Annotated in this window: 56 protein-coding genes and 2 pseudogenes; 30 read left to right on the top strand and 28 right to left on the bottom strand. The window is 51.8% G+C overall.

Annotated features, from left to right (window positions below):
• Window positions 1-146 precede the first annotated feature (146 nt).
• From FBY13_RS14105 to FBY13_RS14095, 3 genes are read left to right on the top strand one after another with little or no spacing between them, the layout of a single operon-like run.
• Window positions 147-608, top strand: coding sequence for a PTS sugar transporter subunit IIA (locus tag FBY13_RS14105; RefSeq protein WP_145394475.1), 462 nt, complete (start codon window positions 147-149; stop codon window positions 606-608).
• A 25-nt stretch (window positions 609-633) separates the two neighbouring features.
• Complete coding sequence (locus tag FBY13_RS14100) at window positions 634-903, top strand: PTS sugar transporter subunit IIB (protein ID WP_063880843.1); 270 nt, start codon at window positions 634-636, stop codon at window positions 901-903.
• Window positions 904-947: 44 nt separating this feature from the next.
• Window positions 948-2,324, top strand: a complete 1,377-nt coding sequence (locus FBY13_RS14095; protein WP_096011795.1) for a PTS ascorbate transporter subunit IIC — start codon at window positions 948-950, stop codon at window positions 2,322-2,324.
• Between the two features lie 193 nt (window positions 2,325-2,517).
• Here FBY13_RS14095 and FBY13_RS14090 read toward each other — a convergent pair whose 3' ends face one another.
• From FBY13_RS14090 to melR, 4 genes are all read right to left on the bottom strand, one after another.
• On the bottom strand, window positions 2,518-3,234 hold the full coding sequence (locus FBY13_RS14090) for a DUF2884 domain-containing protein (RefSeq protein ID WP_063880845.1): 717 nt from the start codon (window positions 3,232-3,234) through the stop codon (window positions 2,518-2,520).
• 42 nt (window positions 3,235-3,276) lie between these two features.
• Complete coding sequence (locus tag FBY13_RS14085; RefSeq protein ID WP_063880846.1) at window positions 3,277-3,603, bottom strand: YggL family protein; 327 nt, start codon at window positions 3,601-3,603, stop codon at window positions 3,277-3,279.
• Window positions 3,603-4,322, bottom strand: a complete 720-nt coding sequence (trmB, locus tag FBY13_RS14080; RefSeq protein ID WP_063880847.1) for a tRNA (guanosine(46)-N7)-methyltransferase TrmB — start codon at window positions 4,320-4,322, stop codon at window positions 3,603-3,605. Before trmB ends, FBY13_RS14085 begins: the two co-directional genes overlap by 1 nt.
• A 197-nt stretch (window positions 4,323-4,519) precedes the next feature.
• Window positions 4,520-5,452, bottom strand: a complete 933-nt coding sequence (gene melR, locus FBY13_RS14075) for a transcriptional regulator MelR (RefSeq protein WP_063881250.1) — start codon at window positions 5,450-5,452, stop codon at window positions 4,520-4,522.
• 265 nt (window positions 5,453-5,717) lie between these two features.
• On the opposite strand from melR, the gene FBY13_RS14070 reads away from it, so the two are divergent.
• The 5 genes from FBY13_RS14070 (at window position 5,718) to mltC (ending at window position 11,319) form a co-directional block, all read left to right on the top strand.
• Window positions 5,718-7,073 (top strand): alpha-glucosidase/alpha-galactosidase, encoded by a 1,356-nt coding sequence (locus FBY13_RS14070; RefSeq protein WP_145394527.1) that lies wholly within the window; start codon window positions 5,718-5,720, stop codon window positions 7,071-7,073.
• 84 nt (window positions 7,074-7,157) lie between these two features.
• Window positions 7,158-8,576 carry a melibiose:sodium transporter MelB gene (gene melB / locus FBY13_RS14065; RefSeq protein ID WP_145394474.1) on the top strand — a complete coding sequence of 473 codons (1,419 nt, stop codon included), beginning with the start codon at window positions 7,158-7,160 and terminating at the stop codon, window positions 8,574-8,576.
• A gap of 253 nt (window positions 8,577-8,829) precedes the next feature.
• Window positions 8,830-9,915, top strand: coding sequence for an A/G-specific adenine glycosylase (gene mutY, locus FBY13_RS14060; protein WP_063881251.1), 1,086 nt, complete (start codon window positions 8,830-8,832; stop codon window positions 9,913-9,915).
• Entirely contained in the window at window positions 9,915-10,187 is a 273-nt protein-coding gene (locus FBY13_RS14055; protein WP_013027107.1) for an oxidative damage protection protein, read from the top strand. The genes mutY and FBY13_RS14055 overlap by 1 nt, the downstream gene beginning before the upstream one ends.
• Window positions 10,188-10,239: 52 nt before the next feature.
• Window positions 10,240-11,319, top strand: a complete 1,080-nt coding sequence (mltC, locus tag FBY13_RS14050) for a membrane-bound lytic murein transglycosylase MltC (protein WP_063880850.1) — start codon at window positions 10,240-10,242, stop codon at window positions 11,317-11,319.
• 1,294 nt (window positions 11,320-12,613) lie between these two features.
• Here the strand turns inward: mltC and FBY13_RS14040 are convergent.
• Entirely contained in the window at window positions 12,614-14,764 is a 2,151-nt protein-coding gene (locus tag FBY13_RS14040) for an ornithine decarboxylase (protein WP_145394473.1), read from the bottom strand.
• A 602-nt stretch (window positions 14,765-15,366) separates the two neighbouring features.
• Here FBY13_RS14040 and FBY13_RS14035 point away from each other — a divergent pair.
• Window positions 15,367-16,350, top strand: a complete 984-nt coding sequence (locus tag FBY13_RS14035) for an MDR family oxidoreductase (RefSeq protein ID WP_096011800.1) — start codon at window positions 15,367-15,369, stop codon at window positions 16,348-16,350.
• Here FBY13_RS14035 and FBY13_RS14030 read toward each other — a convergent pair.
• Window positions 16,347-16,865 (bottom strand): CinA family protein, encoded by a 519-nt coding sequence (locus tag FBY13_RS14030; protein ID WP_145394472.1) that lies wholly within the window; start codon window positions 16,863-16,865, stop codon window positions 16,347-16,349. The two genes, FBY13_RS14035 and FBY13_RS14030, sit on opposite strands and share 4 nt — an antisense overlap.
• Before the next feature lie 282 nt (window positions 16,866-17,147).
• On the opposite strand from FBY13_RS14030, the gene FBY13_RS14025 reads away from it, so the two are divergent.
• Window positions 17,148-17,441 carry a SelT/SelW/SelH family protein gene (locus FBY13_RS14025; protein WP_145394471.1) on the top strand — a complete coding sequence of 98 codons (294 nt, stop codon included), beginning with the start codon at window positions 17,148-17,150 and terminating at the stop codon, window positions 17,439-17,441.
• A gap of 16 nt (window positions 17,442-17,457) precedes the next feature.
• On the opposite strand, the gene FBY13_RS14020 is transcribed toward FBY13_RS14025, so the two are convergent.
• The 8 genes from FBY13_RS14020 to FBY13_RS13985 all read right to left on the bottom strand — a co-directional run bounded on the left by FBY13_RS14020 (window position 17,458) and on the right by FBY13_RS13985 (window position 24,326).
• Complete coding sequence (locus FBY13_RS14020; protein WP_063880855.1) at window positions 17,458-17,997, bottom strand: PadR family transcriptional regulator; 540 nt, start codon at window positions 17,995-17,997, stop codon at window positions 17,458-17,460.
• Between the two features lie 98 nt (window positions 17,998-18,095).
• Complete coding sequence (locus FBY13_RS14015) at window positions 18,096-18,878, bottom strand: siderophore-interacting protein (protein ID WP_145394470.1); 783 nt, start codon at window positions 18,876-18,878, stop codon at window positions 18,096-18,098.
• A 232-nt stretch (window positions 18,879-19,110) separates the two neighbouring features.
• Window positions 19,111-19,305, bottom strand: a complete 195-nt coding sequence (locus FBY13_RS14010; RefSeq protein ID WP_096011804.1) for a hypothetical protein — start codon at window positions 19,303-19,305, stop codon at window positions 19,111-19,113.
• Window positions 19,306-19,473: 168 nt separating this feature from the next.
• Window positions 19,474-20,340, bottom strand: coding sequence for a helix-turn-helix domain-containing protein (locus FBY13_RS14005; protein ID WP_145394469.1), 867 nt, complete (start codon window positions 20,338-20,340; stop codon window positions 19,474-19,476).
• A 226-nt stretch (window positions 20,341-20,566) separates the two neighbouring features.
• On the bottom strand, window positions 20,567-20,734 hold the full coding sequence (locus FBY13_RS14000) for a DUF2474 domain-containing protein (RefSeq protein WP_074181036.1): 168 nt from the start codon (window positions 20,732-20,734) through the stop codon (window positions 20,567-20,569).
• A gap of 1 nt (window position 20,735) precedes the next feature.
• On the bottom strand, window positions 20,736-21,740 hold the full coding sequence (gene cydB / locus FBY13_RS13995) for a cytochrome d ubiquinol oxidase subunit II (RefSeq protein WP_063880859.1): 1,005 nt from the start codon (window positions 21,738-21,740) through the stop codon (window positions 20,736-20,738).
• Between the two features lies 1 nt (window position 21,741).
• Complete coding sequence (locus tag FBY13_RS13990) at window positions 21,742-23,154, bottom strand: cytochrome ubiquinol oxidase subunit I (RefSeq protein WP_063880860.1); 1,413 nt, start codon at window positions 23,152-23,154, stop codon at window positions 21,742-21,744.
• 788 nt (window positions 23,155-23,942) lie between these two features.
• Window positions 23,943-24,326: a helix-turn-helix domain-containing protein gene (locus FBY13_RS13985; RefSeq protein ID WP_145394468.1), complete on the bottom strand. Its 384-nt coding sequence runs from the start codon at window positions 24,324-24,326 to the stop codon at window positions 23,943-23,945.
• 103 nt (window positions 24,327-24,429) lie between these two features.
• On the opposite strand from FBY13_RS13985, the gene FBY13_RS13980 reads away from it, so the two are divergent.
• The 4 genes from FBY13_RS13980 to FBY13_RS13965 all read left to right on the top strand — a co-directional run bounded on the left by FBY13_RS13980 (window position 24,430) and on the right by FBY13_RS13965 (window position 26,918).
• The gene (locus FBY13_RS13980; protein WP_145394467.1) at window positions 24,430-25,287 is read left to right on the top strand and encodes an SDR family oxidoreductase; all 858 of its coding nucleotides are present in this window, start codon (window positions 24,430-24,432) and stop codon (window positions 25,285-25,287) included.
• A gap of 218 nt (window positions 25,288-25,505) precedes the next feature.
• Window positions 25,506-25,826 carry an antibiotic biosynthesis monooxygenase gene (locus tag FBY13_RS13975; protein ID WP_145394466.1) on the top strand — a complete coding sequence of 107 codons (321 nt, stop codon included), beginning with the start codon at window positions 25,506-25,508 and terminating at the stop codon, window positions 25,824-25,826.
• Window positions 25,819-26,211 carry an amino acid-binding protein gene (locus FBY13_RS13970; RefSeq protein ID WP_145394465.1) on the top strand — a complete coding sequence of 131 codons (393 nt, stop codon included), beginning with the start codon at window positions 25,819-25,821 and terminating at the stop codon, window positions 26,209-26,211. Before FBY13_RS13975 ends, FBY13_RS13970 begins: the two co-directional genes overlap by 8 nt.
• Window positions 26,190-26,918, top strand: coding sequence for a helix-turn-helix transcriptional regulator (locus tag FBY13_RS13965; protein ID WP_145394464.1), 729 nt, complete (start codon window positions 26,190-26,192; stop codon window positions 26,916-26,918). Before FBY13_RS13970 ends, FBY13_RS13965 begins: the two co-directional genes overlap by 22 nt.
• 43 nt (window positions 26,919-26,961) lie before the next feature.
• Here the strand turns inward: FBY13_RS13965 and FBY13_RS13960 are convergent, their stop codons facing one another.
• Window positions 26,962-27,468, bottom strand: a complete 507-nt coding sequence (locus tag FBY13_RS13960) for a GNAT family N-acetyltransferase (RefSeq protein WP_145394463.1) — start codon at window positions 27,466-27,468, stop codon at window positions 26,962-26,964.
• A 317-nt stretch (window positions 27,469-27,785) separates the two neighbouring features.
• Here FBY13_RS13960 and FBY13_RS13955 point away from each other — a divergent pair, with 317 nt between their 5' ends.
• Window positions 27,786-29,444, top strand: a complete 1,659-nt coding sequence (locus tag FBY13_RS13955; RefSeq protein ID WP_096011810.1) for an alpha,alpha-trehalase — start codon at window positions 27,786-27,788, stop codon at window positions 29,442-29,444.
• A 79-nt stretch (window positions 29,445-29,523) separates the two neighbouring features.
• Here the strand turns inward: FBY13_RS13955 and FBY13_RS13950 are convergent, their stop codons facing one another.
• The 8 genes from FBY13_RS13950 to FBY13_RS13915 form a co-directional block, all read right to left on the bottom strand.
• Window positions 29,524-30,033, bottom strand: a complete 510-nt coding sequence (locus FBY13_RS13950) for a ferritin-like domain-containing protein (RefSeq protein ID WP_063880867.1) — start codon at window positions 30,031-30,033, stop codon at window positions 29,524-29,526.
• Entirely contained in the window at window positions 30,030-30,527 is a 498-nt protein-coding gene (locus tag FBY13_RS13945) for a ferritin-like domain-containing protein (RefSeq protein WP_096011835.1), read from the bottom strand. Before FBY13_RS13945 ends, FBY13_RS13950 begins: the two co-directional genes overlap by 4 nt.
• A 505-nt stretch (window positions 30,528-31,032) precedes the next feature.
• On the bottom strand, window positions 31,033-31,197 hold the full coding sequence (locus tag FBY13_RS13940; RefSeq protein WP_006118264.1) for a general stress protein: 165 nt from the start codon (window positions 31,195-31,197) through the stop codon (window positions 31,033-31,035).
• Between the two features lie 611 nt (window positions 31,198-31,808).
• Window positions 31,809-32,627: an alpha/beta fold hydrolase gene (locus tag FBY13_RS13935; protein ID WP_145394462.1), complete on the bottom strand. Its 819-nt coding sequence runs from the start codon at window positions 32,625-32,627 to the stop codon at window positions 31,809-31,811.
• 146 nt (window positions 32,628-32,773) lie between these two features.
• The gene (locus tag FBY13_RS13930) at window positions 32,774-33,217 is read right to left on the bottom strand and encodes a DUF943 family protein (RefSeq protein WP_096011813.1); all 444 of its coding nucleotides are present in this window, start codon (window positions 33,215-33,217) and stop codon (window positions 32,774-32,776) included.
• Window positions 33,210-34,034, bottom strand: coding sequence for a DUF3289 family protein (locus FBY13_RS13925; RefSeq protein ID WP_186440822.1), 825 nt, complete (start codon window positions 34,032-34,034; stop codon window positions 33,210-33,212). Before FBY13_RS13925 ends, FBY13_RS13930 begins: the two co-directional genes overlap by 8 nt.
• 313 nt (window positions 34,035-34,347) lie before the next feature.
• A complete protein-coding gene (locus tag FBY13_RS13920; protein ID WP_186440821.1) occupies window positions 34,348-34,665 on the bottom strand; it encodes a hypothetical protein in 318 nt (105 codons plus the stop codon).
• A 66-nt stretch (window positions 34,666-34,731) separates the two neighbouring features.
• Window positions 34,732-35,691, bottom strand: a complete 960-nt coding sequence (locus tag FBY13_RS13915) for a sensor domain-containing diguanylate cyclase (protein ID WP_145394459.1) — start codon at window positions 35,689-35,691, stop codon at window positions 34,732-34,734.
• A 438-nt stretch (window positions 35,692-36,129) separates the two neighbouring features.
• On the opposite strand from FBY13_RS13915, the gene FBY13_RS13910 reads away from it, so the two are divergent.
• From FBY13_RS13910 to FBY13_RS13880, 7 genes are all read left to right on the top strand, one after another.
• Entirely contained in the window at window positions 36,130-36,375 is a 246-nt protein-coding gene (locus FBY13_RS13910; protein WP_255474496.1) for a hypothetical protein, read from the top strand.
• 111 nt (window positions 36,376-36,486) lie between these two features.
• On the top strand, window positions 36,487-37,149 hold the full coding sequence (locus FBY13_RS13905; protein WP_145394458.1) for a YfdX family protein: 663 nt from the start codon (window positions 36,487-36,489) through the stop codon (window positions 37,147-37,149).
• Window positions 37,150-37,572: 423 nt separating this feature from the next.
• Window positions 37,573-39,156 carry a methyl-accepting chemotaxis protein gene (locus FBY13_RS13900; RefSeq protein ID WP_145394457.1) on the top strand — a complete coding sequence of 528 codons (1,584 nt, stop codon included), beginning with the start codon at window positions 37,573-37,575 and terminating at the stop codon, window positions 39,154-39,156.
• 201 nt (window positions 39,157-39,357) lie between these two features.
• Window positions 39,358-39,753 (top strand): thioesterase family protein, encoded by a 396-nt coding sequence (locus tag FBY13_RS13895; RefSeq protein ID WP_145394456.1) that lies wholly within the window; start codon window positions 39,358-39,360, stop codon window positions 39,751-39,753.
• Window positions 39,754-40,051: 298 nt separating this feature from the next.
• Window positions 40,052-41,338 (top strand): PAS domain-containing methyl-accepting chemotaxis protein, encoded by a 1,287-nt coding sequence (locus FBY13_RS23855; RefSeq protein ID WP_145394455.1) that lies wholly within the window; start codon window positions 40,052-40,054, stop codon window positions 41,336-41,338.
• A 424-nt stretch (window positions 41,339-41,762) separates the two neighbouring features.
• Window positions 41,763-42,536, top strand: a complete 774-nt coding sequence (locus FBY13_RS13885) for a DUF1868 domain-containing protein (protein ID WP_145394454.1) — start codon at window positions 41,763-41,765, stop codon at window positions 42,534-42,536.
• A gap of 334 nt (window positions 42,537-42,870) precedes the next feature.
• Window positions 42,871-44,079 (top strand): aldose 1-epimerase family protein, encoded by a 1,209-nt coding sequence (locus tag FBY13_RS13880; RefSeq protein WP_145394453.1) that lies wholly within the window; start codon window positions 42,871-42,873, stop codon window positions 44,077-44,079.
• Between the two features lie 218 nt (window positions 44,080-44,297).
• Here FBY13_RS13880 and FBY13_RS13875 read toward each other — a convergent pair whose 3' ends face one another.
• Window positions 44,298-45,119, bottom strand: coding sequence for a TIM barrel protein (locus FBY13_RS13875; RefSeq protein WP_145394452.1), 822 nt, complete (start codon window positions 45,117-45,119; stop codon window positions 44,298-44,300).
• Window positions 45,120-45,499: 380 nt separating this feature from the next.
• Window positions 45,500-45,676 carry a hypothetical protein gene (locus FBY13_RS23465; RefSeq protein ID WP_186440820.1) on the bottom strand — a complete coding sequence of 59 codons (177 nt, stop codon included), beginning with the start codon at window positions 45,674-45,676 and terminating at the stop codon, window positions 45,500-45,502.
• Between the two features lie 511 nt (window positions 45,677-46,187).
• Here FBY13_RS23465 and iolD point away from each other — a divergent pair.
• The 4 genes and pseudogenes from iolD (at window position 46,188) to FBY13_RS13855 (ending at window position 51,380) form a co-directional block, all read left to right on the top strand.
• On the top strand, window positions 46,188-48,128 hold the full coding sequence (iolD, locus tag FBY13_RS13870; RefSeq protein ID WP_145394451.1) for a 3D-(3,5/4)-trihydroxycyclohexane-1,2-dione acylhydrolase (decyclizing): 1,941 nt from the start codon (window positions 46,188-46,190) through the stop codon (window positions 48,126-48,128).
• Window positions 48,129-48,221: 93 nt separating this feature from the next.
• Window positions 48,222-48,353: pseudogene (locus FBY13_RS13865) on the top strand (inositol 2-dehydrogenase); the annotation flags it as partial.
• 40 nt (window positions 48,354-48,393) lie between these two features.
• The gene (locus tag FBY13_RS13860; protein WP_109716964.1) at window positions 48,394-49,290 is read left to right on the top strand and encodes a sugar phosphate isomerase/epimerase family protein; all 897 of its coding nucleotides are present in this window, start codon (window positions 48,394-48,396) and stop codon (window positions 49,288-49,290) included.
• A gap of 605 nt (window positions 49,291-49,895) precedes the next feature.
• The gene (locus FBY13_RS13855; RefSeq protein WP_145394450.1) at window positions 49,896-51,380 is read left to right on the top strand and encodes a sugar porter family MFS transporter; all 1,485 of its coding nucleotides are present in this window, start codon (window positions 49,896-49,898) and stop codon (window positions 51,378-51,380) included.
• Between the two features lie 287 nt (window positions 51,381-51,667).
• Here FBY13_RS13855 and FBY13_RS13850 read toward each other — a convergent pair whose 3' ends face one another.
• Together FBY13_RS13850 and FBY13_RS13845 are read right to left on the bottom strand one after the other, a co-directional pair.
• Window positions 51,668-52,030, bottom strand: coding sequence for a hypothetical protein (locus FBY13_RS13850; protein ID WP_145394449.1), 363 nt, complete (start codon window positions 52,028-52,030; stop codon window positions 51,668-51,670).
• A gap of 243 nt (window positions 52,031-52,273) precedes the next feature.
• On the bottom strand, window positions 52,274-53,188 hold the full coding sequence (locus tag FBY13_RS13845; RefSeq protein ID WP_145394448.1) for a LysR family transcriptional regulator: 915 nt from the start codon (window positions 53,186-53,188) through the stop codon (window positions 52,274-52,276).
• A 148-nt stretch (window positions 53,189-53,336) separates the two neighbouring features.
• On the opposite strand from FBY13_RS13845, the gene FBY13_RS13840 reads away from it, so the two are divergent.
• Entirely contained in the window at window positions 53,337-54,758 is a 1,422-nt protein-coding gene (locus FBY13_RS13840; RefSeq protein WP_145394447.1) for a M20 family metallopeptidase, read from the top strand.
• Window positions 54,755-56,029, top strand: coding sequence for an MFS transporter (locus FBY13_RS13835; protein ID WP_063880886.1), 1,275 nt, complete (start codon window positions 54,755-54,757; stop codon window positions 56,027-56,029). The genes FBY13_RS13840 and FBY13_RS13835 overlap by 4 nt, the downstream gene beginning before the upstream one ends.
• Before the next feature lie 72 nt (window positions 56,030-56,101).
• On the opposite strand, the gene FBY13_RS13830 is transcribed toward FBY13_RS13835, so the two are convergent.
• Window positions 56,102-56,455: a hypothetical protein gene (locus tag FBY13_RS13830; protein WP_145394446.1), complete on the bottom strand. Its 354-nt coding sequence runs from the start codon at window positions 56,453-56,455 to the stop codon at window positions 56,102-56,104.
• A 613-nt stretch (window positions 56,456-57,068) separates the two neighbouring features.
• Here FBY13_RS13830 and FBY13_RS13825 point away from each other — a divergent pair.
• Window positions 57,069-57,363 (top strand): annotated as a pseudogene (locus FBY13_RS13825) (DUF3577 domain-containing protein); the annotation flags it as partial.
• 78 nt (window positions 57,364-57,441) lie between these two features.
• Window positions 57,442-57,671: transposase (locus tag FBY13_RS13820; protein WP_145394445.1), on the top strand; the 230-nt coding region annotated here is incomplete at its 3' end.

Here is a 57,671-nt window from a genome sequence, read left to right as displayed (position 1 = left end):
TTTCATCCTGCTGCCAGCCGTTTTGCTGGATAAAACGGAAAAGGGATGACAGCGTGAAGAAACAAAGAAAGCTGACTGTACAGCTTGATGAATGCGGCGAGCCTGCATCCTGACTTTTTTGCATAACTTTTTATCCAGGATAACGTATGGCGAATCTGACCCAATGGCTGAATGCTGACAAAATTCACTATCTTGAACGCGTTTCTGACTGGAAAGCCGCGATTCAGGTCACTGGCGATCCCCTGCTCAAAGAAGGTGCGATTTCACAGGATTACATCGACACGATTATCCGCCTTAAAGAGGAAACCGGCCCCTACTTCGTTATCGCACCGCGCATTGCCATGCCGCATGCCCGCCCTGAGCAGGGCGCAATGAAGCTGGGACTCTCCGTGGTGAAGCTTGCAAACCCGGTCACCTTTGATGCGGGGGAAAACGATCCTGTCGACATTCTTTTCATGTTCTCCGCCCCTGACAGCAACAGCCACATCGAGATGATCTCGCAACTGGCTGAAGTCTTGACTGACGACGCCATCATGGAACGCGTGTACCAGGCACAAAGCCAACACGCGTTGTGCGCGGTGCTGCTAGCAAACGACATGTCCAATTAACCTATTCAACTTCAAAGAGGTTTTTATGAAAATTATGGCAGTGTGTGGTTCAGGCCTGGGAAGCAGCTTTATGATGGAAATGAACATCAAAAAAGTGCTTAAAGCGATTGATGTCACGGCGGACGTTGAACATTCCGATCTCGGCTCAGTGACACCGGACGTGGCGGATGTGTTTGTTATGGCAAAAGACATCGCCTACAGCGCTAACCTGCCGCCGGAAAAAGTCATCATCATTAATAACATTATCGACCTGAAAGAAGTTGAGCAAAAAATTCGCGACTACTTCAATAAATAATCCTGTCACCCACTTATAAAAGAACACTTACCGCTGAGGTTATTATGTTTATACAAAACCTTTTACTGGTAGTTGTCGACGTGCTGAAAGTCCCCTCTATTCTGGTCGGACTGGTGGCGATGTTCGGTCTGATCGCGCAACGCAAACCGCTGCCGGATGTGATAAAAGGCACGGTAAAAACCATCCTGGGTTTTTTAGTACTGGCAGGCGGTGCCACGGTGTTGGTTGGTTCACTAACGCCGCTGGGGGATATTTTTAAGCACGCATTTAACGTTCAGGGAATTATTCCAAATAATGAGGCGATGGTGTCTATCGCCCTGGCGAAGTATGGCGCGCCTACGACGCTTATCATGGCGTTTGGCATGGTGGCAAATATCACCGTTGCCCGTTTTACCCGCCTGAAATATATCTACCTCTCTGGTCATGTGACCTTTTATATGGCCTGTATGATTGCGATTATCCTGTCGGTGGCCGGATTTGAAGGCGTGCAGCTTATTTATACCGGTTCGCTGACGCTGGGAATGTTAATGGCTTTTTTCCCGGCACTGGCTCAGCCCTATATGCGTAAAATCATTGGGCACGATCAGGTTGCACTGGCGCATACCGGCACGGTGGGTTATGTCCTGTCAGGCTGGATAGGTTCTCTGGTGGGCAAAGGTTCAAAATCCACTGAAGAGATGAACATGCCAAAAAACCTGAGTTTTTTGCGTGACAGCACCATCTCGATTTCCCTGACGATGATGATCATCTATTTTATTTTGTCCGTCTCAGCGGGCAGGGAATATGTGGAGAGTCAGTTCAGCCACGGACAAAACTATCTGGTGTACTCGTTTGTGCAGGCTATTACCTTCGCTGCGGGTGTCTTTATTATCCTTCAGGGCGTGCGTTTAATTCTGGCGGAAATTGTGCCGGCATTTACCGGGTTTTCAGAGAAGCTGGTGCCCAACGCGCGTCCGGCACTGGACTGCCCTATCGTTTTCCCTTATGCGCCTAATGCCGTTCTGGTTGGCTTTATTTCCAGCTTTGTCGGCGGACTGGTGGGGCTGTTTATTCTTGGACAGCTGCACTGGATATTAATCCTGCCAGGTGTCGTACCGCACTTTTTCTGCGGCGCAACGGCAGGCGTATTTGGTAATGCAACCGGCGGTAAACGCGGGGCAATGTTAGGGGCCTTTGCGCACGGTATTCTGATTACCTTCCTGCCGGTCGCCTTATTACCTGTGCTGGGTGCCATCGGCCTGACCAACACCACCTTCTCGGACACCGATTTTGGCGTTACGGGGATACTGCTGGGTAATATGGCCAGGTTCCTTGATAAGGGAACGATCACCATGGTGATCACGGGAATCTTTGCCCTGCTGGTTATTTATAACTACGTTGCCAGCAACAAAACGGTCGCTAAAGAGGTTAACAACGACTAAATCCTGTCAGGGGCTGATGAATTCAGCCCCTTTTGTTTTGCAACGGGTTCAGGAAGGGCGCAACTTTGATGACGCCTGAACACGGACGTCTTCATCGCCCGGGCGCACAGGCCCTGAGGACGGGCGACCACTGGCTCAATGAACCGCACGGTGAAGGGCAGACGACCCGCCGGAGCAGGCCCTCTGTGAAGCATTACTTCAGCGAACTGACCAGTGTTTTCCGGTCTTTCTCCAGAGCAATAACCCGGTTACAGACCGCTTTTCCAAACTGTTGAAAGTCGGCTTCCTGATTATTCCACTCGCTCTGAATGGCGTTTTGCAGGCCGCCAAGATTCCCCATCAACCCCTGCAAACCGCTGCCGCCACCGTTGGACATGGCTTTGCTGCCCATCTCATTGATGCTGTCCTGCAGAATACCGCCCATCGCCTGATTAACCAGTTGCTGGCCATCGGCACGAACCTGATCGATCGCCTGATGATGGAAGGTTAAACCATCACTGCGATGCTCAATAATGCGGTTCATCTGGGTTTTTAACTGGGTATTCAGCGTTGCCAGCCGCTCATGTAACCGGCTGGATTCCCCGACTTGCTGGGTGATGATGTTATCCAGCGCAGCACGCCCTTTCTCCAGACGTGATGTGGCACCGTTATCGATCCAGGGAAGATCGCGACGTAAGGCATTTTGATAATCAATCGCCTTCTGACGGTTAGCCGCATTCATCGTCATTTTCTGACCGTTGAACTGCACATCGCCCAGCGTCGAGATCTGCATGTTGCCGTTTTCACCCACCACCTGCACGTTTTGTGGCGTAATAACAACATCATCCTGTGGTTTGACACTGCACTCCCAGGCGGCCTGGGCCTGCGTTGCTGCCAGTAAAAGACCGGCGACCAGCGCGTTACGAATCATACAATCTCCCTGTGTGGGTGTGAAAGCGACACTGCTGGTAACTTAGTCCCACCAGACGTCAAAGAGTTCGGTCACTTTCACATCCTGCAGCTTGCGGTCGTCCAGCCACTTGCGTACCAGCTCACGATGTTCATCGGTGCATTTACCGGTTTGCTCCAGGCAAATCAGCCCTTCCCATGCCAGATAACCGCTACCATCGAAAGCCAGACCATTAGGCGCGATCGCTTCATTGATGAACTGATTCAGGGTTTCGTCGATGTCACTTTCAGCGGTGCCTTCAGGAAAACGCCAGGCCACAGAAAAGCCCAGTTCCTGAAATTCATCAATATGTAATTTTTTACGTAAACGGCGGCTGCGTTGTGTGGCCATTATTTCACCCTCTCAAACATTAAATCCCATACGCCATGGCCTAAACGCTGCCCGCGCTGCTCAAATTTTGTCAGTGGACGCGTTTCCGGACGCGGCACATACGTGCTGTCTTCAGACAGGTTTTGATAACCTGCAATGCTGCTCATGACCTCAAGCATATGTTCTGCATAGGCTTCCCAGTCGGTCGCCATATGGAATACGCCACCCAGCTTAAGTTTACGCATCACCAGTTCGGCAAAGGGCACCTGCACAATGCGGCGTTTATTGTGACGGGCTTTATGCCACGGGTCCGGGAAGAAAAGCTGAACCATGCGCAGTGAGTTATCAGGAATCATTTTTTCCAGCACTTCAACAGCATCATGACACATAACCCGCAGATTGCTGACCTCCGCTTCTTTTGCAGAAGCCAGACAGGCCCCCACGCCCGGCGCGTGCACTTCAATCCCCAGGAAGTTTTGATGTGGCGTATTTTGCGCCATGGTCACCAGCGAGGCGCCCATACCAAAGCCAATTTCCAGGGTCACCGGCGCATCACGACCAAACAACACAGGCAAATCAATGGGATCAGGCTGATATTCAACACCCATCTCCGGCCAGTAATTATCCAGCGCCAGCTGCTGGCCTTTGGTTAAGCGGCCCTGACGGCGCACAAAACTACGAATCCGACGCAACGGGCGTCCATTTTCATCATATTCCGGGGTGATGACATCATTAATCATGTAGAAGCCTGCTGGTTTGCCTGTTCTGGGAAACGGGCATTATGCAAAGTTCAAAAGCAGAAGCAAGCCTTTGCCACGTTCTGCTTTATTCCTGCGTGCCCTGAAGCGCGATTTCCTGCCTGAGTGTAGAGTAAACCGCAGAAATTTACTTGTTGAGATCACCTGTCAGGATCTCGACGCATCACGCGAAAAACGGCTTATAAAGCCATCGTCTGCCGCCGCTGCTGGCTCAGCTTACGATACTGCTGTGGAGACATGCCGACATATTTAGCAAATGTACTGTAGAAGCGGCTGCTGGATCGGAATCCGGCCGTCAACGCCACATCAAGCACGGTGATATCGGTGTCGCTCAATAACGCTCTGACATGGTTGATGCGCATGGCGGTAATGTACTGTTTTAATGTGAGCTGCATAACGCGCTGAAAAATGCCCATCGCATAATTGGCATTGAGCTTAACGTGTTCGGCTACGTCATTGATGGTCAAAGCCTGATCGTAGTTATCCGCAATAAATTCCAGCATCTGACTGACATAAAACTGGGCATGACGCGAAACACTGTTTTTGTGCGTGCGAGAGGTTTTGTTCACCCCTACCGGCTGCCATCCCGACAAACTAAAGCGTTTAAGCATCAGGCCAATTTCATCGACGGCAAGCTGGCGGATCTGTTCGTCGGGGCTGTTGAGTTCCTGCTGCCAGCGCTGCACTTCAAACACACTGAGCTGCTGCTTTGCCACTGACTTAATCACCATGCCGTGAGTAACATGATTGATTAACTCTCTGTCGAGCGGCCAGGACAAAAACAGATGCATCGGCAGGTTAAGGATAGCCATGTTCTGGCAGTTGCCGGGACGCGTAAGCTGATGCGGCGTACAGGCCCAAAACAGCGTGATGTAACCCTGTTTAATCTGGACGACTTCATTATTGATCAGGTACTCCACGTCACCGTCAAACGGGACATTCACCTCCACCTGACCGTGCCAGTGGCTGGTGGTCATGGCCAGCGGCGGACGCAGTTCGATATCCATGCGCTGGTATTCAGAATAGAGCGACAGCGGACTGCGGGTCTGCTTTTCATCGCTGCTACACATATGCGGGTCGGGTGGAAGCGGTACGCCAGGCTGCATCATCATCATTCCCTCTCCTGAATTATCAGAACCCTGCCATATCTGAAGGGCTCAGGCCAGTAGCAGAGGCCAAAAATGGGCGGTTCGCGTTAATAATTCTCTGCTTTTCAGGCCAGATACTCTTCTTTCCAGGCAAATTTATCCCAAAAACTCAGATCCGATGCTGGCGGCGGGCAGATCTGAGCTTTTGGGAATGCTCCCCTGATTAGAAGGAAGTTTCGTTAGTTACGGCGTGACACTATGACGTTATCCAACCTTGCAATGGAGCATCCTGATGTCTGCACCCAAAATTACGTTTATTGGCGCGGGTTCCACTATTTTCGTCAAAAATATCCTTGGTGATGTCTTCCACCGCGATGCGCTGAAGTCAGCCCATATCGCGTTGATGGATATTGATGCAACCCGGCTTGACGAGTCCTACACCGTGGTCAGCAAGCTGATGAGTTCGGCTGGCGCGGCAGGCCATATTACCTGCCACAGTGATCAGAAAACGGCATTAGTCGATGCCGATTTTGTGGTGGTGGCGTTCCAGATTGGCGGCTATGAACCCTGTACCGTCACAGACTTTGCGGTATGTAAGCGCTATGGCCTTGAGCAAACCATCGCGGATACGCTTGGCCCCGGCGGCATCATGCGCGCGCTGCGCACCATCCCGCACCTGTGGCAGATTTGTGAAGATATGACGGCGGTGTGCCCCAATGCCACCATGCTTAATTACGTCAACCCCATGGCGATGAACACCTGGGCGATGTACGCACGTTATCCGCATATCAAACAGGTTGGCCTGTGCCATTCCGTTCAGGGAACCGCTGAAGAGCTGGCGAACGATCTCAACCTCAACCCTGCCGATTTACGTTACCGCTCTGCCGGTATCAACCATATGGCGTTTTATCTGGAGCTGGAGCGGAAAACCGCAGAGGGTACCTACGTCAATCTGTATCCGGAACTGCTGGCCGCCTTTGACGCCGGGCAGGCACCGAAACCCAATATTCACGGCAATCCACGCTGCCCGAACCTGGTACGCTATGAAATGTTCAAAAAACTGGGCTATTTCGTCACTGAATCTTCAGAACACTTCGCGGAATATACGCCCTGGTTTATCAAGCCGGGACGAGACGATCTGATTGAGCGCTACCAGATCCCGCTGGACGAATATCCTAAACGCTGCGTAGAGCAACTGGATAACTGGCGTAGCGAACTTGAGCATTACAAGCGCGCTGAACGCATTGAAAGTAAGCCATCGCGCGAGTATGCCAGCGCCATTATGAATGCAATATGGACAGGCGAACCGGCCGTGATTTACGGCAATGTGCGCAATGATGCGTTAATCGACAATCTGCCTCAGGGATGCTGTGTGGAAGTCGCCTGCCTGGTGGACGCCAACGGGATTCAGCCCACCAAAGTCGGCACTCTGCCGTCACATCTGGCGGCCATGATGCAAACCAATATCAATGTGCAAACGCTGCTGACCGAAGCCATCCTGACGGAAAACCGTGACCGGGTTTACCACGCCGCCATGCTGGACCCCCACACGGCAGCGGTGCTGGGCATTGAGGAGATTTATGCGCTGGTGAATGAGCTGATCGCCGAACACGGAGACTGGTTGCCCACCTGGCTTCACGCGTAACGTCTTTGTCTCCGGACATGCAGTCCGGCTGCTGCTGTATTCCATAACAGAAGGCGGGCGCTGGCAACAGCGTCCCGGTACCCGATGAGCATTTCAATAACGACAAAACTCAGCTACGGATTCGGCGCGTTTGGGAAAGATTTCGCTATTGGCATTGTTTATATGTATTTGATGTATTACTACACCGACGTAGTGGGTTTATCGGTTGGTGTCGTCGGTACGCTGTTTTTAGTGGCACGGATCTGGGATGCCATTAACGATCCGATCATGGGCTGGATCGTTAATGCCACGCGATCACGCTGGGGGAAATTCAAACCCTGGATTTTTGTGGGCACGCTGGCGAACTCGCTGGTGCTGTTCCTGTTGTTTAGCGCCCACTTATTTGAGGGCACGGCCCAGTTGGTGTTCGTCTGCGTCACTTACATCTTATGGGGCATGACCTACACCATTATGGATATTCCGTTCTGGTCGCTGGTGCCCACTATCACCCTGGACAAGCGCGAACGTGAAGAGCTGGTGCCCTGGCCGCGCTTTTTCGCCAGCCTTGCTTCCTTCGTCACCGCAGGCATTGCCCTGCCCTTTGTCAGCTATGTTGGCGGTGACAATCGCGGATTAGGCTTCCAGATGTTTACGCTGGTGTTAATTGCCTTTTTTATCGCATCAATGTTGGTGACGCTACGAAACGTGCATGAAGTCTATTCGTCCACTGACGATGAAACCACGGATGGCAGCCGGTTGGGACTGAAAGCCATTGTCGCCCTCATCTATCGTAACGATCAGCTTTCCTGCCTGCTGGGAATGGCGCTGGCTTACAACGTTGCGGCTAACATCATTACCGGCTTTGCCATCTACTATTTCACCTACGTTATCGGCGATGCCGCTCTTTTCCCCTACTATCTCTCTTATGCCGGTGCGGCGAACCTGGTGACGTTAATCCTGTTCCCGAAACTGGTGAACATTCTGTCGCGCCGAATTCTGTGGGCGGCGGCGTCCGCGCTGCCCATACTGAGCTGTGGCGTGCTGTTTGCCATGGCGCTGGCGGGCTATCACTCCACTCCGCTGATTGTGGTGGCCGGCATCCTGTTAAATACCGGTACTGCCCTTTTCTGGGTGCTCCAGGTGATCATGGTGGCGGATACCGTCGATTACGGTGAATACAAGCTGCATGTGCGCTGCGAGAGCATTGCTTATTCGGTGCAGACCATGGTGGTGAAAGGCGGTTCAGCCTTTGCCGCTTTCTTTATCGCCGTGGTGCTGGGGATAATTGGCTATATGCCTAACATCGCGCAGTCACAGGAAACCCTGGTAGGTATGCAATTTATTATGATCGCACTGCCCGCGGTATTTTTTATGCTGACGCTGCTGCTCTATTTCCGTTTCTACAGGCTGAACGGCGATATGCTGCGGAAAATCCAGATCCATCTCCTGGATAAATATCGTAAACCGCCGGCGTCAGAAGCGATTCCGGTCAGGAGCCTTGCGATACCCGGATCTGAACCGTAAAAGCCGCCGCCGGGCTTTTAATACCGGGTTTCGAACAACCACAGCAGGCCAGGTGCATGTCATCTGGCCTGCTGCTGTCTGGCATTTGGGATTGATGCTGGCGCGCCCGTGGCGACTCGCCCAGGGGCGGTCAAGGCAACGCATCCGACGGGCCTGAATGAAACAGGCCTTTTCAATCTTCCGGTTTACTCTCACGTGCGCTTATGCTGGAATTCCTGCCCGAATGTCGCGTAATCACGGAAATATCCCCTTTATGATGCAAGCCCCGCAGTTCGCGCAACAGGTGCTGGACTGGTATCAGCGCTTTGGCCGTAAAACCCTGCCGTGGCAGTTGGAAAAAACACCTTATAAGGTGTGGCTGTCTGAAGTCATGTTACAGCAAACCCAGGTGACCACCGTTATTCCCTACTTTGAACGCTTTATGGCGCGGTTTCCTACCGTCAGCGATTTAGCCGCCGCGCCCCTGGACGAGGTATTGCATCTCTGGACCGGTCTGGGTTACTACGCCCGGGCGCGCAACCTGCATAAAGCGGCAAAACAGGTCGTGGATGTTCATGGCGGCGAGTTTCCCCGCAACTATGATGACGTCGCCGCCTTGCCTGGCGTGGGACGTTCTACCGCTGGCGCTATTTTGTCTCTGTCGTTGGGTCTGCATTTTCCTATTCTGGATGGTAACGTTAAACGGGTTTTGGCACGTTGTTACGCGGTAGGTGGCTGGCCGGGTAAAAAAGATGTCGAAAAACGTCTGTGGCAAATCAGCGAGGACGTCACCCCAGCCGAAGGCGTCAGTCAGTTTAACCAGGCAATGATGGACCTGGGCGCAATGGTGTGTACCCGTTCCCGACCAAAATGTGACATCTGTCCGCTTAACAGCGGATGCGAAGCCCGGGCGAACAACAGTTGGGCCAGCTATCCAGGGAAAAAGCCGAAACAGACGTTGCCGGCGCGCAGCGGCTGGTTTTTGATGATGCAACATGGCGACAAGGTCTGGCTGGAACAGCGTCCGCCGGTGGGCCTTTGGGGCGGATTATTCTGCTTCCCGCAGTTCACCAGTGAAGAGGCGATGACCGACTGGCTGACGGCGCGAGGCATCCGGGCGAAACCTCAGCAGCTTACGGCGTTTCGTCATACCTTCAGCCATTTCCATCTGGATATCGTCCCAATGTGGCTGTCATGGCCTTCTGCCGGGGCATTAATGGATGAAGCGGGCGGTCTCTGGTATAACTTAACGCTGCCGCCGTCTGTGGGATTAGCCGCACCCGTAGAGCGTCTTTTGCACGAACTGCGCCATCCCCAGCAGTTGCCTTTAGGCCGCTGTGAGATTAACGAGGAAGAATAATGAGCCGCACTATTTTTTGTACTTTTTTACAACGTGACGCTGAAGGACAAGATTTCCAACTCTACCCTGGCGATCTGGGAAAACGCATTTACAATGAAATCTCGAAAGAAGCCTGGCAGCAATGGATGGCCAAGCAAACCATGCTGATCAACGAGAAAAAGCTCAACATGATGAACCCCGAAGATCGCAAAGTGCTGGAAAAGGAAATGATCAATTTCCTGTTTGAAGGCAAAGACGTCCACATTGAAGGCTATACGCCACCCGAAGCATAACCTTTTTGGCCTCAGTACTGGGGCCGTTTTCCAGGTCAGGCATGTATTTTAGATGAATAAAAAGCTGATAGCCCTGCTGGTGATTGCACCCCTTTTAGTTTCCTGTTCCGGAAAAAAGAACCCGACCTATTCAGAAGAGTGGGTGAAGGACACCAACGGATTTGACATCCTGATGGGGCAGTTCGCCCATAACATTGAGAACATCTGGGGTATCAATGAGGTTCTGATTGCCGGACCAAAAGACTACGTCAAATATAGCGACAACTATTACACCCGCAGCCATATCAACTTTGAAAGCGGTAATATCACTATTGAGACCATTTCCGGTACCGATCCCACGGCCAGCCTGCGTCAGGCGATCGTGACCACCTTGCTGATCGGCGAGGACCCGGGCAATGTCGATCTTTATTCTGATGTCAACGATATCCAAATCAGTAAAGAACCGCTGCTGTATGGTCAGGTACTGGATAACACCGGGCAGGCCATCCGCTGGCAGGGCCGCGCTCAGGCGTTTGCGGACTATTTGATTGCGAATAAACTGCAGCGTCGCAATTCTGGTCTGCATGTGATCTACTCGGTTACCATTCCGATGGTGCCTAACCATCTTGATAAGCGTGCGCATAAATACCTGCCGATGGTGCGCAAGGCTGCTGAGCAATATGGTGTTGATGCGTCTCTGATCCTCGCGATTATGCAGACCGAATCCAGTTTTAACCCCTACGCCGTCAGCCATTCTGACGCACTGGGTTTAATGCAGGTGGTACAGCATACCGCGGGCGTAGATGTGTTCCGCATGAAGGGTAAATGGGGCAAACCAAGCCGCAGCTACCTGCTGGACCCCGAGAACAACATTGATGCCGGTACGGCTTACCTGTCATTGCTGCAGCGCAGCTATCTGGCAGGCATTCAGGACCCGCTTTCGCGTCGCTATGCCGTCATTACCGCCTATAACGGCGGTGCAGGCAGCGTACTGCGTGTGTTCTCCAGCGATAAGGATCGTGCGGTCACTATCATTAACGGTATGTCACCCAGTCAGGTTTATCAGACGCTGTCTAAACAGCATCCGTCTGCGGAATCGCGGCATTATTTGTATAAGGTGAGTACGGCGCAGCGGAGTTATCATCGGTTTTGATGGGGGGCTGCCCGCCGGGCGATGGGTTGTTCTGCCTGTCGGGCGTTGGGTTGCTTACTCTGGCTATGAGAAGGTTCCGCCAGTCGGGCGTTGGGTTGCTTACTCTGGCTGTGAGAAGGTTCCGCCCGCCTGGCGTTGGGTTGCTTACTCTGGCTGTGAGAAGGTTCCGCCCGCCTGGCGTTGGGTTGCTTACTCTTGCTGTGAGAAGGTTCCGCCCGCTGGATGTTGGGTTGCTTACTCTGGCTGTGAGAAGGTTCCGCCCGCCAGGCGTTGGGCAGTTTCAGCCTGCCCGTGCAGGCGGACGTGTTAAGGGGCTTACGCCAGCCCCTTAACAATCCCGGCGTCCGGCAGCCGTCGCTGTTCCTTCGTCACTCACTGCGGCCTGACGGGCCGGCCGGATGCGCCCTCCGTGGCGCAGCCGTCCTCTGCGCGGCATCCCTGCCGCTCCGCCCTGGCCTCCGCTCTCTCCTCAGCGCTCCGGATGCCTCCTGAAAACCCACGCCTGTGAGGGCTTATATTTTTCCCGGAAGGTCGGCGTTGTCTGTAATTAACTGCGTGCGGTTAAATGAATGCGGACGTTTAGGGAACAGAAAAATATCTTTATCTCAATATATTAGGATGCGTTCCGGATGCCTCCTGAAAACCCACGCCTGTGAGGGCTTATATTTTTCCCGGAAGGTCGGCGTTGTCTGTAATTAACTGCGTGCGGTTAAATGAATGCGGACGTTTAGGGAACAGAAAAATATCTTTATCTCAATATATTAGGATGCGTTCCAAATGCCTCCGAAAACCTACGCCTGTGAGATCGAATGTTTTCCCGGAAGACTGGCTTCGCCTGTTGTTAACATGCGCAATCAAAACTCAGGATGGGAAAGCCTGACGAACATGAAAAAATGAAAAGTGATGAGCCAGGAGGCTTTTCCTGCATCTGAAGCGGCAACGCGGTTGGTTTTACTACAGATATCGAAGCGGGGGAGTTGGCCGGCCTTCCCGACCGCTGAGCGGATGAGGGATTTCCGGATGAGCCGACAGGACGTCGGCGAGAGCCGGGCCGCGCCAGGGACGGCGCGTCCTGGCGGTCCGGCAGAAATCCTGAAGTAGTGAAGGGACCGCGCAGCGGCGGGTGGGCAGGACGGGAGCCTGGGGTCAAGGGGCCGCGGCGATTGGCGGCCCCTTGTCGGTCGCCCGCTCGGGGCAAACTGAAACTCCCTGCCGCCTGGCGAGCGAAACCTTCTCAGAGCTTCCGAACGTCAGCTCCATGAAAGCCCTCCGCCGCCAGGCAAAAAACCATGCCTCATTGCACCATCATATTCGCCACCAGATACTTACGTCCGTCGGCATCTTCCTCGGTGTAAACCCCTTGTAACTCCGGAGAAAAACCAGGCAACTGGTTAATGCCCGCTTCCAGCGCCAGGAAATAGCGCTGTACCGCCCCGCCCCATGCTTCACCCGGTACCACACAAAGTACGCCAGGTGGATAAGGCAGTGCGCCTTCCGCCGCAATACGCCCTTCTGCCGTTGCAATCGGTACCAGCTCAACTTCACCACGAATATAAGCCTGATGTGCATCCTGTGGGTTCACTTTAACCTGCGGCAAACCCTGCTCGCGGAACATCATGCGTTGCAGATCTTTTACGTTAAAGCTCACGTACAGGTCGTGCATCTCCTGACACAAACGGCGCAAGGTGTAACCCGCGTAGCGTTTGGCGTTTTTACGGTAAAGCGTCGGCAGCACTTCAGCCAGCAACGTATCGTCTTTAACATGCTGCTCAAACTGCGCCAACATCGCGACCAGAATCGCCATTTTTTCCGGGCTTTCTGCTGGCGTTAGCAGAAACAGAATGGAATTGAGATCGCATTTTTCCGGCACGATGCCGTTCTCACGCAGGTAGTTCGCCAGAATGGTCGCTGGAATACCAAAATCAGCATATTCGCCACTGGCAGCATCAATGCCTGGCGTGGTCAGCAGCAATTTGCAAGGATCGACACGGTACTGATCGCGATCGTATCCGGCAAAACCGTGCCATTTAGCGTTAGGTTCGAAGCTAAAATAGTTAAGATCGCGTGCGATCGCTTCCGTTGGCGCATCCTGCCAGCGCTCGCCATTGACGGTTTCCGGCACGAAAGGCAGGATCATTTCACAACGCTCAAAGATCGCTTTGCGCGCTTCAATGCCCAGCATCACGCACTCATCCCACATGCGGCGTCCCGCCTCGCCCTGATGCATTTTGGCGTTAATATCCAGTGCGGCAAACAGCGGATAAAACGGGCTGGTTGATGCGTGCAGCATAAATGCGTTGTTCAACCGCTTGTGCGGGCAGAAACGCTTTTGACCACGAATATGATTATCTTTTTTATGAATCTGCGAGGTCTGCGAAAAGCCTGCCAGCTGCTTGTGCACTGACTGGGTAACAAAAATGCCGGGATCGTTTTCGTTAAGCTCAAGCGTCAGCGGAGAGCAACCTTCCATCAGCGGAATAAACTGCTCATAGCCCAGCCAGGCCGAGTCAAACAGAATGTAGTCACACAGATGACCAATACGATCCACCACCTGACGCGCGTTGTAGACCGTGCCGTCGTAGGTGCCTAGCTGAATAATCGCCAGCCGGAATGGACGCGCGTCGTTAGCCCGCTCAGGTGCGACTTTCTGGATCTGTTCGCGCAGATAGCCGTCGTCAAAACAGTGCGCATCAATGCCGCCAATAAAGCCAAACGGATTACGGGCAGCCTCAAGATAAACAGGCGTTGCCCCTGCCTGGATCAGCGCACCATGATGGTTGGATTTATGATTATTGCGGTCAAACAGCACTAAATCACCGCGCGTCAGTAAAGCATTGGTGACCACTTTATTCGCGCTTGAAGTGCCATTTAACACAAAGTAGGTTTTATCCGCATTAAACACTTTGGCGGCAAACTTTTGTGCATGCTTCGCCGAGCCTTCATGGATCAGCAGATCGCCCAGCTTAACGTCGGCATTACACATGTCCGATCGAAAAACGTTTTCGCCATAAAAATCAAAAAATTGCTTACCTGCAGGATGCTTTTTAAAAAACGCACCGCCCTGATGGCCGGGACAGGCAAACGTGCTGTTTTGCATGTCGACGTAACGCGTCAGAGTTTCAAAAAACGGCGGCAATAATGCGGCTTCATAAGCCTGAGCGGCGGTTTCCAATGCCACCCAATCCTGCGGCTCGCCATTCAGTTCACCCGTGACGCCAGGCAGGTGCATCACCTCTTCTTCAAAGGCATTGGCAACAAACACCGGTAAATTAAAACCAGTGTGACGTAACAACGCCAGCACGCCACTGCGTGTATCAGCCAGCGAGACGACCACAGCCGCCACATCGGTAAAATCAGTATTATCCAGCGTAACCACGTCGCGCGCAGTATTCAGGGTCAGATTAGGCGCAACAGCAGCGCTGGCAGCAATTTTAAGTGGTGTCATAACACAAATCCCTAACAGTCAGGGAGTGGGTGCCTGAGGCACGGCAATAGGGAAATTTCCCCGGCGAATAATGTCTGACGCGATAGACCGATAGACATCAGTAAAGAGTAGTCCTTACTCATGTCCAACAGTTGCGGCCCGATTGGCCTCACCGCATAGTGAACGATGTGTGTGTAACTGGCATGACGACGAGGAACAGTTCACGCGCCAGCTCAGGCGAGTGGGAACAAGTGCGGATGCGCATTGAACCGGACATGATAGCGTCCTCTGTTAGCGGGCGGTGGCAAGAAAAAAGTGGCGGTCATAATGTCATTTTTTACCGGCAGGAACAACCCGACAACTTTAAATATCAGGTCAATAAACACAAAATAAAAAAGCCTTAAATATCATTTAATTGCACTTAAAACGTTCATAGCCAACCGATTAAGTTTCTGTAATTAATGCAAAATTATGCAATATGCAAATACGGCAGCACCTTCATCAGCCTGTACTGGAACACCACCAAATTGCGGCACGTCGCGCACTTGTCGGTCCAGTGCCTACCGCAATCGGCGTATCCGGCGTAAACTTGCCTGATTATTCTTATGCCTGACGGAGGCTGCATGTTTAAAGCACTGGTCATCGACAATGACGAACAGGGTTACCGCTCTCAACTCAAAGAACTCTCCGAAACACAATTACCCGATCAAGACGTCACCCTCGACGTAAGCTATTCCACCCTCAACTACAAAGACGCGCTGGCAATCTGCAATAAAGGGCCGATTGTGCGCCAGTTCCCAATGGTGCCGGGGATTGATTTCGTCGGACGCGTCACGGCAAGCCGCCATCCTGACTGGCAAGAAGGCGATGCGGCGCTGCTCACTGGCTGGGGCGTTGGGGAAAAACACTGGGGCGGGCTGGCACAGAAAGCCCGCGTGTCTGGCGACTGGCTGGTCGCGCTGCCGGATACGCTGACACCCTTGAATACCATGGCAATTGGAACGGCGGGTTTTACCGCCATGCTGTGCGTGCTGGCGCTTGAAAAACAGGGCGTTAAGCCCGGTAGCGGTCCGGTTTTGGTCACCGGTGCCAGCGGAGGCGTCGGCAGCTTCAGCGTCGCTTTACTGGCAAAGCTTGGCTATGAGGTAATCGCCTCCAGCGGACGGGCCAGCGATGAAGCTTATTTAATCTCCACCCTGGGGGCCGCCGCGGTGATGGATCGCGCCGAGCTGACCCAACCCGGCAAGCCACTGGGCAAAGAGCGCTGGGCCGCCGCCATCGACAGCGTCGGCAGCCACACGCTGAGCAATGTGCTGGCCGGGATGCAGCGTGACGGCGTAGTGGCGGCCTGCGGCATGGCACAGGGGCTGGATCTGCCCACCAGCGTCGCGCCCTTTATTCTGCGCGGTGTGACGCTGGCAGGCGTAGACAGCGTGATGTGCCCTAAACCGCTGCGACAACAGGCCTGGCAGCGGCTGGGGCAGCTTCTGGATGATGCGTTACTGAGCCAGATGACAACAGTTATCCCGCTCAGTGAAGTATGCCAGGGCGCACAGGACCTGCTGGATGGCAAAATCCGGGGCCGTCTGATCGTCGACTGCGCTTAATGCTCTTTTACGGTCTGGAGCGACGAAGGCGGGCGCGTCAGCAATTCGCTCAGCCCCTGAATCGCCCAGATCGTCCCCTGCTCCATCACCGCTTTCGGCTCACCGGAAAAGTGCTGACAGCGGGCAATAACGTCACCGTCCGGCAATGCCCATCCTACCCAAATCGTACCTGCGGGGGTGCCATCCTGTCCGCCGTCCGGCCCGGCATAGCCGCTGATAGCCAGACTGACCGGCTCACCAGAGCGTTCACACGCACCCCGAGCCATTTCGCATACGGTTTCCCGGCTTACCGCCGTATGTTTTTCCAGCGTGTCCTCGCTGACGCCAGGCAGTCGTACCTTGGCGCTTTCGCTATAGGTCACAAAACCGCTGGTAAAAAAATCACCACTGTTTTCGACTGCAGCCAGCGTCATGCTGATTAATCCTGCCGTGCAGGACTCCGCCGTCGCCAGACGAAGACCAGAGGATAAAAGTTGCTGCCCCAGTAGCACTGCGGCCTCATTAAGTTTCATCATGGGTTTTCCTTTGTTTCCTGCCATGAGTGAAGTATGGCCGAAACCACACAACCTGAAGCAGCTAATCTGATGTTTTATCAGAATAAACGCAGGCGCTTACCTGTACCGTTTCGGCTGGCGATGGGTTAAGGTTTGCGCTGCTGTCTGCCACGGGTGAGGATTCGCGTCAGGGTTAGCAACAAAACATCAAGACAAGAAACCCATGCGTAACAGCACAGCCGGACGCGCACGCTAATAGCGCCTGCTGGTCTGAGCGTTAACGAATAAGAAAGAGAGGGAAAGATGCAAAAACCCGTGATCGTCATCCACTACTGTACCCAATGTAACTGGCTGCTGCGCTCTGCCTGGATGGCGCAGGAACTGCTGCAAACCTTTGCACAGGACTTAGCCAGCGTGACGTTGCGTCCGGGCACCGGCGGTGTATTTGAAATTACCCTGGATGAGCATCTGTTGTGGGAACGCAAACGCGACGCCGGATTCCCCGATGCCCAGACGCTTAAGCAGCGGGTAAGGGATATCTGTTTCCCGGAGCGTTCGCTGGGGCACATTGATAAAAATAAATCTGACGACAGCTGATCACCAGCCTCAGTCATTAACTGCGGTTGATTTCATCTGCCGCAGTCTTCAGCACCGCAACAATTTTTTCCCGGGTTTCATCGGTAATCTCCTGCTGCGCCAGGCGAGTGTTTAAGGCACTTTTGAAGTGATAAATAGCCTGCTCAATCTCCGGTATGCTGCGGTTATTGACCAAAACCGCAAGGGATGACAAACGCTTCATCAGGCGAGATAGCAATGCGGCATCGCGCTTTAGCATGGCATGGCCCGTTTCGGTCAGCACAAAAGCCTTACGCGCGGCGAGAGGATCATGGATATGAATGGCGTCCATCTCCTCCAGCCATGTCAGATTGGGATAAATGATGCCAGGACTGGGCGAATACTCGCCTTTTGACAGCTCCTCAATACATTTAATCAGCTCATAACCATGCGTGGCGCGCTGCGAGATAAAATGCAGCATCAACAGACGGATCTCGCCCGCATCCAACATTTTTTCACGGCGCTTGCGACGTCCACTGCACGGCTCCGAATGCGCATCGTGGTTACTCTGCCCTGAATGTGCCGAATCCATTTTCATTCTCTGCCTGAGTCAGTGGAAAGAGCCTGATGGTAGTGGGCCGTCAGGCAAAATTCAATCAACAGCAGGTCACGTAAATCCAGTTAGCAGAAGAAGACTTACTTTTGATGCCAGTAAGCCACGGCACGCACAAAATCAGCGTCAACCCCGCGCTGCGTGGTGAAATAGTCACACAGCTGTTTCACGAACTGCCCTTCTCCGGTGAGCCAGATAAAGGCGTCGTGCTGCGGAATCGCTATCTTATCCAGTGCAGCAGTGAGCTGCGGTAAATCCGCCAACGTCATGTTACCCCTGCCGAGCCAGCTGATCTCTGCATTGCCGGTATCCGCCAGGTAAGCGCGCCCGGCGGCCTCATCGGCGTAGGCAAACAGATGCAGCGCCTCTGGCTTTACTGTGCTGCTGCGGCGCTTAAACGCTGGCAGCCCGGTTTCATCGCACACATAAAGCTGAAAAGCATAATCTGTCGGCACCAGCAAAGAACCCCGTGGACCACCGATGATTAAGGTGTTCCCCACCTGCGCCTGCGCTGCCCAGTTACTGGCGACGCCGCTTTCATGACTGTAAAAATCCAGCGTCAGCGATGACTGGCCGTCGAACGCCAGTGGCGTATAGTCGCGCGCTACCGGCCGCAAGCCGTCTTGCCACTGAATACCCTCATCGTTGATCGTCGGCAGTGCCAGCGCTGCGCCGTCAGCGGAGGGAAAGAAGACCTTAATATGGTCGTCAAAACCTGGGGAGTTGAAGCCCATCAGGTCGTCACCCGTGAAGACGATGCGCCAAAACGTGTCGGCGATCCTGGTTTTTTCGGCCACATGGATGCGACGAAAGCGCAGTTCGTTACGTACGCGTTCAGGTAAACGACGGGGATAAGATGTATGCACGGTAACTCTCCGAAAACGCGGCTGTGCGAGCGGGGATGGTTTTCGCGCGGCCTGAGTAAATAGAAATCATTCTCATGTTAGCGGCTCAGAATAGCTATGATATATCTTAAGAACAATGACCAAAAATGCGATCGGTTATGAAGCGAGGGAGCGCAAGGAAAGAAGAAGCGGGCGCGTAAAAACAAAAAAGGCGCTTGCGCACCTTTTAAGAGGACTGACGGCAATAACGTTGTTATCGAACCGGGTTTTGTCCGCTGCTTTGAGGCAGAGAGCTGTCACCGAGTATCTCGTTATGCGTGCCCTGCGAGGCAGGGTGCAAACCTGTTGGCACATTGACAGGATCGGTCATTTGCGCGCCAGCCAGAGCCGGAGCCACAGACAGCGCGATAGCCAGCAGCATTGCTGATATCTGGGAAAGTTTAATCATAGTTTTTAGCCTGATAAGGCGCAGAAAGCAGGTGAATATTCCAGCTCAGAGAAATAAAAGCCGTCGTAGTGGCTCCTCAGTGAGCTTCAGGGAGAATTTTACGCCTCGCCAGATTACCTGCTTATAAAATCGTGCGCTTTATCACAGTATGGCGCACGTAATGTGCATTCAGCATTGCGTTACCGGGATGGAAAATACGCCTTCAATGTTGTCAGCTGTGCACCGGGCTAAATCCAGGCACAGTAAATCCATCCCCGGACGGCAGGCAACGCCCAATTTGGGCAAATGCAGATAATAAATATCCGCGATAAAACGCGTGAGTTGTTCCGGCGTACCGCTCCACGTAAGGCTGGCATACAGGCCAGGCTCAACCGTGCGGACCGGCTTATCCTGATGGACATCAGCCGCTGGCTGCACCTCAACCCCGCGAAACAGACTGATGTGCTGCTGTTCAACAGCGCTGCTTCCGGGACCGTACTGAAACCCCAGCCAGCCGTGTGCAGTTCCCTGATGTGCAAGGACAAAATGACGAACCTGTTCGGCAACGCGCTGATGGCGATCGCTTATATAGTCGCCGTACCTGCACTCCCACTCCAGCGTCTCGCCCTGCAACTGCAACGCCTCTTCACGTACTGTCAGTAACACCTGTTTTACTGGCGCGCGCTGGGCAATGCGTCCGTGAAAATGGCGCACAGGTAAGACTCTGAGGCGTCGGAAAGCCCCCGGCGTCATCGTGAAATGGTTTTTAAAGACACGATTAAAATTTTGCTGATTTTCAAAGCCGAAACGCACCGCAACATCAATCAACGGCATGCGGGTCAGTCGCAGTGCCATGGCGGCGAGCGTGAGCCGGCGTTTTCGCGTATAGGCCGCCAGTGTTTGCCCGGTCATCTCCTTGAACAAACGCTGCATATGCCATTTTGAGTAGCCGGATTTGAGGGTGATCTGGTCGATATTAATGTCGTTGGTCAGGTTGGCCTCAATCCAGTCGACTAGATCATTAATATGCTGTTTTTTTATGGTTTGACTTAGCATTGATGTATGAACAGAAAAAGAGGGGGGAATTCGTCATAAAAGAGTAACAAAAAGCCTTACAAAATGTAATGAAGCGCGGGGGTAAACGTCAGGATGGACGGCGAAAAGCGCATTAATTGCCTGGGTTACTATTAAAAAAGCCAGCCCGAAGGCTGGCCGATAACAGAAGAACAGAGCAAACCGGGTACGATTTCCTGCCCCGGTTTCGGTACGCAGTGGGTGAAGCTTAGTGGCTGCGCATGCCAGCGGCGGTCATCATCATTCTGAACAGCGTGGCCACCACACCGAGTGCCAGCACACTTGCCCCATAGATAACCACCAGCCACAGCACGCGTTTCCACCACGGCGACCGGGTTTCATTCTGACGTTCTTTGCTGCTGACCTGGGTCTGCATATCAATGGTATCCTTCGTCTGCTTTGATTTTTCCGCGGAACACGTAATAGCTCCAGAAGGTGTAGCCCAGGATCATCGGGATAATCAGCAGGCTGCCCACCAGCATAAATGCCTGACTCTGTGGTGGAGAAGCCGCATCCCAGATCGAAACCGAGGGCGGAATAATATTCGGCCAGATACTGATTCCCAGACCTGAGAAGCCCAGGAAAATCAGCGCCAGCGTCAGCAGGAAAGGCGAATAATGCGCCTCACGCTTGATGGCGCTTCTCAGTCCCCAGGCACACAGCAGCACCAGAACGGGCACCGGCAGGAACCAGAACAGATTCGGCATGCTGAACCAGCGGTGCGCAATGTTATGGTGGGTAAAGGGTGTCCAGATGCTGATCACGCCAATAATGACCAGCAGTGCCACGAGCAGCGGCGTTGCCAGTGCGGACATTTTACGGTGCAGCTCATGCTCGGTTTTCATGATAAGCCAGGTACAGCCCAGTAATGCATAGGCCACCACCAGTCCGACGCCGCAGAACAGCGGGAACGGGGCCAGCCAGTCCATCGTGGAACCTGCAAAGCTACGGCCGGATACCGGAATACCGTCCAGCATGGCACCTACCGCAACGCCCTGGCTAAAGGTCGCCAGCAGCGAACCGGCGATAAACGACTTGTCCCAAAATGCCCGGTGATGCTCGACGGCCTTAAAACGGAACTCAAAGGCCACGCCGCGAAAAATCAACCCAATCAGCATGGCGGTGAGCGGGATAGAAAGCGCATCCGCAATAACCGCGTAGGCCAGGGGGAACGCGCCAAACAGGCCCGCACCACCCAGCACCAGCCAGGTTTCGTTACCATCCCAGACCGGCGCAACCGTATTCACCATCATGTCGCGCTCGCCTGCATCCTTATTGAAAGGAAACAGCAGGCCAATGCCCAGGTCGAAACCGTCCATCACGATATACATCAGGACAGCAAAAACGATAATCGCGAACCAGATAACAGAGTAATCAACCATCTCAACGCTCCTCATTCTGGTGAGTGGCAGCAGAGAGCGGACGTGATGGCGTTTTGATCTGGCCGGGGCCACCCGTTTCAACGATATCGCCTTCGCCCGTCACCGGACCCTGCTTAATCAACCGCATCATATAGTGATAACCCACACCGAAGACGGAGGAGTAAACCAGGATAAAGGCGAGCAGGCTGATACTCATGTGCATTTCGCCATGCGGCGATACCGCATCGATAGTGCGCTGTACGCCATAAACGACCCAAGGCTGACGGCCAATTTCTGTGGTAAACCAACCGGCTAAGATGGCAATCAGGCCCGATGGCCCCATCAGTAAGGCAAACCACAGGAACGGACGCGACTCGTACAGGCGTCCTTTAAAGCGTAACCACAAGCTGACCACCCCCAGCGTAATCATCAACAGGCCCAGCGCCACCATCACGCGGAATGACCAGAAGATGATGGTTGAGTTTGGACGATCTTCTTTCGGGAAGGATTTTAGCGCCGGTACCTGCTTATCCAGACTGTGCGTCAGAATAAGGCTGCCAAGATAAGGAATCTCCAGCGCATACTTAGTGCGTTCTTCTTCCATGTCCGGCACACCAAACAGAATGAGCGGCGTCGCTTCACCCGGCGGGTTTTCCCAGTGGCCTTCGATAGCCGCAATTTTTGCCGGCTGGTGTTCCAGGGTATTCAGCCCGTGCGCATCCCCAATCATGGCCTGAACCGGTGCCACAATCAGGGCCATCCACAGCGCCATTGAGAACATCTTACGAATGGCGGGATTGTCATTGCCTTTAAGTAAATGCCAGGCTGCAGAAGCGCCCACAAAGAAGGCACTGGCCAGAAAGGCCGCCACGGACATATGTAACAGGCGATAAGGGAATGACGGGTTAAAGACAATTTTAAACCAGTCTTCCGGCACGACAACGCCGTTCTGAATCAGGTAGCCCTGCGGCGTTTGCATCCAGCTGTTGGAGGACAGAATCCAGAACGTGGAAATTAACGTGCCGAGCGCCACCATGCAGGTCGCAAAGTAGTGTAGGCCGGGACCGACGCGGTTCCAGCCGAATAACATCACACCCAGAAAACCGGCTTCCAGGAAGAACGCCGTTAACACTTCGTAGGTCAGCAACGGGCCGGTAATACTGCCCGCAAACTGAGAAAAACCACTCCAGTTGGTGCCAAACTGATACGCCATGACCAGCCCGGAAACCACGCCCATACCGAAGTTCACCGCAAAGATTTTCGACCAAAAATGATAGAGATCGCGATAGGTTTGATTATGCGTTTTTAGCCACATTCCCTCCAGCACAGCCAGAAAACTGGCCAGGCCGATCGTGATGGCGGGAAAGATAATATGGAAGGAAACAGTAAATGCGAACTGAATCCTGGCGAGATGAAAGGCATCTAATCCAAACATTGCTTACCTCTTTGCCACATAGAACACCATATAGTTACTTATAATTAACAACTTATGTACAAAGAACGTCATTCCATTGCACAGAAAAATTCCATGGCGAATGTAAAACGCTTCGCCCTGGTAAAACAGAGACAATCAGATATGTAAAAACTATAACAGTATTTTTTGATTTAGATCATTTTTTTGTTGAAAGATCTTTTATTTGAAAAACAACAATAAAAAGTTAATTACAGCGCCGCAATGTGACATTTTTGTTATTAAATTAGAGGCTAAAAAAGTACATTCCCGTCAGGCTGTACTGGGTAAAAAAAACCTCGCAACTCGCTGTTTTTCTCTGTTATTCAGCCTTTCCCGGCTGGCTTAAATCCGGTAAAAATCTACATCCCACAATAAAATTACTTGTTTTTTATATTGTTAGCAGGATAGTGATCTTATCTTCTCTCTCTGACGGTTTTTGCCCGTTCGGGACATATTTAACCAAGAATAAATAAGCGTTTACTCGCGCCATTCAGCACAGGCCAGTTTGCTATTTATGTTAAAATTTAACGCAGTATGTAAATAAAGAACTATCTGCTAAAACCCAAAGTCATTATTTCTTCCCGATAGCTCGCTGAAATAACCGCATTAGTAAAAACGATGTTAAAAAATGCCAGCGAACAACCTCCCCTGTGGCGCTGGCCGGTTGTTCATGCCGGTCAGGTGCAGTGCAGCCTTTACTCTGCGTAATCGGCTATGGCCAGGCTGGCGCGTCACCTGACAGGCAAGCGCGCCCCGTTCAGGGTGAAAATTTATTCCCCGGTGGCGTCTTTTTCACGATGAGACAGAATGCGATCAACGTTCTCTTCTAACCAGTCGGCCAGGCCGACCACCTGCTCTCCCACTTCCAGGCCCAATGGCGTGAGGCGATACTCCACATGCGGAGGCACCACATCATAGGCAATACGCTGCACAAAACCGTCTTCTTCCATGTAGCGCAGGCTCTGTGCCAGCATGCGTTCACTCACGCCGCCCACCGTCCGCCGTAATTCGCTAAACCGTAGCGTTTTATCTTTCAGCGCCAGCAGGATTAACACGCTCCAGCGGCTGGTAATGCGCTTTAACAGGTCACGTGACGGACAGTTAACGTGCAACAGCTCACCGCGTTTAAATCTTTCACTCATCTTTTCAGACATTTAGTTATATCACTCCACGCTAACAATTCTGTAAGTACTTACTAAAAGTTAGTTTATCGCTTAGGCTGTTTTTCACCAACCGCTATGTTAAAGGAGTTACCCAATGATCGCTGTTACTGGTGCGACTGGCCAGCTGGGCCGTTTAGTCATAGAAGCATTACGCAAAAAAATTGCTGCAGACCACATTGTTGCCACCGTGCGCTCGCCCGCTAAAGCCGGTGACCTTGCCGCATTGGGCGTTGTAGTGCGTGAAGCGGATTACAACAAACCTGAGACCTTAGCGGCCGCCTTTAAAGGGGTAGATAAAGTACTGCTGATTTCGGGCAGTGAAGTGGGCCAACGTGAAGCTCAGCACCGCGCCGTGATAGACGCAGCCAAAGCCGCAGGCGTGAAATTTATTGCCTATACCAGCCTGCTGCATACTGATACTTCTCCGCTCTCACTTGGCATTGAGCATCGCGCGACCGAAGCCATGCTGGCGACCTCTGGTGTGCCTTACGCCCTGCTGCGCAACGGCTGGTACACCGAAAACTATGCCGCCAGCATCGCGCCAGCCCTGGCACATCATGTGTTCCTTGGTGCTGCGGGCGAAGGACGAATCTCTTCTGCTGCGCGCCAGGATTATGCTGAGGCAGCGGCCGAAGTGATGGTTCGTGACGATCAGGCTGGAAAAGTGTACGAGCTGGCAGGCGATGACAGTTACACCCTGGCTGAATTTGCCGCTGAAATTGCGGCACAAAGCGGAGAAAAAGTCGATTACGTGAACCTGCCACAGGCGGAGTTTGCCGCAGCGCTGAAAGCCGCAGGTTTACCGGCACCGCTGGCGGACTTACTGGCGGACTCCGACGTGGGTGTTGCTCAGGGCGGGCTGTTCGATGATTCGCGCACGCTGAGCCAGCTTATTGGTCGCCCCACCACCGCTTATCAGGACGTGATTCGCGCGACGCTGGCAAAAGGCTAAGGTCGACCCGCTAACCCCCCGCTTTACTCGCTAACGACGCCGTCGTCTACCGGAGCAGGATAACCGGCAGACGACGGCGATCTTGTCTTGATTGCGCCTGATGCCTGCATCCTTATCGCCTCTTGCCCGCGAGGCGTACACCATGATTCGGTACACGCCGAAGTAAGACATTTTGCCGTGCGTAAACTGCCTGCATGTTTACTCAATGGAGATCCAAAATGATTGCTGTTCTTTTTGAAGCAGAGGCACTGCCCGCAGCGCAACAACGCTACCTTGCGCTGGCGGCTGAGTTGACACCCGCGCTGGCCGAAATACCGGGGTTTATCAGGATCGAACGATTTCAGAGCCTGAGCACGCCCGGCAAGGTTTTATCGTTATCGTGGTGGGAGGATGAGAGTGCGGTAAGACACTGGCGGGAAAACACGCGGCATCAGTCGGCACAGGAAGAAGGTAAAAAACGCATTTTTGCCCATTACCAGATACGCGTTGTCCAGCTCATTCGGGACTATTCAGGGCCAGAGGGGCGCGATCATGTTTGATATTCACGTCGTGTTCAGTAATACACCGGGGGCGCTTTCATCATTTGGCACCCTGCTCGGTCAGCATGGCATTGGGCTGGAAGGCGGTGGCGTTTTTTCGACGTCGCACGAGAGCCACGCGCATTTTCTTGTTGAAGAGGGTCCCAAAGCACATCAGTTATTGTCTGACGCCGGTTTCGACGTCAGAGAGCTCAAAAAACCGTTGATCAGGAAGTTAGCGCAGGAACAGCCGGGAGAACTGGGTGAAATTGCGCGGGTCATTGCGGAAAATGGCATTACTATACTGGTTCAATACAGCGATCACAGTAACCGACTGATCCTGATCACCGATGATGATGAGCGGGCTGGTGACGTCACCCGAAAATGGACATTAGCGACAGCATGAAACTGATCCCTTCCCGGCATCAACAAGATCATCCGCCTTCACTGGAGACCAGCATGTCTGCGGTCGCCACCGCGATGGCGGATGCATCCAGAATGCATATTCTCTGTGCACTAATGGATGGCCGGGCATGGACCGCCACTGAGCTAAGCGTGGTTGCCGACATCGCCCCGTCCACCACCAGCGGTCATTTGCATAAGTTGCTTGATACCGGCCTGATCGTCTGTGTGGTGCAGGGCAGGCATCGCTACTACAGCCTGGCCGATCGCGAGGTTGCCGGGCTACTGGAAAACCTGATGGGCGTTTCGTTTAAGCCCGGTAACGCCGTTAAAACCACGACGCCAAACCGGCTGAGGCGAGCCCGCACCTGCTACGACCATCTGGCCGGTGAGATTGCGGTCGAGATCTATGATTTTCTGCAATCGGCAGGCTGGATAACGTCAGACGGCACAGCCTTAACGCCGTGCGGCACGGCGAACTTTGACAAGGCGGGCATCGTGCTTGCCCCTCGTTCCCGACGAAAAGCATGCTGTCCCTGTCTGGACTGGAGTGAAAGACGCTTTCATGCCGGGGGCGAAGTGGGTGCCGCTTTGTTACGCTTTCTGCTGCAAAAGCACTGGCTGATGCAGGCGCCGGGATACCGGGAGCTTGTTGTAACGGACAGCGGCAAAGCGGCACTGCAGCGTCTGTTCAGTATCAGCCCGATCTGACCGCCGCCCTGTATTGCCCGTTTGTTCAGCACAGGTTACAGGCTTAGCGCTCAGGTTCAGCATCCCGCCGCATCAGCAAGGTATCGTGAAAAACGCCGTCGACATAAAGCGCAGCAACATCCGTCGCATAGGTCTGAAACCCCGCCGAGCGGTACAGCCTGGCAGCCGCGATGTTAGTGGCGCTCACGGCGAGTTTCAGGCTGCGGCATTCACGGGCTTCCGCTATCGCAGTCGTGAGCAGCGCCTTCGCCAGCCCGCTGCCCCGCCATTCAGGACGCACATACATTCCCCAGAGCGTGGCGACGTGCCGCTGTTTCACGCCTGGATTAAAGCGCACGCCGACGATGCCAGCTGTCTGGCCCTGGTCATCGATGCCCGCCAGCATACGGTTTTCACGTAGCATTGCCGCAAAAAAAGCGTCCGGCTGCTGACGCTCGCGATCATAATCCGCGCCAAAGGCGTCGGGATGACGCCTGAGCGCCTCCAGTCTGATAGCACGGAATGCCGACACATCCTGCTCAGCGAGAGGTCGTAAGATGTAAGGTTTCACCACGGAATTGTCCTTAGCGGGGTTGTTCGCACCATTTTGCTTTATCCTGACACTTCTGTGTATTTTGACGGCTACGCAGGTCAAAAACATGCCCATTGGCGATGATCAAAATTTATTTAGTTATATCCTAAGAGATTCATCTGAAATGCATTTAACGCAAAACTGGTCATATTTGGTTGAATTGACTGTGTTTTATTCAATGCATACGATTAATCGACAATTTTTATTACGTTCATAGACAATCTGCATTGTTGTTCCTGCCTGCGAGAGGTCTATAATTTCTCTTTTGTGCAACCCCGTTCGCTCAGGAGGCCGTTATTAATACTTATCGCCAGCAACTCAATGCATTCGAAGAGAATCGTGCCGGGGCGGAAGTTGAGTATCAATACGATCCCCATGAACTGAAGCTGGACCGCATGCAGGATTCAGAACCTGAGCCAGAGCTGATCGAAGGCTTACCGGCTCCGGATGCGCTGACGCCTGCCGATCGCTATCTTGAGCTGTTTGAAGCCGTCCAGATGTCGGGCATTTTCGAGGACAGCAAAACCTTTCCCGATTGTTCGCCCAAGTATGATCCACTGGATGTTCTGATGCGCTATCGCCGTCAAAAGCGCAGCAAGGACTTTGATCTGTCGCGTTTCGTTACTGAGCATTTTTATATGCCAGGCATTAACGAAAGCTTTTACGTCTCAAATCCCGATAAAACGCTCAACGAGCATATCGACGATCTGTGGCCGGTTCTGACCAAAATGCCGCAGCAGCATATGCCGCACTCCTCGTTGCTGCCGCTGCCTAAGCCCTACGTGGTGCCCGGCGGACGCTTCGGTGAAACCTACTATTGGGATTCCTACTTCACCATGCTCGGCCTGGCTGAATCGGGCCGTGACGATTTGTTGCGCCATATGGCAGACAACTTCGCCTGGCTGATCGATAACTACGGTCATGTGCCAAACGGTAACCGTACCTATTATCTCAGCCGTTCACAGCCACCGGTGTTTGCCTTGATGGTGGAGCTGTTTGAAGAGGACGGCGTGCAGGGTTCACAGCGCTATCTGGATCAACTGATGAAAGAGTATCAGTTCTGGATGGACGGTGCGGGCTCGCTGATGCCAAACCAGGCCTACCGCCATGTGGTCCGTATGCCTGACGGCTCGTTGCTGAACCGCTACTGGGATGACCGGGATACCCCGCGCGATGAGTCCTGGATCGAAGATGTGGAAACGGCTCGTCTTTCAAAGCGCCCGGCAAGCGAGGTTTATCGGGATCTGCGCGCAGGTGCCGCGTCCGGATGGGATTATTCGTCGCGCTGGCTACGTAATCCCAAACGCCTGGCGAGCATTCGTACCACGCAGTTTATCCCCATCGACCTCAATGCGTTGTTATACAAGCTTGAGTTGATGATAGCCACGCTGTCTCATGCCAAAGGCGAAGAGCTTACCGCCCTGGCCTGGCAGAAAAAGGCTGAGGCGCGCAAGCGGGCAATTACCCGCTATTTATGGGACAGCACGGCAGGCGTGTTCCGCGATTACGACTGGCGTCGTGCACGCTTCGGAGCCTTTACCGCCGCCGCCGTGGTGCCGTTGTTTGTCGGTCTGGCTACGCCTTACCAGGCACACCTGCAGGCTATCGCCCTGCGTCACCTTCTGCTCAGTAACGGCGGCCTGCTCACCTCAATGGTGGAAAGCGGTGAACAGTGGGACAAACCGAACGGCTGGGCCCCTATGCAGTGGATGGCCGTCGTCGGCCTGAATAACTACGGGGAAGAGACGCTGGCGAATGAAATTGCCGTTAACTGGCTGAACACGGTGAATAACTTCTATCAGTTGCACCATAAACTGGTAGAAAAATACGACATCAGCGGCGATCGTGCCCGTCCGGGCGGCGGAGGTGAATATCCGTTACAAGACGGGTTTGGCTGGACAAACGGGGTAACGCGTCGTCTGATGGCGATGTATGGTCACCTGATGGCTGATTAACCGCCAGCCGTACCGAACAGACGCAAAAAAGCCGGGAATCTGTCCCGGCTTTTTTTATACCCGTCAGCGCGTAGTCACGTTATTTCTTCGCTTCTACACCTGGCTGGGCTGAGCGCTGCAGGAACTGTTGAGTCACCTCCGGCAAATGCTGGAACAGCCATTCAGCCATTGCAATTTCCTGGTCGCGAATCTCTGTCAGCACTCTGACACCTTCGCTGTCGCCGACCTGTTCCGCTGCCGCGATGAGACTGGTGTAACTGGCAATCTCTGCGTTTTCGAACACATAGCCGCTCATTGCGCCTTTCACGACTTCGTCAGGGGTAAACATACCGCCAATCGCCTGCCCCATTGCCGCCATTTTTCCCATCACGTCTTTCATAATGGAATGGTCAATATCGTGGCGTTCCAGCAGTTGCTCCAGCAGCCTGAGCTGATGTTTGGTTTCATCCAGATGCTGCGCCAGGCGCTGCTCCAACGCCGGATAATGCTCCAGACGGCCCGCCATTTTACTCAGCATACTCTCAGCCTGCTTTTCCATGGCGTGAGCATCACGAAGCCAGTCATGATAATTTTCAATCGCCGTCGTCATTTTGATGCTCCTTTAACCTTACTGATAGCCTGTGCAACGCCGGTCAGTTTTTCATCGGTCTGTTTTTCTTCCTCAAGCGTTTGAGCCAGCAGCTTTGCCGCTTTGGTGTAGCCCAGCTTCAGTGCCAGCGCATGCAGGGTGCCGTAGGTAGCAATCTCATAATGCTCAACTTTCTGCGCCGCCCCGATCAATCCCTGATCGCGTACTTCACCCTTTTCAACAGACTCAATAATCTCCTGCGCTTCTTCCACCAACCCTTCAAGCGCATGACACTTCATACGTTTAATTTTAACCTCGGGTGTGATGTCGACTAATTCATCAAGACGCTCGATTTGCCCGCGTGTCTCTTCAAGATGTTGATTGAACGCAGCGATAAGATTTTCATCACTGGCTGCGCGGGCCATTTTTGGCAGCGCCCGGGCTATCTGTTTTTCAGCACTGTAAACATCTGACAGGTCATGGATGAAAAGATCATTTAACGTTTTAACAGTCATAAAAAGCGCCTCATTATTTAAACAGCCACACCGTAATTTCAGCGCAGCAACCGTAAATCTCACTCTCATATAACCTTAGTGTAATTAGCGGAAATTGCGTTTAACTTTGCACAAACCCACAGCAAAAGTAGCATTATCGATGCAATTTTTCTTTTACTACCAGTCATTTACTTCTTTTAATTTATCTTCGGTCAAAGAATGATTTTTCATCAATAACGACAAACCTGTACAAAAAATCAATAAACCGTACAACTTAATACACGCTTTAAATAAAAACGTTCCGCCCGTTGGACTCAGATTCCATTTTTTAAATTTGTGATTTTTTTGATATCGGACGACAAGATAAAAAAATACCGGAAAGGAATTTCCTTTCCGGCAAGATTAACGCAATCTCACACCAGAGATGATTGACACAACGAATTACACTGGAAGGTTTATCTGTTTCGAAGAAACATTAAGCTTTTCAGTGCGCAAAGATAATGATTAACTCTTTGTTAATTAAGCATTAACTCCGGCGACTGACTTTACCACCTTTACGACCTGCTTCAATAGCGCGTTGCGGATCGTTCTTAAAGTTTCCACCGCTGTTTTGACCACCTTTACGTCCCGCTTCTGCTGCACGTTCTTTGTCTGCAGCAAAATTACCCGCCCCACCACGATATTGCGTCATTCTGTGTTCTCCTCAAATTTCATTATTCAAACAGCACAGTTGAAGTTACATCAGCTAAAGGGTGCCAGAAATAAATGTAGTCATAAAACGTACCTTATCAAGCATGATGTTTGAGAAAAGGCATCACATTTCTGGTCATGGTTTGTGAAGAACCTTCCTCTCATTATTTAGTGATGAAACTATTTAAAGCAGAAACTCAACTAAACCGCATCAGGTGCCCACTGTGTGACAGCGGCACCTTTCAGCCTGTATTAATCGATCGATTCATTAAAAAGTCCACTCTGTTTTTCTTTTAAAGCGAAGCGTAACAACGTGATGATTGCGCCTGACATCGTCAATCTGATCAATAAATGATCTATTTAACCAGGCGTGATAACGCAAATTCCTTTATCAAAAGATTTCATCGGATGAAAATAAGCGAAGCGGTAAATTCGTTTATTATTAAGATACTGATAAAAAGCAGATCATTTAATAATCAACCAGACATCAATTAGCAAAATGACCGGGTCAGAAAAGAGAGAAAAAGATAAAGAGGGCGTTTTAAATAAGCGAAGCGTAGGAAAATAAAAAAAACGCCCTGACGGGCGTTCTTTTCGGACTATTCTGCCCTGCTACTTTTGCAGGAACGTCAGTAAATCTTGATTAAGCTGATCCTGATGCGTCACCGCAAACCCATGCGGACCCTGGTCATAGATCTTAAGTTCCGAGCCGGTTATCAGCGCATGGGCCAGTTTACCGGTTGCTTCAAAAGGCACGATCTGGTCGTGGCTGCCGTGGATGATTAACGTTGGCACATCGACTTTCGCAAGATCCGACCGGAAATCCGTTTCAGCAAAAGCGGTCACGCAGTCCAGCGTCCCTTTCAGGGAGGCCATTAACGCAATCGTTAAGGTCTGAGTTAATACACCGTCAGAAACCTGTTGACCGGCGTTCGTGCCATAAAACGGCGCAGCAAACTCGTTAATAAACTGCGCGCGATCCTTGAGTAGCCCCTGTTTAATGCCGTCGAAAACGGCTTTTTCCACCCCTTCTGGGTGATCGTCTGTTTTGCCGAAAATCGGCGTAACCGCACCCAGCAGCACCAGGCTTTTGACTTTAGCGGTACCGTACTTACCGATATAGCGCGACACATCACCGCCGCCCATCGAGAAACCGACCAGCGTTACGTCGCTGAGTTGCAGGTGCTCAATCAGACTATGAATATCTTCAGCAAAGGTGTCGTAGTCATAGCCTTCCCAGGGTTGATCGGAACGCCCGAAGCCGCGACGGTCAAAGGCGATGACGCGATAGCCCCGTTCAGCCAGAAAGTTAAGCTGGCTATCCCACATATCTGCATCCAGCGGCCAGCCGTGGCTAAAGAGAACCGGCTGACCTTTTCCCCAGTCCTTGTAATAAAGATTAAAGCCATCTTTGCTTTTAAACAGACTCATAAGTGCCTCGCTATGGGTGAAAGTCATGACTCTTCAGGCCAGCGCGAATAACGTTACCGCGACAGCCATGGCAGAGCGGCGATACCTGACAAGTTTGGCAGAGGGAGAAAAATGTTCCAATGCGGAACAGAGGTTTTATTTTGTTGTCACTTAATGTTTTTCTTATCGTTTCCTGTTTCAATGCTTATTGTCCCGTCTTTGTTATTTTCAACTCTCATAATCATTTTTTTATCAATGCATTTATTTTCATTACTATCAAAACACATCATATCTTGTGTTTCAGAGTTAAATACTCTTATATCACCTTTAGGTTTTGATTTGAATCCATCGCCATAATCCCAAATATTCACATACCAATCTCCGTTGCTTGCAGGTTTTGGTATGTCATATTTTTTTCTCAAATATTCTTTATTTTCATTCCACCAGGCGATTTTACCGTTTTCTGTTAGCGGGAAGTTTTTAACTGCAATATTCGAAAAATTTAGCTCTTGATCTACGACGATGATTTCTGTTTTTCGTAAAACTTCCAGGTAAAAACCTACAGCAATTACGATTATGAAGATAGCTATAATATATTTCTTGTTAAGCATTTGAATTGCCTTTGATAGTCACATAAGTTTCCATATCTGTAAAGAATGGTCTAAATCCGAAATTCACAGATCTTTGTAATACAAACCAAGTCTTAAAGAAATAGAACTGGTTGAATTTCCAGTTCCTGACATCATCTTGATCTAAACCAAAATGGTCTTGAACTTTATATTTTATTTTAGCTGTGTATTCGTTTTGACTTATTGCAAGTTCTACAATTGAAATCTCAGTGCTGTATGTATCATGAACCGCTAAACCCAGTCCATTGAAGCTATCCTGAGTTCTTGTGAATTTTGGTAGTATGCTACTTTTAATATTTATCGCTATTTGTGGTATAGCCTCATTAGGGAGTGTTTTTTTATCGTGATTTATATTTTTATCAAGTATTTCTTTTATTCTTTTAAGGCTGCTATTTAAACTTTTATCAGAAATGATATTATGGTTTAGTGCAGCATTCAGGCTCGCATTTTTGAAGCTATTTCCGTTCGACATTTGCATATGATCGAACATCTGTTTAATGATTCCTTTGTAAGGACCAAAAAAAGAGAAAGGAAGCGTTAGTTTTTTTAGATCCTCAAACATCAGTTTCGCACACGTTTGTTTACTAATTTTTTTCCCAGGAGTAGGCGAGTAGAAGCGGCTTTGTGGATGGTTGAAAGGCGTTAAAAGTTCGAGAGTATACGGATTTACTACAGTCGAAACATCCCGAAGGTTCAAACGATTTTGCAGAAATGAATCAGTCAAATCCCCGAATTTCATATCATCAGAATTTGAATCGTTAAATTTTTTCTGTGTCGAATAAACAATTATTGGTTCCATGTTATTTAATCCGTTTAACCTACCAACAAGCCAATGATAAACCATTGCTCATAAAAAAGGCACCCTACAGGATGCCTCTTGCACGTCGTTATGGGTATCAGTCTTTCAGTAGTTTGTGCTCAATCTCTCTTGCCTGTGCAATGTTTGCATCTGTGAGGAAGCTTTCAAGAGTCTCACCGCCTTTAACCAGATCCTGAAGTGCCTGGGCTTAGCTTTCTTTCCGTTCCAGGTATGAAGCTTCACAGCCCCGTCTTCATAAGCAAACATACCTTTAGCCGCTGTAGGAGCGGGCTTTACAGCCTCTTTTGCCTTCTCAGTAGCAGCAAGGGATAGTGTTTGAAACGGGCTTAAAACCGCCTAAAGGCGCTTTCAGCAACTCAGGATTCTTACCCTTCTGCACAAAAAGCTTAATCTGACGATCTTTTGCCTTATCTTCATCTTCTTGAGCATGAGTAATGAGTAGAGACGCAAGACGGGTTCCGTTTAACAGCATTTGTTCCAGATCCAGTGGTAAACGACCTCTGCCTGACCACTGCATAATCTGACCATGACTTTCATACTGATACTTAGCTGCTACAGAGACGGGTTCTTTCTGTCTGTTGTTACGAGCTGGAGCATTTGCTGACAGCAACTGAGCAACCTTATTGTCTTCGCTTACCTTAATGCCAGGCCCAGCAACATTTGCGAACAGAGGACGCTACAGATAACCCTTGTGTGACAGCGCTACGCCGCATTTGCCATTTTTCTTGATGCTGTACATAGCCGCATCCGCGCGTGCCAGTGCGCTGTCAAAGTTCTCCGGGTATTCAACCTGAACCACGCCGATGGATGCGCCAATTGAGGCGCTGCCGTTGGCCACTTCAAAAGGCTCTAAGGCTGCCTCCAGGCAAGCGTCGGTGAGCTTCTTTGTGAGCGGATGAGACAACGCAAAAGGAATCAGTAAAACAAATTCGTCGCCCCCCAGACGGCCAATGATGACATTCGCCGGACAGGCCGCGATAAAACGCTGGCTGAGTTGAATCAGGACATCGTCACCACTGCGATGACCTAAGGTGTCGTTAACATGTTTGAAGTTATCTAAATCAATAAAGGCAATACAAAAGGCTACGTCCGTTTTCATCTCGCGGAAATGGTTGATTAACGCATGGCGATTGGTTAACTGCGTGAGCGGATCGTGCATAGCCAGCGTGGCCAGTTGTTCTTCGTACTGTTTCTCTTTGGTCATATCAATGTGGGTGCCCGTCACTTTAGTGGGCCTTCCTTGCTCATCCCATTCGCTGACACGACCGCGATCCAGTACCCAGGTAATTTTGCCCGTTTTGCCAATCATGCGATGCAACGCCTCATAGAAAGGCGCTTTCCCATCAATATGATCGTAGAAAGCCTTTAACACATCGCTGGCGTCGTCCGGATGCAGGTAGGATTTCCATACATCGAAATGCGCACCGACCTCTTTAGGCTGAAAGCCCAGCATCGATCCCCAGCGTCGGTTAAAGATAACCAGCTTGCCGCTGGGAATATCCAACTGCCACAGACACAACCCCGTGCCGTCCAGTGCGGCGCTTAATTTATTACGGGCATCGTGCGCAATACGCTTTAACCGTGCGTTATGTTTTTTTAAATTCGCGATTTGCTGCCGCAGGGCTTCTTCAGACATAGGGATAACTGGAAAGGGAAATGTCTATTTTGCCAGTGCTATACATTGTGTAAAGCAGCATGTTGAAAAGACGATGAGACGCGGACAAAACCGGCGTCGACAGGATTTCTCACCCTTAACGGCGTCAGAAACAGCACACGACAAAATCTTAAGGGATAACGTCAGGGCGTTTACATTGTCCTGGCGAGCCTCAGGTCGATAACAGAGGTATCGCGAGAAGTGTTGGTCAGATGTCAGCCTGTACGTTTTCATCTATAGAAAGCTTTGCTTTTTTAAAGAACAGGCGGCCTGTAACAACAGCATTCTGATAACCACTTGATATGTAATCATAAATAAAATCATCAAATGTAACGCTGACATGTTTATGCAAACTCATAATCACACTTAAATATCTTCCGGGTGTTAAGTAAAGACGTCAGCACGACATCAAGGAGATAAATGATGAACCCGTTAATCACGCTTTCTTTTCACGGTACTCAGTGTAAAAATCAGTCACAACAAGATTCCCATCTCACCGACGCGCTTTTTTTAGGCGATATGTTTTTCGCTCATAATAATGACAACGAACATCATGTAAAAAATTATGGATTACATGGCGCTGCGCCCGGCCATTTCTGTGTAAGAAATGCTGTGCTGGATAATCATTTCCACACTAGCCAAAAAGAGGCAGCGATATATATCTGACCACCACCGCTCATTATTTTTGCAAACCAGTAATAACCCGTAAGAAGGCACTCTCGATGTAATCAATGACGTTAGCACCTTTCGGATGCATAAATGCAGAGGATAACTATCATGAAAAAGATGATTATTAGCTCAATGATTGTAGCCGTACTCGTTTTTACCGGCGGTGCCGCAGCCGCAGAATCATTCAAAGACAGCCATACGTTAAATAACGAAGTCGTGTCTGCGCAGGCCGCACAGGCGATGAATGACATTCAGCTTTCTCGCAATGCGTTATTTAATGGCCAGACGCAGCAGGCTAAAACGCTGGCGACCCAGGCTGAAACGTATCTTAAAGATAATAGCGTGGACTGGACCAGGTATATTCGCTACGATAAAAAGGCCCCAATAACCGGTGATAACTATATTCGTATAGGCTCGGACGTCTCGGTTTCTGAAGATTATCAACTTTCCAAACAGAAAAATGACGCGATCGATCAAGCCAACCAGCATATTAAGGCGGGAGATAAACAAGGCGCGCTCAATGCGTTGAAACTGGCAGGGGTTGCCGTTACCGAAACGCAGGAACTCATGCCGTTGCAGCAAACCGAAAATGACGTTTCCAACGCGCTTGCCATGATGAAACAGGATAAGTACTACCAGGCAGGCATGTTGCTGAAATCAGCAGAAGAGGGGGTCATTTACGACACCCAAACCTATTCAGAAAGCCCTGTTAACCCAACCATGCATCACACTCAAACGGGTACCCATGCTCAGCCAGGTAATAAAGGATAACCATCGTTTTTAATAAAGTTACGTTATTAAATAACGCTGCCGCTTTCATTATTCAGGATGAAAGCGGCAACGTATATCTATAAATACACTATAAGATAATCTGCTTATCTCTTGTTGCGCATAAGTATTACGAATACATCCCACTTCATAAAAAAAGAAATGACTTTTTCACTGAACAAACCATCTTTTCTGGTTATTCGAATTTATTTAAACGAACGCTGCCGCGCGATACACTTTTTCAAACAACGCTCCAGCACCCTGCCCTTTCTATTGATAACCAATGAAATTACTTTTTAACTAAACTAAAGGATAGTTTTCTAAAAAAAAAGACCTCGGGTTATAAACTGCAATTCATCTTTGCCGATAAACGAAATGTAATGGCTTTAATGACAAAAATAATAAGATCACTTATCGGGGAAAAACATGAAAATCACAACAGGCCGTAAAATCGCTTTAGCGTTCGGCATCATCGTCATCGTCTCGCTGATTGGCAGCAGTTTGTCGATCACTAACTTTCTTAAACTGCGCCAGGCCAACACCTGGAACGTCCACAGTTACCAGGTCATGAGCGTCAGCGACAGCATGCTGACCGATATGGTTAATATGGAAACCGGCGTGCGTGGGTTTGTTGTCTCTGGCAATGACAACTTTCTGGCACCGTTTAACAGCGGTAAAACCGCTTTCGATCAGAAGTACAGCCAGCTACGCTCGATGACTGCGGATAACGCCGAGCAGCAGCAAAGGCTGGCATCACTGCTTGAATTGCATAACAGCGTTCAGGGCGTAGATGAGCAACTGATCGCCTTACGCCGCGAGGTGAACAGCGGCAAGCAACCGTTGGAGACCCTGACGCATTTCTTTCAGGAAGGCCGTGATAAAGCGTTTATGGATCGCTATCGTGCCCTCGCCGCTGAATTCAACGGTGCGGAAGCCACACTGTTAGCCAAACGTTCTGCAGAGGTAAACAGTCTGGCCTTTGCCACCAAAATGACGCTGAGTCTGGCAGGTATCACCACCATTCTGCTTTCTATCATTCTGGGCACCATTATTACGCGCAGTATTATCCGCGCACTGGGCGGCGAGCCAAAAGCAGCTGCTGATATTGCCGGGATGATTGCGCAGGGTAACCTGACCGTGGAGATCGCCGTTCCGGTCAAAGGACAGAGTAGCCTGATGGGCTCTCTTGAAGCCATGCGCATGCAGTTAGTCACCATCGTCAGCGGTATCCAGTCCTCTGCTGAGCTAATCAACAATTCTGCGAGCGAAATCGCGCAGGGCAATGTCGATCTGGCCCAACGTACTGAAGAGCAGGCCGCGGCGCTTGAACAAACGGCTGCCAGCATGGAACAACTTACCGCTACCGTGCGTCAGAATACCGATAATGCGCGTCATGCGAATACACAGGCCGACACAACGTCACATGTGGCGACGCAGGGCGGTGATGTGGTGAAACAGGTTGTTGAGACCATGCGCTCCATTTCAGAAAGCTCAGGCAAAGTGGCAGAAATCATTTCGGTCATCGAAGGCATTGCTTTCCAGACCAATATCCTGGCGCTGAACGCCGCGGTTGAAGCCGCAAGAGCGGGTGAAGGTGGACGCGGATTTGCCGTTGTCGCCGGTGAGGTGCGTTCGCTGGCCTTACGCAGTTCCACTGCCGCCAAAGAGATCAAAGATTTGATCACTCAGTCGGTTGAACATGTGGCAAAAGGCTCAGGACTGGCCCGCCAGGCCGGTAATACGATGGAAGAGATCGTGAAATCGGTGCAGGGCGTGACGACGATTATGGGCGAAATCACCATCGCTTCCGATGAGCAGAGCAATGGTATCGGTCAGGTCAGCATTGCCGTCAGCCAGATGGACCAGGTGACCCAGCAGAACGCCGCTCTCGTTCAGCAGGTTTCTTCTGCCGCACAAGGTATGCTGGAGCAAACGGTGATGTTACGCGACGCGGTTTCCATCTTCCGCATCGAAAAAAGCGCTAACCTCGCTACCCCGGCTTTCCGCTAACCGGCACGCTTTTATTCTGAGTGCCTGAGTCATCACAGAGCCCGGACCCGCTAACCGCTGGCCCGGGCCTGTCTTAACGCTTGCGCCGATCATGCCTGTTGCCCCCACGCTTTTCCCGCGTATCCCTTGCCAAAAAAAGCGTTTTAAAAAACACCGATGACCACTAAAGTGAGCATAACCTTACTCACAACGGGCGCGACTATGTTTACGAAAACCTATCAGGTTGACGAAAAGCACATTGATTTTCAGGGCGTGGTGGATGGACTTTACTATCCGTTTTATATGGAATGGACACGTCACGCATTTATGAAAGAGCACCTTGGCGTCGATCTTGAAGAAGAGTTTGCCGCAGGCCGAATTCATATACTACTTGAGTACTCGCTGCGCTTTAAAAAGAGCCTGAAAAAAGGCGATGAAATGCAGGTCACCTGCGCGCTGGCCGCCAATGAAAAACGCAACCGCGTTAACTTCATCCAACAAATTCTGGTAAACAATGTGGTGTACGCCGAGGCGGTTTTCACCGGCACCTGTCTGGAAAATGGTCGCCCGTCCATCCCGGAATTTTTGCGCAGTGCGATTCCGGATAATCCGTCGTAACGCGGCCTCACTCTGCCACATTGCAACGACGTCCGCCGCACGCGGATGCTGTTAAGGCCGTCACCTCATCGTTGAGGCGCATGCCCTCTGTTGTCTCCACGGCATGTCCTTGATGAATAGCGTGACGCGCCTCACTGCTCTGTTTCGATATGACCGAAATGTGACCTAAATATGACACACGCGATGCCGATAACCTTAGTGGACCCGAGTCGATCGGCCTCCCTTTAAACGGGTCGTTGTCTCTCCACTACGTGGTCAAAATCTTTTGACCTTTTAACGGCTATAAATGGAGAGATCTATGTTTTCCCTCACGCGTTTACTACCAGGCAAAATTTCGCTGGCTGTGTCAGATGCTCAAAATAACATTCAGGCGATAAAGGCCTGTAGCGGTTGGATCGAATTTACCCCAGAGGGGAGCATTCTCTCGGCCAACCCGGCCTTTCTGGCCGTGACCGGCTATCAGCTTAACGAAATCACCGGACAGCACCATCGCATGTTCTGTAAGCCAGAGTTCGTCCACTCCCGTGAATATGGCCAGTTCTGGGAAAGACTGGCATCCGGGCAGTCGTTCAGCGGCATCTTCGAACGCTACAGAAAAGACAAAAGCCTGCTCTACCTGAGCGCCAACTATTTCCCCGTGAAAGACAAACACGGCACCGTTAAAAAAATCATCAAAATCGCCAATGACATTACCGACAGGCATGAAGAGCTGACGCACAAAGAAGCCATTATTACTGCGCTGAATAATACAATGGCGACGATTGAATTTACTCCGCATGGTGACATCATCAATGCGAACGAAAACTTCCTCGCGCTGATGGAGTACGATCTTGCAGAGATCAAAGGCAAGCATCACCGTATGTTCTGCTTCGATGCGTTCTATAAAGAAAACCCGGATTTCTGGAATAAAATTCAGCATGGCCGGTCCTTTACCGGACGTTTCGAAAGGGTAACTGCGTCAGGGAAGCGCGTCTGGCTTGAAGCCAACTACAATCCGGTTAAAGATGCCTCGGGGCACGTGTATAAAGTGATTAAGCTGGCTTCCGATATCACCGAACGCGTGGAAACGGCGAAGCAGGTTGCCGATATCGCCATGAGCACATCTGAAAAAACCTCTCATATCACCGTTAATGCAAACGATGTACTGAGCCAAACGGTGCGTAACGCGGAATCAATGGCCTCGCAGGTCAATGCGGCAACGGCAATCAGTGACAAACTGAATTACTCGGCCAAAGATATCAAAGAGATTGTCTCGACCATTAACAACATTGCCGGACAAACTAATATTCTGGCGCTGAATGCCGCAATTGAAGCCGCACGTGCGGGCGAAGCGGGACGCGGTTTTGCCGTCGTGGCGGAAGAAGTCAGACGTCTTGCCGCCTCCACCTCTCAGGCGACGCAGAAAATCAGCAAGGTGGTTGAAGAAAATACTAATCTTATTGATGAGATGTACCGACAGCTCGATGAGATCAACCACTTTCTCACCACAGAAAACGACAAGATCACTAATCTCTCAGACAATATTCAGGAAATTTTTAGCGGGGTAAAAGAGTTCGTCACCGTGATTCACAGGCTGGATGTGTAATCGAAAAGCGCCAGTATCGATAATATGCTGACCGCTTGCGTCAGCGGCGCGCCTGGTCAGGCCATCCTGAAAAGACGACCATCATTCCCTCAGCGCAGAGCGGCTCACGCGTCAGCCCTTATCACATAGTGATGCCGCCCGCTGCCATCGGCTCCCTTTATCGATGTCGGAGCAACCCGTTCAATTCTGCTTTCCCGCCCATCGGGTCATCGTATGGTCACAGACTTCGCGTAGCCTGCTTGATCATTTGCACATATTTTCATCGGGCAGGCGGCCTGTGCAACGCTGGTACGCCGGTTAAAGGGTTGGTCTGCAATGATGCGTAGACCAGAGGCACGCACAGTTGCCGCCTCAATCCCGTTCGCGCATGCATGACACTTTTGAGTGCGTTTGCCGGACGATTCGCTGATACAGGGGGAGCACCATGACAACACGGAGAACACTTTTGAAAGGAACGCTGTTGACGCTGGCCGGGATGGCCACCTCCATGAGCCGGGCTGCCGATCATTTGCCGAACGACACAGGCAGAAAATTTGCGGCTGACGGGCGCGTACTGCCGTTTCGGGGCAACACGATTATTTGTCATCTGCCACAGCAAGAAAAAGATTCTGACTCGTTCGATGCGCTGCTGGATATTTACCGCGCATTACCGGCTGAACCCTGGGCGCGCAACGTTACGGCACTGCCGCCATCCAGCTATCATATGACGGTCTTCGGTGGCGCAAACGACAAGGCCCGTCACTATCCCCTCTGGCCAGCCGGACTCCCACTCGATATACCGATAGAGGAATGCGATCGTATCCTGGCCGATCGGCTGCGGCAATTTCGCCTGGGTGAGGATGCCTCTCCTTACCGTATGCGCGTTGATCCGGCAGAGCCGTCCGTGAAGGAAAAGCCGCTGACGCTTCGCCTGCTGTCAGCCGATGAGGATACCGAAACCCGCCTGCGCCGTTTGCGCGATCGGCTATCGCAGGTGACTGGCATTCATGAGCCAGACCATGAGCGTTACGGTTTCCACATCACCCTGGGTTATCAGTTCGCCCCCCTGACCGACGACGAGGACGCCGCATGGCGACGTTCGCTGGCGGCATGGAAAACAACCATTGCCCAACGTGTCCCGGTGATAACCCTGGGTAATCCTGAGTATTGCCTGATGAACGATATGTTCGCATTCAGGCGTCAGTTTTATCTGACATAACGGACGCGCGTCTGCAACAGGCACGCCAGGCGCGGCTGAAAATGCCGCCGCCCTTCCCCAGCCAGGCATACCGGCAAAGCACGTTTATAATGACCTGGCCCGCCCGACTGGCCCGGCTCTTTACGCCCGCTCGTATCGGCTGAATCGTTACAACGCTAATCCTGTTAACCGCCGTAATCGTCACCTTTCTCATTTTTATCTGTGACCCGGCGCACAGTGCTGGGGCATTTGTGGATTCTTTTTCCAGCAGGTGAGGCGAATCACGTTTCGGTTAAGTGCAAATCAGTAAATTCCCTTAACGACTGAAAAAACGATTCAGCTTAAGGAAGGAAAGATGAAGACTAAAATCGCACTTGCCGTATTCGCCGTGATGATATCGGGTTCCGTGTCAGCAAAAACCTGGGTGCTGACGAGTGCTGAACAAGGCACAGACAAAGGAAACTGGCAAATAACCAGCAGCGAGCTGAAGTTACAGGGTAAACCGTTCAGCATCGAACAGAAAGTCCTGCACGGCGGTAAACAAGAAGGCAGTAAAATCCTTGAGATTCGCAGTCAGGATGGCCTGACCATCACGCTGATCCCCACCCGAGGAATGAACCTGCTGCGAGTAGAAGGTTTTGGCACCCGGCTGGGCTGGGATTCCCCCTTGAAAGAGGTGGTGAACCCGGCTTACATCAATCTTGAAAGCCGAAATGGCCTGGGTTGGCTGGAAGGTTTCAACGAAATGATGGTGCGCTGCGGCTATGAATGGACCGGGCATCCGGTGAACGACAAAGGGCGCATCTATACGCTGCACGGTAAAGCGGGTAATACACCGGTATCCCAGCTTGAAGTCGAGGTAGCCGATGCGGCCCCGCATGAGATTCGTATTCGGGGTTTGATCAAAGAGAGCACGTTCAAAAAAGCGGATCTCCAGACGCTTACCGAACTGCGCTATGTGCCTGGCAGCAATCAGTTCAGCCTGCATGACGTGCTGACTAACCATTCAGATTACCCGCACGATTACGAGATTATTTATCACAGCAACTTTAGTACGCCGATTCTGGAAGAAGGCGCTCGTTTCCTCGCTCCGATGTCGAGCATCAGTCCGTTTAATGATTACGCCAAAGCGGGTTTGAAAAACTGGCAAACCTATCAGGGACCGACCAAAGACTTTGATGAAATGGTGTTTAACATCAAGCCGCTTTCCGACAAGGATCATCACACGGTCGCTGCCGTCGTCAATAAAGCCGGAAATAAAGGCGCCTCCATCCAGTTTGATACCCAACAACTGCCACTGCTGACTTTGTGGAAAAATACCGACACGCTGAAACAAGGTTACGTCACCGGTATTGAACCCGGCACCAACTATGCCTATCCGGTGACCGTTGAACGTGAACAGAAGCGGGTGAAACAGCTGGCGCCAGGAGCAAGTACGGCGTTTGATCTGACCTATACGCTATTGCACAACAGCGAGCAGGTTAATGCCGTTGAAAAACGCATTAAGGCGATTCAGGGCGACACGAAGATTGATGAGAATGCTACGCCAATAGCGACAGAGTAAAACATCCTGCCTCTCTGCCGGGAAGTTTGTCCTCTCTCAGAGCGGACAGATGATGAATCACACTGACGGGCATGATTGCCCGTCAGTGCATCAACGAAGCCTGGGCGCGTTTACTTCGACGCCCTGTTGGCCGTTCCTCATAATGCTGTTTCTGCGAACCGAAGATGCATGAGATATCATCGATGAATCAGCAGGTTAAACCTCACGGGCGAGGCACTTTACCTCAAAGAATGTTGAATCAGTTGGATGCTGTTTTTAATTTCATGCTGAATCTTGGTCTCATCCCAGTCCGCCAGTTCTGGCGCAAAAGGTTCAAAGGCATAAATACCTTTATAGCCTCGTTCTTCAAGCTGTTTAACCTGGCGACAGGTGAACAGGCGATCTTCCGGCGTTAACATTATGCGCTCGGCATCGGTCAGGCTTTCACGCGGACGTTTGTCCTCCACGCCCGACAGGTGAACCAGACCGATTTGGGCGATATCCACATGGCTGAATTCGGCGTCAGCATCGGGATAGAGATGATGATGGAAGGTGTCGATTAATAATTTAAAGGGAACATGGGCATCACGAATAAGATTCTGCGCCTGCGCTGCCGAACGCAGCGAGCTTTGTGGGAAGCCCAGCGGCTCAACCAGTCCGGTTATTCCATAGGTCGCGAACAGCGGTGCCACATCGCGCAGCGCGTTTACTGTTACCTCTGGCGCAACCGACGAGCCGTCGTTCAGGGGACAAAGCACCAGCGAACGTGCGCCCACCGCTTTGGCATCAGCCAGCAAGGACTCGGTCAGTTGGCGAACCTGTTCCGTACGCTGATTGAAGGGATAAACGGCGTTTATGGTAATAATGTCAATGCCATAGCGTTCAGCCAGTGCGCAAACCTGGGCAGCACTCAGGTTGTCCATCACTTTACCGCTGGGCAAGTCGTTACGAAGTTCAACCTTATTCAACCCTAAACCGTTCACCAGCCTGAAGAAGGCTTCAATGCTCAGCGAGGGGGCGATCTTTCTGTTAATACAAAAACGTTCTGCGGCAATGGTCATGCGACTCTCCTGAACCCGGTAACATCAAGCGAACCCAACGGGATAATAAAAATATTTATTTCATTTTATATTAAAAGGAAAATAAATTTCTTTGATGACTCTCGCAAAATACGTTAACGCCTGGTTAGAAACCTCAGAAAAGAAAGAACAAAACCCGCCATTTCCCTTAATTAACAACAGAATATTCACCATTCTTCGCCTGACAAAAAACCGGCAGGTTCACGTGGAAAAATGCCCCCCTGATGAAATGTAAATTTCATTTAAATGCCCTTTAAGCACCCTGCGAGGACAGTGACAGTCAGGTGTGAATCTTTTACCGATGTCAGGCAGTACCTGATTATCGCGGGTCAGGTTATTAGTGGAGAGCAACCATCCAGCCATTACAGTGTGGTCATCGGGGCGATAGCCTGCGCGCCGTTGCCGGTTGGGCGACCAGAATAGTTGAAGCAACGGGCGACATCTTCCGGCCTCGCCGCGCTTTGCCGGGCAACGGAAGCGACGGGCAGCCGCTCCATACCAATGACGTCAAACTGCATTGAGGCGGCATTTGTGAGCATGTCGTTTTGTGTGCCTTGCCGGGCCGGGTCATCGATCTGAGCGCGTTCCGCATGGGGGCAGCGATCGCCCTTAATGGAATTTACATTCCATAATTAATTTAAATGAAATATAAATTTAAAAAGTGCGAATGCGCTGTCACTTTTTCCTCTGCGCCTGGCGCGCGCGGCCGTTATGACGTGCCAATGCATCCCAATAAGCAGCCTGTCTGAAGTGGTATTTTTATTTTAGAATTCAAAATAATGCCGCATTCCTCGATCTTTCATGCGCATGCCTTGCTCACCTGGCAGGCACTACGCCCCCACATCCCCGCCGGAATAGCAGTAGAGTTTGATCGCCCTCGCAAAATGAAATCTTTCTTCTGTATTATGGTTTAATGAAAAAAATGTTTGCCTATAATCGGGCATTATCCAGATTAAGGTACAACCTCTTCACTGCGTCAAGGCAAACACCGCCTGACAGAGCAAGGGGCCGGGCGACAGGCTACTACCGATCAAAACAGGAATGAGCAAAATGGGCAAAGTGAGACTGACAATGGCGCAGGCGCTGGTTACGTTCCTTGATAATCAGTATCTGAAAGTGGATGGTGAAGAGCTCAAATTTGTTAAAGGCATTTTCGCTATATTCGGGCACGGTAACGTGCTGGGACTGGGTCAGGCGCTGGAGCAGAACTGCGGCGATCTGCGGGTGTTCCAGGGGCGTAACGAACAGGGGATGGCACATGCGGCAACCGGGTTTGCGAAGCAATCTCTGCGTCGTCAAATCATTGCCTGCACCTCTTCTATCGGCCCTGGTGCGGCCAATATGATTACCGCCGCAGCCACGGCCACAGCAAACCGCATTCCTTTATTGCTCCTGCCCGGTGACACTTTTGCAACACGGCAGCCCGATCCCGTGCTGCAGCAAATCGAGCAGAGCCACGATCTCAGTATCAGCACTAACGACGCGTTTCGCCCGGTAAGCAAATACTGGGATCGCATTACTCGCCCGGAACAACTGATGAGCGCCTGCCTTAATGCGATGCGCGTTCTGACCGATCCCGCTGAAACCGGCGCGGTCACACTCTGTTTGCCTCAGGATGTGCAGGGCGAAGCCTGGGACTATCCAGAGTCCTTTTTTGCCCGACGGGTGCACGTGTTAGATCGTCGTCCGGCAAGTCAGGCGCAACTGGATGACGCTATTGCTGCTATTAAAGCAAGCCAAAAGCCGCTGATCGTCTGCGGCGGTGGGGTGAAGTACGCGGGCGCAGGCCAGGCATTGATGCATTTTGCCAGCCGTTACGGTATCCCGTTTGTCGAAACCCAGGCTGGCAAAGGCACCGTTGTCTCATCACACCCTTTTAACGCGGGCGGTGTCGGAGAAACCGGCTGTCTGGCCGCCAACCAACTGGCGAAAGAGGCCGATCTGGTTATCGGCATCGGTACGCGCTTCAGCGACTTTACCACCTCATCGAAATGGATTTTCCAGCATCCGTCCGTCCGCTTCCTGAATATCAACGTCAGTAATTTTGATGCCTGGAAACTGGATGGTATGCCGCTTCTGGCCGATGCGCTCACGGCGCTCAACACGCTGGATGCGGTGCTGGAAAAAGAAACCTGGCGCGCCAGTTGGGGCGACCGTATTGCCGAGCTGCTCACTCAACAGCACAAAGAAACTCAGCGTGTCTATCAGGCAGTATGGAAGGAAACGTCTTTCGTGCCTGAAATCGACGACCATCTGGATCGCGAGTCAGTCTACCGTGAATTTCGTCAAATAACCGACTCAACCCTGACACAAAGCAGCGTACTGGGCGTCCTCAACGAGGTGCTTCCGGAAGAATCGGTGATTGTGGCCGCAGCGGGAAGTCTGCCGGGCGATTTGCAACGTGTCTGGCGCACCCGGGCCGAAAATACCTATCACGTCGAGTACGGTTACTCATGTATGGGTTATGAAGTCAGCGCCGCGCTGGGCGTAAAGCTGGCACAGCCGCAAAGCGAGGTCTATGCGCTGGTGGGCGACGGCTCTTTTATGATGCTGCACTCCGAGCTCGTCACATCGCTGCAGGAACGCGCGAAGATTAATATCGTGCTGCTCGATAACATGACTAACGGATGTATTAACAACCTGCAAATGGAACACGGCATGAACAGTTTCTGCACCGAGTTCCGCTACCGCTCCCCGGAAAATGGCCGACTGACCGGTGGCCTCGTTCCCGTCGATTTTGCCGCAATTGCAGCGGGCTATGGCTGCAAGACCTGGCGAGTCACCAGCCTTGATGAACTGCGTCAGGCGCTTGATGCCTCGCGCCACGAAGCGGGCAGCACACTGATTGATATTAAAGTGTTGCCGAAAACGATGGTGCACAAATATGGCAGTTGGTGGAACGTTGGCGTCGCGCAAACGGCGCTTTCGGAACGGATTCGCAAGGTTGCTAAACAGATCAATGAAAAACGCGCGCAGGCGCGCGATTACTGAGTGCCGTCCTGACCCTGAAGCCTGTGAACATGTGGGCGTAAGATCATGGCGTTACGCCTCGGTGTCACAGGTGCTGGCCTCATCGGTAAAGAACGTATTCGCCGTCCCTCAGCCTGGGATGGCTATGCTGCATCTGTTGCGGCCGATGCCAGCCTGAAAACAGCGGAAACTGGCGAAACGGTAAGCGTTACGCTGCCTGAACGCCCCTCTTTTTATCAGCGTTAAGCGCTGGCCTACCATCCATTTTTACTGACAGGTAACAATGATGAAAATTGCATTTGACGTAGACGTGATAAAAGATCTGGGCGTGACCCGGATGGTGCACCAGGTCGCGGATTGGGGTTATAAGTACATCGAGCAGTCGCCGCATCCCCAGATCAATCCTTTCTATAAACATCCGCGCGCCAGCCGTGAAATCATTACGGAATATAAGCGGGCGCTGAATGAAACCGGTTTAGAGATATCTTCATTTATTTGTGTTTATCGCTGGTCGGGGCCTGATGAACTGCGTCGTCAGGCCGCCGTGAAAAACTGGAAGCGCCTGGTTGAAATCGCCGTCGAGATGGGCGTGCAGGTCATTAATACCGAATTCTCCGGCGATCCAAATCAACCAGAAATCTGCGACGAAATGTTCTATCGCTCAATGGAAGAACTGTTGCCTGTTTTTGAACGTGAGGGCATTCGTGTTGAGATTCAGGCTCATCCGTGGGATTTTTGCGAAGAGAACGACGGGACGGTCGACGTAGTGAAATCGTTTCGCAGCGATAACGTCAAATATATCTACAGCGTGCCGCACACCTTCTTTTACGACAAAGGAATCGGTGACGTCGCAAGAATGTTGCGCTATGCCGGTGACGATCTGTCCCATGTGCTCATCGCTGACACCATGAACCACACCAGGCACTGTCGTTATATCGTTAATCCTCCGGGTGTTGATGCCACCATCCACCAGCATGTTGCCGTAGGTGAAGGTGAAGTGGATTTCGACGCGCTGTTCCGTACCCTGCGCGAAATGAAATTCGCCGAGAAGACCTTCAACGTCGGCGGTGAATCTATCGTGGCCGCGTCCCTTTTTGGTTATCCGGAAAAGATGAAGTACCAGGCTGTGGAAACGCGTGAATTGATTGAACGTGAATTGCTCGGTCACACCTCAGCAGTATAACGGTAAGACGTTCGGAAAAGAGTAAGCGGGCTCATGACAAGGATGTCATTGATTTTCTCATGTATTTCGCTGAAGAGAAGCGTCTGGCAAAAAGGCATCAAGCGCTGGAGAGGCAAGAGCACAGTTACCCTCGCCCAGCTTGCAGGCAACACACGCATTCTCTGGATGAAAAGCGGGCACAGCATCGTTGATAACAACCGTCGTGCGTAAGCGCCTCTTACCACCTGACACTGATTTTCTACCCGCCACTTTGTGAAAGAAAAATTCCAAATATTCCACTTAATTCCAGTCTCGTTCAGGCCGGTTTAATGCCGACAGCGCGGTAAATTTTCACGCGTTTGAATCGAATAATATCAATATCCTGGCATCACGTCGGGCCAGCATGCTGCGTTCACATTTTGTTCAGCACCTCTCCTCTTCCTGTCGTTTCATAAAAAATAATTAACAAAACATGATCCATAACTCAAACATAAAATTTCATAGTTAACATTGATGAAATTTTTGATCTAAATTAATGCTGTTAATTTAGGTGTACTGAGGTGAATGCTTTGCGCCTGGACAAATTTTAGATTTATTTCTCTTACATCAGGTGACTGGAGTCTTGTATGACGAAAGAACAATTTCTCACACTGAACAACGCATCGGGCCCAAACAGTAACGCACCCACTTCGCCTTTTGTGAAGATCGTTGCGCTCATCGCAACGCTAGGTGGTTTACTTTTTGGGTACGATACCGGCGTGATTTCTGGCGCGTTGCTTTTTATGGGCGATGAGCTGCATCTCACCCCCTTCACAACCGGGCTGATCACCAGTTCTTTGCTGTTTGGTGCCGCCTTTGGCGCGTTGTTATCAGGCCATCTGGCAGCAGCAGCGGGCAGAAGGAAAATAATCCTCTACCTGGCCGTTATTTTTGCGATTGGCGCGGCAGGCACGTCACTGGCACCAGACGTAAACTGGATGGTTTTTTTTCGTCTTATCCTGGGCGTGGCGGTCGGCGGCGCGGCGGCGACCGTGCCGGTTTATATCGCAGAGATGGCCCCCGCCAATAAACGTGGGCAACTGGTGACGCTCCAGGAACTGATGATTGTCTCGGGCCAGCTCCTGGCTTATATCTCGAATGCGACCTTCCACGAAATATGGGGAGGTGAAAGCACCTGGCGCTGGATGCTGGTGGTAGCAACGCTTCCTGCCGTATTGCTGTGGATCGGGATGATGTTTATGCCCGATACGCCACGCTGGTATGCCATGAAAGGCCGTCTGGCTGAGGCTCGCCGCGTACTTGAACGCACGCGCCACAAGGATGAGGTGGAATGGGAGCTGATGGAGATTACCGAGACGCTGGAAGAACAGAGCTCGCTGGGTAAACCGCGTTTACGTGAAATGCTGACGCCGTGGCTGTTCAAACTTTTTTTGATTGGTGTCGGTATCGCCGTTATCCAGCAGCTAACCGGCGTCAACACCATTATGTATTATGCCCCCACCGTGCTGAAGTCAGTCGGTATGTCGGATAACGCCGCGCTTTTTGCCACCATCGCCAACGGCGTGGTGTCCGTCTTGATGACGTTCGTTGGGATCTGGATGCTGGGTAAAGTGGGTCGCCGAACCATGGTGATGACGGGACAGTTTGGTTGCACCGCCTGTCTGGTCTTTGTTGGCACGGTGAGCTATCTGCTGCCTGAAACGGTTAATGGTCAGCCAGATGCGCTACGGGCTTATATGGTACTGGCGGGCATGCTGATGTTTCTCAGTTTCCAGCAGGGTGCCTTGTCACCCGTGACATGGTTGTTATTGTCAGAGATATTTCCGACGCGACTGCGTGGCATCTTTATGGGCGGTGCCGTATTCGCCATGTGGATAGCGAACTTCCTGATCTCTCTTTTCTTCCCTCTACTTCTTGCCTGGGTTGGTCTGGCGGGTACGTTCTTTATTTTCGCCGCCATTGGACTCTTTGGTGCCATCTTTGTTATCAAATGCGTGCCGGAAACCCGCAACAGGAGCCTGGAGCAGATCGAGCATTATCTGAAAGGCTGGCTTGATGATGAAAATCGCCATACGGCCAACAATGCCGTTTTCGTTTCAAAAAGCCGCTAACGGCACAGGCGCTTAAGAGTTGGCAATCGCATGTGCCGTAATGAGGACGTTAAAGGGATGATAATGCTCAATGTTATCTGACGATGCCCTGAGGATGACAGCGTGCCAATCTCAACGCTGCGTTGGGCATGACGAAGATAATAACCTTTTGCGCCGCCAGCTGAGCCTTCATACAGTATAACCGCCCCGGATACAGAGACAGGCTGATATTCGGGGCGTTATTTATTACCGTCAGGCGCTGAGCTAAGCACCGGTGTTCCCCCTACGGACTAATTTAGGGAAAGCCGTTAGGCCGAAAAGCGACAAGGACGATCAAGCTCATCGAGCTTCTTTTCCACCAGCCATTGGAACGTTTTGCCATCAGGGCGGGAATACAGCGCTTTTCTTAGCGGGACGAGCGCTACCCACTTTTGAGCAATCGTCATTTTTCTGACATCGGCTAGCAGCAGCCCATGATGTTCGCTTATCGCCCGGTTAACGGCCTGCTCGGCGGTGACGCCGGTCCAGTTACGGTTGCGCTTCAGCGCTTCGCCAAACCACAGCAGGCGAAAACTCTGGTGACGTTCAATCAGCCCTTTCACCGCACTGACGCGCTGCCAGAACGTTTTACTGAGGGTCTCAATGACATCCTCAGGAAAGAAAGAATCCATGGTGGTTCTCCTTTGCAGATGAATGTTCAGGTCGTTATGTGCCGCTCTACTCTGTGTTATCGGCAAACTTCCGGCAGAGATACAGCGGCTTATGAAAGGAATGATAGGCCGGTCACAGGCAGAATCCTCGCCCTTTTACAGCCTTTTACGTCCTTTACACTATCTAAAGAGAGATGACATGACGTGTGAATGAAAAGCCCCGTGTCTGGCGCATTTCCCGTGATCAATAAGCTGGCAGTGGGATTACAGGGTCAGCGGCTCGTCCAGCGCGTTCAGTTGCAGCCGCGCAAACCCTAAAAATACTTCCAGCGCGGCGCTGCGGGGCCGACCGGAAGGCACCTGCAACTGCAAATTGCGCTGGCTTAGCTGATCGATGCCCACGGATCGCAAAACCAGTCCGTGCGCTTCGGCTTCCTGTATCACGCTGAAAGCACTGCAAATGGTCACGGCTAACGGCGTATGCAGCAGGAACTGAAACAGGGTTGAGAAATTATCGCAGGTGACGACCGGTTCAATCAGATTGCCGCTCATGTGGCTCGCCAGCTCGAACAGCTGACGTACCGTGGTGTTTTGCTGCGGCAGCGCCAGCGGATAATGGCTGATATCGCTGAGTGTCACCTGCGGCGCGCTGGCCAGTGGGTGGCTCTGATGCATCACCAACAGCACCGGTGCAGGCCAGGAACCGAGGATCTCAACTCCGTGCTCAGCGTGCAGGCTGAACTGCAATGCCAGGTCACATTCTCCGTTGCGTATCAGTTCTGATACGCCCTGCGGGCTGGCGACTTTGATTTCAAAAAGAATGCCGGGGTTATCTTCCCGAAAGGCGGCAATCATGCGGGGCAGCAACGTAAAGGCCAGTCCATCGGTACAGGCCAGCCGAATCAACGTACGGCGCACGGCTTTCAGCCCTTTGATTTCCGCCAGCGCGTATTCCATATCCAGCATATTTTTGCGCACGTGATGAGCAAAGATTTCCCCGGCTTCATTCAGCACCATGCCACGCGCATGACGCTCAAACAACGGCACGCCCACCTGTGTTTCCAGCCGCTGAATCTGACGACTGATTGCCGACACGGCAATAAACAGCTGCTCACTCGCCGCGCTGAGCGAGCCTGTATTCGCGACGGCGAGGAAATAGCGGATTTCATTACTGATCATGCGGTCGCCTCATGCTGGTGCATGCCTCGAAAACGGGCACGTTTGCTTTGCTTTAAAAGCAAACCTTACTAGATAAATTGATAATGGTGGCAAAGCAGCGTTTCAGCAATGATGACAAAACCATAATATGAATAAAAGACGAGCAAACATGACAGCCCAACAAGCGGTAGACCAGGCCACCGCATGGTTCGACAGTGGCGAGTTTCAACGGATACTCGCACGCCGCGTTTCGCAGCGTACCGAGAGCCAGCGTCAGGATCGCGACAGCGAATTACACCACTATTTACATGACGAAATCGGCCCACAGCTGAGTGCATTGGGTTTTACCCTGCACTTCATCGAGAACGCCGAAGCGGCCCATCGTCCGTTTCTGGTCGCAGTGCGCATTGAAGATCCCACGCTGCCTACCCTGCTGAGCTACGGTCATGGCGATGTGGTGTTTGGCGATGATGAAAACTGGCGCGAAGGATTATTGCCCTGGCAGCTCGTTGAAGAAGGCGATCGCTGGTACGCCCGTGGCAGCGCAGATAACAAAGGTCAGCACTGCGTGAATCTGGCCGCGCTGGAACAGGTGTTCATCGCACGCGGTGGACGTCTGGGCTTCAACTGCAAGCTGCTGTTCGAGATGGGCGAAGAGATCAGTTCCCCCGGCCTGGCGCAGCTGTGCCAGCAGCACGGTGATCTGCTGAAAGCCGATCTGTTTATCGCCTCGGACGGTCCACGTCTGAATGCAGTGCAACCTACCCTGTTTCTGGGCTCGCGCGGGGCCGTGAATTTCCGCCTGACGGTGACTGCCCGTGACAACGCCTATCACTCCGGCAACTGGGGCGGCTTGCTGAGCAATCCTGGCACCCAACTGGCCAATGCCATTGCCGCGCTGGTTAATGCCCAGGGCGTACTTCAGGTTGAGGCGCTGAAACCCAACTCGCTGACCCCGCAGGTGCGCGACATTCTCAGCCAGATTAAGGTTGGCGGGATGCCGGGCGATCCCGAGATCGATCCGAACTGGGGCGAACCGGCATTGACGCCAACGGAACGTCTGTATGGCTGGAACACGCTCGAAGTACTGGCATTCCTGACGGGCAATCCTGCGCGCCCGATGAACGCCATTCCGGGTGAAGCCAGCGCCGTCTGTCAGCTGCGCTTTGTGGTGGGCACCGACTGGAAGAACCTGGCGCAGCACGTCAGCGAACATCTGGCGCAGCACGGCTTTGGCTACGTGAAGGTCGAGTTTATGCGCGGATCGCCGGCAACCCGCCTTGATCCCACCGATCCACTGGTCGACTGGGTGTTAGCCAGCATCGCCGAAACCAGCGGTAAAAAACCGGCTCTGCTGCCCAATCTGGGCGGATCGCTGCCCAACGAGGTGTTTTCCGACATCCTCGGCCTGCCCACATTGTGGGTGTCGCACTCTTATCCCGCCTGCGGTCAGCACGGCGTGAACGAACATATGCTGAAGTCGATTGCGCGTGAAGGTCTGCAAATCATGACCCGACTGTTATGGGACTTAGGCGAGCAAGGCCGCGAACTGGTGGCGAAGCACCGTCAACATGCCGGAGGTGCCGCATGAGCACACTCAACACGGCTGCACCGCTGCACGCGAATAAACCCAGCCTGCACAAAACCCTTTTCGCCACCTGCATCGGTAACGCGCTGGAGTGGTTTGATATTGCGGTTTACGGCTTTTTTGCCAGCTATATTGCCCATGCGTTTTTCCCGACCAGCGATCCGTCCGTTTCTATGCTGCTGACCTTCGGCAGTTTCGGTGTCTCCTTCCTGATCCGTCCGCTGGGCGCGATTGTGCTGGGTAACTACGCCGATCGCCACGGGCGTAAGAAGGCGCTGCTGTTGTCCATCAATCTGATGATGCTGGGCGGTGCCATCATTACGTTCATGCCAGGCTACGCGAGCATTGGTCTGGCTGCGCCTTTGTTGATTCTGCTGGCGCGCCTGGTGCAAGGCTTTTCTGCGGGTGGCGAATTTGGCAGCTCGACGGCGTTTCTGGTGGAGCATTTCCCCGAGCGCAAAGCCTTTATCGCCAGCTGGCAGTTCGCCACCCAGGGGGCAAGTACGCTGATGGCATCCGCGTTTGGTCTGGGATTAACGCAGATCCTTACTGAAAGCCAGATTCAGGACTGGGGCTGGCGCATTCCTTTTGCCTTTGGTCTGCTGATTGGCCCGCTGGGGATTTATATTCGTCGCCACGTACATGAACCTGCCAGCTTCGCCACGCGGCAGCCTGAAGTCGCCCCGCTTAAGCGCCTGTTTGGCCGTCAGAAAGAGCTGATGCTGCTGGCGATTGGCCTGATGGTCATCTCTACGGCGGTTAACTACATGCTCAACTATGTGCCGACCTATGCCACCCGTAACCTGCACCTGCCCGGCTCTGTCGCCTTCACCGCCACCTTGCTGGCGGGCGTGATCCTGACCGTAGTGACGCCGATTATGGGCCTGTGGGCAGAGCGCGTTGGCCGTGTCCCATTGATGTGGGGATCGCTGATTTTACTGATCGTCACCATCTATCCTGCCTTTAAGCTGGTGGTGAATCACACCACGCCCACCACGTTGATCGTTATGGTCTGCTGGATGGCGTTGCTGAAGTCGATTTACTTCTCCACGGTGCCGTCGGTCATGGCCGATCTGTTTCCAATGGGCACCCGCGCCAGCGGGATGGCGATCAGCTATAACATCGCGGTGACGGTATTTGGCGGATTTGCGCCGCTAATCTGTACGCTGTTGATTACCGCCACCGGCACCAGCCTGGCTCCCGGCTATTACCTGATGGCGATGTCGGTGCTGAGCGGCCTGGCGCTGCTGCGGAGTCAAAAGCGGATTCGGTGAGGGAACAGGTGCACAGGGTTGTGCACCTGACGGATTTTATTACCGCGTTAACGTTCCAGAGATTGAGGATGGCTATGCCTGAGAGAGTGCGTTATCCGGCTTGGTCGCCCGCTTCGCCATATCGGCAAGCGCTGGAATAAGCAGGCTGATGGCATTCAGCCCGTGCCCAAGCTGGCAAAGGCTTTCAGGCGTAAATTCTTTCACGTTATTATCGGCAAACGTCACCAAGGAATCGCCAATAAAGTGCAGACAATGGCAAAGCCCAGCGCGTGTTTCGTCACAATACTCTGTAATTAAAGAACGTGAATACGCTTCCATATTTGAAAAATCCATCTGAGAAAGCGCGTCATGCATTCCAGAATACAGACACTCACGATCGGGCAATGATTGATAAAAGGTGTCCATGTTACTATCGACATCAGCCATAGCATTAGTCTCCATAATGTTGTGGTCAGAAGCCCGGTTTGTGTTCGCGCACAGCCGGGCTTCGCTCTTTCTGTTGCATCACACCCTATAAGTGCGATGTAATTACAACCACCCGATATTAAGGACTTTGTAATTACAATGTCAAAAGAAAAGGCCAAAACAGACCAGTACCAAATCCGACTTTCTCACGAATTTCGGACGCAGCTCGAAGAACAGGCGCGGGAAGATGGTGACGTCAACCTGGCGACATGGATAAAGCGGATACTGAGGAAAGAGCTTAAGGCAAGGGGCGTTGAGCCGAAGGGGTGAGTTTTACTTAGAGTGATTTTACTAAATGGCAGTATTGTTGTTGTCTCAACAACCAACCAATTTTTCAGCAGCCTGAGAGAAATGCTTACGTGGTTGCCATCTAAAACTTCATGACCTGAGAGAAGTGCTGCTTATACAGTGGTCGATCCGCTCAACCTCTTAATGCGGATATCACCTGTGTGATGAGGTTCTTTGTACTAACCAGCCTGCGCTGCATAGCTATACGCGCTTCCTGACGGAAAGCATTTACCCGTCAGGGATGAATGTTTCTCCGTCAACATTTCCCACTCTTAGAGTAAACATCATGACTGCTATCACGACCAATATTTCTGCATACAATACCAACACCACTTCTACCAAAGCGGAAAATTTCAATCTCGACATCAAAGTATCTGAGCAACATTCGCAGAATTGAAACCTTCAATGGTGGCTTCCCATGCGTTTTGATAAATGCGCTTAGCGGCCCTACTGACAACACTACTTATGTGCGCTTTGATGCCACTTTCGCCAGTAAGGAGGCAACGGATCTTACAAGCCGCTGCAAGAAAGCTGTAGACGAGGACCAGAAAGTGCTGCTTAGTTTTACTCTCAGTAACCTGATGTCTGTGACCTGCTCCCCGTTGATTAATACACCGCGATGTTAGTAATGTCTTCATCAGTCACATGAGGACATCCCCATGAAGAAGCGATTTTCCGACGAACAGATCATCAGTATTCTCCGCGAGGCCGAAGCCGGGATTTCAGCCCGGGAACTCTGCCGTAAGCATGCTATTTCAGACGCTACCTTTTACACCTGGCGCAAGAAGTTTGGTGGCATGGAGGTGCCCGAGGTTAAGCACCTTATGTCGCCTGAGGAAGAGAACGCCAGACTCAGGAAACTGCCTGCCGAAGCCATGCTGGATAAGGA

Origin of the sequence: Pantoea sp. SJZ147 (assembly GCF_007828605.1) — a bacterium.
In the GTDB taxonomy this organism is placed as follows: Bacteria; Pseudomonadota; Gammaproteobacteria; order Enterobacterales; family Enterobacteriaceae; genus Pantoea; species Pantoea allii.
This window is presented reverse-complemented; position numbering and strand designations above follow the sequence as displayed.

Coding starts and splice junctions, on each gene's coding strand:
- FBY13_RS13905 (WP_145394458.1), top strand. CDS start 36,487: ATGAAAAAGATGATTATTAGCTCAATGATTGTAGCCGTACTCGTTTTT.
- FBY13_RS14020 (WP_063880855.1), bottom strand. CDS start 17,997: ATGAAAATGGATTCGGCACATTCAGGGCAGAGTAACCACGATGCGCAT.
- FBY13_RS13910 (WP_255474496.1), top strand. CDS start 36,130: ATGATGAACCCGTTAATCACGCTTTCTTTTCACGGTACTCAGTGTAAA.
- FBY13_RS13880 (WP_145394453.1), top strand. CDS start 42,871: ATGAAGACTAAAATCGCACTTGCCGTATTCGCCGTGATGATATCGGGT.
- FBY13_RS23465 (WP_186440820.1), bottom strand. CDS start 45,676: ATGCTCACAAATGCCGCCTCAATGCAGTTTGACGTCATTGGTATGGAG.
- FBY13_RS13940 (WP_006118264.1), bottom strand. CDS start 31,197: ATGACGCAATATCGTGGTGGGGCGGGTAATTTTGCTGCAGACAAAGAA.
- FBY13_RS14005 (WP_145394469.1), bottom strand. CDS start 20,340: ATGCTAAGTCAAACCATAAAAAAACAGCATATTAATGATCTAGTCGAC.
- FBY13_RS14090 (WP_063880845.1), bottom strand. CDS start 3,234: ATGATTCGTAACGCGCTGGTCGCCGGTCTTTTACTGGCAGCAACGCAG.
- FBY13_RS14100 (WP_063880843.1), top strand. CDS start 634: ATGAAAATTATGGCAGTGTGTGGTTCAGGCCTGGGAAGCAGCTTTATG.
- FBY13_RS13970 (WP_145394465.1), top strand. CDS start 25,819: ATGTTTGATATTCACGTCGTGTTCAGTAATACACCGGGGGCGCTTTCA.
- FBY13_RS14095 (WP_096011795.1), top strand. CDS start 948: ATGTTTATACAAAACCTTTTACTGGTAGTTGTCGACGTGCTGAAAGTC.
- mltC (WP_063880850.1), top strand. CDS start 10,240: ATGAATAAAAAGCTGATAGCCCTGCTGGTGATTGCACCCCTTTTAGTT.
- cydB (WP_063880859.1), bottom strand. CDS start 21,740: ATGGTTGATTACTCTGTTATCTGGTTCGCGATTATCGTTTTTGCTGTC.
- FBY13_RS13990 (WP_063880860.1), bottom strand. CDS start 23,154: ATGTTTGGATTAGATGCCTTTCATCTCGCCAGGATTCAGTTCGCATTT.
- FBY13_RS14025 (WP_145394471.1), top strand. CDS start 17,148: ATGCAAAAACCCGTGATCGTCATCCACTACTGTACCCAATGTAACTGG.
- FBY13_RS14105 (WP_145394475.1), top strand. CDS start 147: ATGGCGAATCTGACCCAATGGCTGAATGCTGACAAAATTCACTATCTT.
- FBY13_RS14035 (WP_096011800.1), top strand. CDS start 15,367: ATGTTTAAAGCACTGGTCATCGACAATGACGAACAGGGTTACCGCTCT.
- FBY13_RS14085 (WP_063880846.1), bottom strand. CDS start 3,603: ATGGCCACACAACGCAGCCGCCGTTTACGTAAAAAATTACATATTGAT.
- FBY13_RS13945 (WP_096011835.1), bottom strand. CDS start 30,527: ATGACTGTTAAAACGTTAAATGATCTTTTCATCCATGACCTGTCAGAT.
- FBY13_RS13895 (WP_145394456.1), top strand. CDS start 39,358: ATGTTTACGAAAACCTATCAGGTTGACGAAAAGCACATTGATTTTCAG.
- FBY13_RS13950 (WP_063880867.1), bottom strand. CDS start 30,033: ATGACGACGGCGATTGAAAATTATCATGACTGGCTTCGTGATGCTCAC.
- FBY13_RS13925 (WP_186440822.1), bottom strand. CDS start 34,034: ATGGAACCAATAATTGTTTATTCGACACAGAAAAAATTTAACGATTCA.
- FBY13_RS13850 (WP_145394449.1), bottom strand. CDS start 52,030: ATGGATTCTTTCTTTCCTGAGGATGTCATTGAGACCCTCAGTAAAACG.
- FBY13_RS14010 (WP_096011804.1), bottom strand. CDS start 19,305: ATGATTAAACTTTCCCAGATATCAGCAATGCTGCTGGCTATCGCGCTG.
- FBY13_RS13975 (WP_145394466.1), top strand. CDS start 25,506: ATGATTGCTGTTCTTTTTGAAGCAGAGGCACTGCCCGCAGCGCAACAA.
- FBY13_RS14000 (WP_074181036.1), bottom strand. CDS start 20,734: ATGCAGACCCAGGTCAGCAGCAAAGAACGTCAGAATGAAACCCGGTCG.
- FBY13_RS13845 (WP_145394448.1), bottom strand. CDS start 53,188: ATGATCAGTAATGAAATCCGCTATTTCCTCGCCGTCGCGAATACAGGC.
- FBY13_RS14055 (WP_013027107.1), top strand. CDS start 9,915: ATGAGCCGCACTATTTTTTGTACTTTTTTACAACGTGACGCTGAAGGA.
- FBY13_RS13935 (WP_145394462.1), bottom strand. CDS start 32,627: ATGAGTCTGTTTAAAAGCAAAGATGGCTTTAATCTTTATTACAAGGAC.
- FBY13_RS14040 (WP_145394473.1), bottom strand. CDS start 14,764: ATGACACCACTTAAAATTGCTGCCAGCGCTGCTGTTGCGCCTAATCTG.
- FBY13_RS13965 (WP_145394464.1), top strand. CDS start 26,190: ATGGACATTAGCGACAGCATGAAACTGATCCCTTCCCGGCATCAACAA.
- mutY (WP_063881251.1), top strand. CDS start 8,830: ATGATGCAAGCCCCGCAGTTCGCGCAACAGGTGCTGGACTGGTATCAG.
- FBY13_RS13830 (WP_145394446.1), bottom strand. CDS start 56,455: ATGGCTGATGTCGATAGTAACATGGACACCTTTTATCAATCATTGCCC.
- FBY13_RS13985 (WP_145394468.1), bottom strand. CDS start 24,326: ATGTCTGAAAAGATGAGTGAAAGATTTAAACGCGGTGAGCTGTTGCAC.
- melB (WP_145394474.1), top strand. CDS start 7,158: ATGAGCATTTCAATAACGACAAAACTCAGCTACGGATTCGGCGCGTTT.
- FBY13_RS13855 (WP_145394450.1), top strand. CDS start 49,896: ATGACGAAAGAACAATTTCTCACACTGAACAACGCATCGGGCCCAAAC.
- FBY13_RS13900 (WP_145394457.1), top strand. CDS start 37,573: ATGAAAATCACAACAGGCCGTAAAATCGCTTTAGCGTTCGGCATCATC.
- FBY13_RS13860 (WP_109716964.1), top strand. CDS start 48,394: ATGAAAATTGCATTTGACGTAGACGTGATAAAAGATCTGGGCGTGACC.
- trmB (WP_063880847.1), bottom strand. CDS start 4,322: ATGATTAATGATGTCATCACCCCGGAATATGATGAAAATGGACGCCCG.
- FBY13_RS14030 (WP_145394472.1), bottom strand. CDS start 16,865: ATGATGAAACTTAATGAGGCCGCAGTGCTACTGGGGCAGCAACTTTTA.
- FBY13_RS13915 (WP_145394459.1), bottom strand. CDS start 35,691: ATGTCTGAAGAAGCCCTGCGGCAGCAAATCGCGAATTTAAAAAAACAT.
- FBY13_RS13885 (WP_145394454.1), top strand. CDS start 41,763: ATGACAACACGGAGAACACTTTTGAAAGGAACGCTGTTGACGCTGGCC.
- FBY13_RS13980 (WP_145394467.1), top strand. CDS start 24,430: ATGATCGCTGTTACTGGTGCGACTGGCCAGCTGGGCCGTTTAGTCATA.
- FBY13_RS13840 (WP_145394447.1), top strand. CDS start 53,337: ATGACAGCCCAACAAGCGGTAGACCAGGCCACCGCATGGTTCGACAGT.
- FBY13_RS13835 (WP_063880886.1), top strand. CDS start 54,755: ATGAGCACACTCAACACGGCTGCACCGCTGCACGCGAATAAACCCAGC.
- melR (WP_063881250.1), bottom strand. CDS start 5,452: ATGATGATGCAGCCTGGCGTACCGCTTCCACCCGACCCGCATATGTGT.
- FBY13_RS13930 (WP_096011813.1), bottom strand. CDS start 33,217: ATGCTTAACAAGAAATATATTATAGCTATCTTCATAATCGTAATTGCT.
- iolD (WP_145394451.1), top strand. CDS start 46,188: ATGGGCAAAGTGAGACTGACAATGGCGCAGGCGCTGGTTACGTTCCTT.
- FBY13_RS23855 (WP_145394455.1), top strand. CDS start 40,052: ATGTTTTCCCTCACGCGTTTACTACCAGGCAAAATTTCGCTGGCTGTG.
- FBY13_RS13875 (WP_145394452.1), bottom strand. CDS start 45,119: ATGACCATTGCCGCAGAACGTTTTTGTATTAACAGAAAGATCGCCCCC.